73 protein-coding genes and 6 pseudogenes (2 of these 79 only partly in view) are annotated in these 52,105 nt (G+C 57.2%); 26 read left to right on the top strand and 53 right to left on the bottom strand.

Features of this window, described 5'->3' with window-relative positions; all coding sequences use genetic code 11:
- The 30 genes and pseudogenes from F0169_RS00475 to F0169_RS00620 form a co-directional block, all read right to left on the bottom strand.
- Positions 1–2,850, bottom strand: a pseudogene (locus tag F0169_RS00475) (TipJ family phage tail tip protein); it reaches 1,067 nt to the left of the window's first position.
- 59 nt (positions 2,851–2,909) lie between these two features.
- A pseudogene (locus F0169_RS00480) lies at positions 2,910–3,490 on the bottom strand (tail assembly protein).
- Positions 3,491–3,547: 57 nt separating this feature from the next.
- A complete protein-coding gene (locus F0169_RS00485; protein WP_152745105.1) occupies positions 3,548–3,892 on the bottom strand; it encodes a hypothetical protein in 345 nt (114 codons plus the stop codon).
- 55 nt (positions 3,893–3,947) lie between these two features.
- Positions 3,948–4,403 carry a hypothetical protein gene (locus F0169_RS00490; protein ID WP_241679021.1) on the bottom strand — a complete coding sequence of 152 codons (456 nt, stop codon included), beginning with the start codon at positions 4,401–4,403 and terminating at the stop codon, positions 3,948–3,950.
- 222 nt (positions 4,404–4,625) lie between these two features.
- The gene (locus F0169_RS00500; RefSeq protein WP_152745107.1) at positions 4,626–4,892 is read right to left on the bottom strand and encodes a hypothetical protein; all 267 of its coding nucleotides are present in this window, start codon (positions 4,890–4,892) and stop codon (positions 4,626–4,628) included.
- 500 nt (positions 4,893–5,392) lie between these two features.
- A complete protein-coding gene (locus tag F0169_RS00505; protein ID WP_152745108.1) occupies positions 5,393–6,154 on the bottom strand; it encodes a C40 family peptidase in 762 nt (253 codons plus the stop codon).
- A gap of 39 nt (positions 6,155–6,193) precedes the next feature.
- Entirely contained in the window at positions 6,194–6,715 is a 522-nt protein-coding gene (locus F0169_RS00510; protein WP_099235200.1) for a hypothetical protein, read from the bottom strand.
- A 358-nt stretch (positions 6,716–7,073) separates the two neighbouring features.
- On the bottom strand, positions 7,074–7,826 hold the full coding sequence (locus tag F0169_RS00515; protein ID WP_152745109.1) for a phage minor tail protein L: 753 nt from the start codon (positions 7,824–7,826) through the stop codon (positions 7,074–7,076).
- A gap of 11 nt (positions 7,827–7,837) precedes the next feature.
- On the bottom strand, positions 7,838–8,176 hold the full coding sequence (locus tag F0169_RS00520) for a phage tail protein (protein ID WP_152745110.1): 339 nt from the start codon (positions 8,174–8,176) through the stop codon (positions 7,838–7,840).
- 3 nt (positions 8,177–8,179) lie between these two features.
- Positions 8,180–11,656: a phage tail tape measure protein gene (locus F0169_RS00525; protein ID WP_152745111.1), complete on the bottom strand. Its 3,477-nt coding sequence runs from the start codon at positions 11,654–11,656 to the stop codon at positions 8,180–8,182.
- 10 nt (positions 11,657–11,666) lie between these two features.
- The gene (locus tag F0169_RS00530; protein ID WP_161936686.1) at positions 11,667–11,930 is read right to left on the bottom strand and encodes a DUF1799 domain-containing protein; all 264 of its coding nucleotides are present in this window, start codon (positions 11,928–11,930) and stop codon (positions 11,667–11,669) included.
- Between the two features lie 47 nt (positions 11,931–11,977).
- The gene (locus F0169_RS00535) at positions 11,978–12,367 is read right to left on the bottom strand and encodes a phage tail assembly chaperone (protein ID WP_152745112.1); all 390 of its coding nucleotides are present in this window, start codon (positions 12,365–12,367) and stop codon (positions 11,978–11,980) included.
- 2 nt (positions 12,368–12,369) lie between these two features.
- The gene (locus tag F0169_RS00540) at positions 12,370–13,041 is read right to left on the bottom strand and encodes a phage tail protein (protein WP_099235206.1); all 672 of its coding nucleotides are present in this window, start codon (positions 13,039–13,041) and stop codon (positions 12,370–12,372) included.
- A 68-nt stretch (positions 13,042–13,109) separates the two neighbouring features.
- Positions 13,110–13,529, bottom strand: a complete 420-nt coding sequence (locus tag F0169_RS00545; protein ID WP_122251277.1) for a phage tail terminator-like protein — start codon at positions 13,527–13,529, stop codon at positions 13,110–13,112.
- Complete coding sequence (locus F0169_RS00550; RefSeq protein WP_172979283.1) at positions 13,526–14,122, bottom strand: hypothetical protein; 597 nt, start codon at positions 14,120–14,122, stop codon at positions 13,526–13,528. Before F0169_RS00550 ends, F0169_RS00545 begins: the two co-directional genes overlap by 4 nt.
- The gene (locus tag F0169_RS00555; RefSeq protein ID WP_152745113.1) at positions 14,119–14,487 is read right to left on the bottom strand and encodes a hypothetical protein; all 369 of its coding nucleotides are present in this window, start codon (positions 14,485–14,487) and stop codon (positions 14,119–14,121) included. The genes F0169_RS00550 and F0169_RS00555 overlap by 4 nt, the downstream gene beginning before the upstream one ends.
- A gap of 27 nt (positions 14,488–14,514) precedes the next feature.
- On the bottom strand, positions 14,515–14,691 hold the full coding sequence (locus F0169_RS27260) for a hypothetical protein (RefSeq protein ID WP_172979284.1): 177 nt from the start codon (positions 14,689–14,691) through the stop codon (positions 14,515–14,517).
- Positions 14,692–14,725: 34 nt separating this feature from the next.
- Complete coding sequence (locus tag F0169_RS00560; RefSeq protein WP_172979289.1) at positions 14,726–15,229, bottom strand: DnaT-like ssDNA-binding protein; 504 nt, start codon at positions 15,227–15,229, stop codon at positions 14,726–14,728.
- The gene (locus F0169_RS00565; protein ID WP_241679022.1) at positions 15,229–15,678 is read right to left on the bottom strand and encodes a CTP synthase; all 450 of its coding nucleotides are present in this window, start codon (positions 15,676–15,678) and stop codon (positions 15,229–15,231) included. Before F0169_RS00565 ends, F0169_RS00560 begins: the two co-directional genes overlap by 1 nt.
- A gap of 46 nt (positions 15,679–15,724) precedes the next feature.
- Positions 15,725–16,687, bottom strand: a complete 963-nt coding sequence (locus F0169_RS00570; protein ID WP_152745116.1) for a major capsid protein — start codon at positions 16,685–16,687, stop codon at positions 15,725–15,727.
- Between the two features lie 12 nt (positions 16,688–16,699).
- Positions 16,700–17,427 (bottom strand): annotated as a pseudogene (locus F0169_RS00575) (hypothetical protein).
- Between the two features lie 93 nt (positions 17,428–17,520).
- Positions 17,521–17,829 carry a hypothetical protein gene (locus F0169_RS00580; RefSeq protein WP_152745117.1) on the bottom strand — a complete coding sequence of 103 codons (309 nt, stop codon included), beginning with the start codon at positions 17,827–17,829 and terminating at the stop codon, positions 17,521–17,523.
- Between the two features lie 28 nt (positions 17,830–17,857).
- Positions 17,858–18,949: a minor capsid protein gene (locus F0169_RS00585; protein ID WP_152745118.1), complete on the bottom strand. Its 1,092-nt coding sequence runs from the start codon at positions 18,947–18,949 to the stop codon at positions 17,858–17,860.
- Positions 18,924–20,341, bottom strand: a pseudogene (locus F0169_RS00590) (DUF4055 domain-containing protein). Before F0169_RS00590 ends, F0169_RS00585 begins: the two are co-directional and overlap by 26 nt.
- Complete coding sequence (locus F0169_RS00595; RefSeq protein ID WP_152745119.1) at positions 20,338–21,639, bottom strand: terminase large subunit domain-containing protein; 1,302 nt, start codon at positions 21,637–21,639, stop codon at positions 20,338–20,340. The pseudogene F0169_RS00590 and the gene F0169_RS00595 overlap by 4 nt, the downstream one beginning before the upstream one ends.
- On the bottom strand, positions 21,626–22,087 hold the full coding sequence (locus tag F0169_RS00600; protein ID WP_152745120.1) for a DUF2280 domain-containing protein: 462 nt from the start codon (positions 22,085–22,087) through the stop codon (positions 21,626–21,628). Before F0169_RS00600 ends, F0169_RS00595 begins: the two co-directional genes overlap by 14 nt.
- Before the next feature lie 31 nt (positions 22,088–22,118).
- The gene (locus F0169_RS00605) at positions 22,119–22,727 is read right to left on the bottom strand and encodes a putative metallopeptidase (RefSeq protein WP_152745121.1); all 609 of its coding nucleotides are present in this window, start codon (positions 22,725–22,727) and stop codon (positions 22,119–22,121) included.
- Positions 22,728–22,737: 10 nt separating this feature from the next.
- On the bottom strand, positions 22,738–23,160 hold the full coding sequence (locus tag F0169_RS00610) for a hypothetical protein (protein ID WP_152745122.1): 423 nt from the start codon (positions 23,158–23,160) through the stop codon (positions 22,738–22,740).
- Between the two features lie 33 nt (positions 23,161–23,193).
- Positions 23,194–23,385, bottom strand: a complete 192-nt coding sequence (locus tag F0169_RS00615; RefSeq protein WP_152745123.1) for a hypothetical protein — start codon at positions 23,383–23,385, stop codon at positions 23,194–23,196.
- A complete protein-coding gene (locus F0169_RS00620) occupies positions 23,378–23,650 on the bottom strand; it encodes a hypothetical protein (RefSeq protein ID WP_152745124.1) in 273 nt (90 codons plus the stop codon). The genes F0169_RS00615 and F0169_RS00620 overlap by 8 nt, the downstream gene beginning before the upstream one ends.
- A gap of 258 nt (positions 23,651–23,908) precedes the next feature.
- On the opposite strand from F0169_RS00620, the gene F0169_RS00625 reads away from it, so the two are divergent.
- The gene (locus F0169_RS00625; RefSeq protein WP_058415636.1) at positions 23,909–24,127 is read left to right on the top strand and encodes a hypothetical protein; all 219 of its coding nucleotides are present in this window, start codon (positions 23,909–23,911) and stop codon (positions 24,125–24,127) included.
- A gap of 53 nt (positions 24,128–24,180) precedes the next feature.
- Positions 24,181–24,444 carry a hypothetical protein gene (locus F0169_RS00630; protein WP_058415637.1) on the top strand — a complete coding sequence of 88 codons (264 nt, stop codon included), beginning with the start codon at positions 24,181–24,183 and terminating at the stop codon, positions 24,442–24,444.
- A gap of 10 nt (positions 24,445–24,454) precedes the next feature.
- On the opposite strand, the gene F0169_RS00635 is transcribed toward F0169_RS00630, so the two are convergent.
- The 16 genes from F0169_RS00635 to F0169_RS00705 form a co-directional block, all read right to left on the bottom strand.
- Entirely contained in the window at positions 24,455–24,601 is a 147-nt protein-coding gene (locus F0169_RS00635) for a hypothetical protein (RefSeq protein ID WP_099235311.1), read from the bottom strand.
- 10 nt (positions 24,602–24,611) lie between these two features.
- Complete coding sequence (locus F0169_RS00640) at positions 24,612–24,989, bottom strand: hypothetical protein (RefSeq protein WP_152745125.1); 378 nt, start codon at positions 24,987–24,989, stop codon at positions 24,612–24,614.
- The gene (locus F0169_RS00645; RefSeq protein ID WP_099235224.1) at positions 24,986–25,309 is read right to left on the bottom strand and encodes a phage holin, lambda family; all 324 of its coding nucleotides are present in this window, start codon (positions 25,307–25,309) and stop codon (positions 24,986–24,988) included. Before F0169_RS00645 ends, F0169_RS00640 begins: the two co-directional genes overlap by 4 nt.
- A 132-nt stretch (positions 25,310–25,441) precedes the next feature.
- Entirely contained in the window at positions 25,442–25,906 is a 465-nt protein-coding gene (locus tag F0169_RS00650) for a DUF2158 domain-containing protein (protein ID WP_152745126.1), read from the bottom strand.
- A gap of 627 nt (positions 25,907–26,533) precedes the next feature.
- Positions 26,534–27,211 (bottom strand): hypothetical protein, encoded by a 678-nt coding sequence (locus tag F0169_RS00655; protein ID WP_093546429.1) that lies wholly within the window; start codon positions 27,209–27,211, stop codon positions 26,534–26,536.
- Positions 27,208–27,792, bottom strand: coding sequence for a recombination protein NinG (locus F0169_RS00660; protein WP_152745127.1), 585 nt, complete (start codon positions 27,790–27,792; stop codon positions 27,208–27,210). Before F0169_RS00660 ends, F0169_RS00655 begins: the two co-directional genes overlap by 4 nt.
- Positions 27,789–28,304, bottom strand: coding sequence for a hypothetical protein (locus tag F0169_RS00665; protein WP_152745128.1), 516 nt, complete (start codon positions 28,302–28,304; stop codon positions 27,789–27,791). Before F0169_RS00665 ends, F0169_RS00660 begins: the two co-directional genes overlap by 4 nt.
- Positions 28,301–28,501, bottom strand: coding sequence for a hypothetical protein (locus F0169_RS00670; protein WP_152745129.1), 201 nt, complete (start codon positions 28,499–28,501; stop codon positions 28,301–28,303). The genes F0169_RS00665 and F0169_RS00670 overlap by 4 nt, the downstream gene beginning before the upstream one ends.
- On the bottom strand, positions 28,498–29,016 hold the full coding sequence (locus F0169_RS00675) for a hypothetical protein (RefSeq protein WP_152745130.1): 519 nt from the start codon (positions 29,014–29,016) through the stop codon (positions 28,498–28,500). The genes F0169_RS00670 and F0169_RS00675 overlap by 4 nt, the downstream gene beginning before the upstream one ends.
- The gene (locus tag F0169_RS00680) at positions 29,013–29,267 is read right to left on the bottom strand and encodes a phiTE_015 family protein (RefSeq protein WP_152745131.1); all 255 of its coding nucleotides are present in this window, start codon (positions 29,265–29,267) and stop codon (positions 29,013–29,015) included. Before F0169_RS00680 ends, F0169_RS00675 begins: the two co-directional genes overlap by 4 nt.
- Positions 29,264–29,452, bottom strand: coding sequence for a DUF1382 family protein (locus F0169_RS00685; protein WP_152745132.1), 189 nt, complete (start codon positions 29,450–29,452; stop codon positions 29,264–29,266). Before F0169_RS00685 ends, F0169_RS00680 begins: the two co-directional genes overlap by 4 nt.
- The gene (locus F0169_RS00690) at positions 29,449–30,225 is read right to left on the bottom strand and encodes a hypothetical protein (RefSeq protein WP_152745133.1); all 777 of its coding nucleotides are present in this window, start codon (positions 30,223–30,225) and stop codon (positions 29,449–29,451) included. The genes F0169_RS00685 and F0169_RS00690 overlap by 4 nt, the downstream gene beginning before the upstream one ends.
- Positions 30,200–31,180 carry a phage replication protein gene (locus F0169_RS00695; protein WP_152745190.1) on the bottom strand — a complete coding sequence of 327 codons (981 nt, stop codon included), beginning with the start codon at positions 31,178–31,180 and terminating at the stop codon, positions 30,200–30,202. Before F0169_RS00695 ends, F0169_RS00690 begins: the two co-directional genes overlap by 26 nt.
- A gap of 180 nt (positions 31,181–31,360) precedes the next feature.
- Positions 31,361–31,492, bottom strand: coding sequence for a hypothetical protein (locus F0169_RS28015; protein ID WP_277755284.1), 132 nt, complete (start codon positions 31,490–31,492; stop codon positions 31,361–31,363).
- Positions 31,489–31,785 (bottom strand): phage regulatory CII family protein, encoded by a 297-nt coding sequence (locus F0169_RS00700; RefSeq protein WP_241679025.1) that lies wholly within the window; start codon positions 31,783–31,785, stop codon positions 31,489–31,491. Before F0169_RS00700 ends, F0169_RS28015 begins: the two co-directional genes overlap by 4 nt.
- A gap of 84 nt (positions 31,786–31,869) precedes the next feature.
- On the bottom strand, positions 31,870–32,070 hold the full coding sequence (locus tag F0169_RS00705) for a Cro/CI family transcriptional regulator (RefSeq protein ID WP_032877429.1): 201 nt from the start codon (positions 32,068–32,070) through the stop codon (positions 31,870–31,872).
- A gap of 108 nt (positions 32,071–32,178) precedes the next feature.
- Here F0169_RS00705 and F0169_RS00710 point away from each other — a divergent pair, with 108 nt between their 5' ends.
- From F0169_RS00710 to F0169_RS27265, 4 genes are all read left to right on the top strand, one after another.
- Positions 32,179–32,754 (top strand): helix-turn-helix domain-containing protein, encoded by a 576-nt coding sequence (locus F0169_RS00710; protein ID WP_152745134.1) that lies wholly within the window; start codon positions 32,179–32,181, stop codon positions 32,752–32,754.
- Entirely contained in the window at positions 32,735–33,613 is an 879-nt protein-coding gene (locus F0169_RS00715; RefSeq protein ID WP_152745135.1) for a hypothetical protein, read from the top strand. The genes F0169_RS00710 and F0169_RS00715 overlap by 20 nt, the downstream gene beginning before the upstream one ends.
- A complete protein-coding gene (locus F0169_RS00720) occupies positions 33,610–34,491 on the top strand; it encodes a hypothetical protein (protein ID WP_152745136.1) in 882 nt (293 codons plus the stop codon). Before F0169_RS00715 ends, F0169_RS00720 begins: the two co-directional genes overlap by 4 nt.
- Positions 34,492–34,922: 431 nt before the next feature.
- Entirely contained in the window at positions 34,923–35,081 is a 159-nt protein-coding gene (locus F0169_RS27265; RefSeq protein WP_172979285.1) for a hypothetical protein, read from the top strand.
- Here the strand turns inward: F0169_RS27265 and F0169_RS00725 are convergent.
- A complete protein-coding gene (locus F0169_RS00725; protein ID WP_122251248.1) occupies positions 35,064–35,279 on the bottom strand; it encodes an ECs_2282 family putative zinc-binding protein in 216 nt (71 codons plus the stop codon). The two genes, F0169_RS27265 and F0169_RS00725, sit on opposite strands and share 18 nt — an antisense overlap.
- 428 nt (positions 35,280–35,707) lie before the next feature.
- On the opposite strand from F0169_RS00725, the gene F0169_RS00735 reads away from it, so the two are divergent.
- From F0169_RS00735 to F0169_RS00785, 11 genes are all read left to right on the top strand, one after another.
- Positions 35,708–36,526 carry a hypothetical protein gene (locus F0169_RS00735; RefSeq protein ID WP_152745138.1) on the top strand — a complete coding sequence of 273 codons (819 nt, stop codon included), beginning with the start codon at positions 35,708–35,710 and terminating at the stop codon, positions 36,524–36,526.
- A 23-nt stretch (positions 36,527–36,549) separates the two neighbouring features.
- Entirely contained in the window at positions 36,550–36,987 is a 438-nt protein-coding gene (locus F0169_RS00740; protein ID WP_152745139.1) for a hypothetical protein, read from the top strand.
- Positions 36,984–37,175: a hypothetical protein gene (locus F0169_RS00745; protein WP_152745140.1), complete on the top strand. Its 192-nt coding sequence runs from the start codon at positions 36,984–36,986 to the stop codon at positions 37,173–37,175. The genes F0169_RS00740 and F0169_RS00745 overlap by 4 nt, the downstream gene beginning before the upstream one ends.
- Positions 37,172–37,366: a hypothetical protein gene (locus F0169_RS00750; protein ID WP_152745141.1), complete on the top strand. Its 195-nt coding sequence runs from the start codon at positions 37,172–37,174 to the stop codon at positions 37,364–37,366. Before F0169_RS00745 ends, F0169_RS00750 begins: the two co-directional genes overlap by 4 nt.
- 158 nt (positions 37,367–37,524) lie before the next feature.
- A complete protein-coding gene (locus F0169_RS00755) occupies positions 37,525–38,619 on the top strand; it encodes a hypothetical protein (protein ID WP_152745142.1) in 1,095 nt (364 codons plus the stop codon).
- On the top strand, positions 38,619–39,356 hold the full coding sequence (locus F0169_RS00760) for a hypothetical protein (RefSeq protein ID WP_152745143.1): 738 nt from the start codon (positions 38,619–38,621) through the stop codon (positions 39,354–39,356). The genes F0169_RS00755 and F0169_RS00760 overlap by 1 nt, the downstream gene beginning before the upstream one ends.
- Complete coding sequence (locus F0169_RS00765) at positions 39,353–39,916, top strand: siphovirus Gp157 family protein (protein ID WP_152745144.1); 564 nt, start codon at positions 39,353–39,355, stop codon at positions 39,914–39,916. Before F0169_RS00760 ends, F0169_RS00765 begins: the two co-directional genes overlap by 4 nt.
- A gap of 7 nt (positions 39,917–39,923) precedes the next feature.
- Positions 39,924–40,166 carry a hypothetical protein gene (locus F0169_RS00770; protein ID WP_152745145.1) on the top strand — a complete coding sequence of 81 codons (243 nt, stop codon included), beginning with the start codon at positions 39,924–39,926 and terminating at the stop codon, positions 40,164–40,166.
- Positions 40,163–40,633: a hypothetical protein gene (locus F0169_RS00775; RefSeq protein ID WP_152745146.1), complete on the top strand. Its 471-nt coding sequence runs from the start codon at positions 40,163–40,165 to the stop codon at positions 40,631–40,633. Before F0169_RS00770 ends, F0169_RS00775 begins: the two co-directional genes overlap by 4 nt.
- A gap of 79 nt (positions 40,634–40,712) precedes the next feature.
- The gene (locus F0169_RS00780) at positions 40,713–41,060 is read left to right on the top strand and encodes a hypothetical protein (protein ID WP_152745147.1); all 348 of its coding nucleotides are present in this window, start codon (positions 40,713–40,715) and stop codon (positions 41,058–41,060) included.
- 43 nt (positions 41,061–41,103) lie between these two features.
- Entirely contained in the window at positions 41,104–41,919 is an 816-nt protein-coding gene (locus F0169_RS00785; protein WP_152745148.1) for a DUF2303 family protein, read from the top strand.
- An 88-nt stretch (positions 41,920–42,007) separates the two neighbouring features.
- On the opposite strand, the gene F0169_RS00790 is transcribed toward F0169_RS00785, so the two are convergent.
- Positions 42,008–42,241, bottom strand: coding sequence for a hypothetical protein (locus F0169_RS00790; protein WP_152745149.1), 234 nt, complete (start codon positions 42,239–42,241; stop codon positions 42,008–42,010).
- Between the two features lie 154 nt (positions 42,242–42,395).
- On the opposite strand from F0169_RS00790, the gene F0169_RS00795 reads away from it, so the two are divergent.
- Together F0169_RS00795 and F0169_RS00800 are read left to right on the top strand one after the other, a co-directional pair.
- A complete protein-coding gene (locus tag F0169_RS00795; protein WP_152745150.1) occupies positions 42,396–44,561 on the top strand; it encodes a DNA cytosine methyltransferase in 2,166 nt (721 codons plus the stop codon).
- A gap of 297 nt (positions 44,562–44,858) precedes the next feature.
- Positions 44,859–45,209, top strand: coding sequence for a hypothetical protein (locus tag F0169_RS00800; RefSeq protein ID WP_152745151.1), 351 nt, complete (start codon positions 44,859–44,861; stop codon positions 45,207–45,209).
- Here the strand turns inward: F0169_RS00800 and F0169_RS00805 are convergent.
- Positions 45,178–45,384, bottom strand: coding sequence for a hypothetical protein (locus tag F0169_RS00805; protein WP_122251236.1), 207 nt, complete (start codon positions 45,382–45,384; stop codon positions 45,178–45,180). The two genes, F0169_RS00800 and F0169_RS00805, sit on opposite strands and share 32 nt — an antisense overlap.
- A 101-nt stretch (positions 45,385–45,485) precedes the next feature.
- Entirely contained in the window at positions 45,486–45,818 is a 333-nt protein-coding gene (locus tag F0169_RS27615) for a hypothetical protein (protein ID WP_099235254.1), read from the bottom strand.
- Positions 45,819–45,949: 131 nt separating this feature from the next.
- On the opposite strand from F0169_RS27615, the gene F0169_RS00815 reads away from it, so the two are divergent.
- Genes F0169_RS00815 through F0169_RS00835 form a run of 5 tightly spaced genes read left to right on the top strand, consistent with a single transcriptional unit; the run spans position 45,950 to position 49,722 of the window.
- Complete coding sequence (locus F0169_RS00815; RefSeq protein WP_152745152.1) at positions 45,950–46,552, top strand: hypothetical protein; 603 nt, start codon at positions 45,950–45,952, stop codon at positions 46,550–46,552.
- Positions 46,549–47,280: a hypothetical protein gene (locus F0169_RS00820; RefSeq protein ID WP_152745153.1), complete on the top strand. Its 732-nt coding sequence runs from the start codon at positions 46,549–46,551 to the stop codon at positions 47,278–47,280. Before F0169_RS00815 ends, F0169_RS00820 begins: the two co-directional genes overlap by 4 nt.
- 49 nt (positions 47,281–47,329) lie before the next feature.
- Positions 47,330–48,424, top strand: a complete 1,095-nt coding sequence (locus tag F0169_RS00825) for a DNA-methyltransferase (protein WP_152745154.1) — start codon at positions 47,330–47,332, stop codon at positions 48,422–48,424.
- Positions 48,425–48,474: 50 nt separating this feature from the next.
- On the top strand, positions 48,475–48,687 hold the full coding sequence (locus F0169_RS00830) for a DUF4224 domain-containing protein (RefSeq protein WP_152745155.1): 213 nt from the start codon (positions 48,475–48,477) through the stop codon (positions 48,685–48,687).
- Positions 48,688–49,722 carry a site-specific integrase gene (locus F0169_RS00835; protein ID WP_152745156.1) on the top strand — a complete coding sequence of 345 codons (1,035 nt, stop codon included), beginning with the start codon at positions 48,688–48,690 and terminating at the stop codon, positions 49,720–49,722.
- Between the two features lie 320 nt (positions 49,723–50,042).
- On the opposite strand, the pseudogene F0169_RS00840 reads toward F0169_RS00835, so the two are convergent.
- Positions 50,043–50,219: pseudogene (locus tag F0169_RS00840) on the bottom strand (IS481 family transposase); the annotation flags it as partial.
- Positions 50,220–50,613: pseudogene (locus F0169_RS00845) on the bottom strand (recombinase family protein); the annotation flags it as partial.
- Between the two features lie 321 nt (positions 50,614–50,934).
- Here F0169_RS00845 and F0169_RS00850 point away from each other — a divergent pair.
- Together F0169_RS00850 and F0169_RS00855 are read left to right on the top strand one after the other, a co-directional pair.
- Positions 50,935–51,267 carry a hypothetical protein gene (locus F0169_RS00850; RefSeq protein ID WP_152745157.1) on the top strand — a complete coding sequence of 111 codons (333 nt, stop codon included), beginning with the start codon at positions 50,935–50,937 and terminating at the stop codon, positions 51,265–51,267.
- Between the two features lie 168 nt (positions 51,268–51,435).
- Complete coding sequence (locus F0169_RS00855) at positions 51,436–51,639, top strand: JAB domain-containing protein (protein WP_152745158.1); 204 nt, start codon at positions 51,436–51,438, stop codon at positions 51,637–51,639.
- Between the two features lie 80 nt (positions 51,640–51,719).
- Here F0169_RS00855 and F0169_RS00860 read toward each other — a convergent pair whose 3' ends face one another.
- Positions 51,720–52,105: the 3' portion of a hypothetical protein gene (locus F0169_RS00860; protein ID WP_172979286.1), read on the bottom strand. The gene runs 3,469 nt beyond the window's last position; 386 of the gene's 3,855 nt are visible here — the last part of the coding sequence; its start codon lies off the right edge, out of view; the stop codon is at positions 51,720–51,722.

Below are 52,105 nucleotides of genomic sequence, written 5' to 3' on the forward strand. Positions count from 1 at the left end.
CAACCTTGCCGTCGATTTCCTCGATCTTGGTTTCGATGATCCGCACCTGGGAGGCCAGCGCGTTGGCGGTCTCCAAGATTGTGCCGATGTCGGTCCAGTAAGCGGCGTCCGGCGGCGTGGCACCGCCGGGCACCGCTACTTTGGCCTGATACAAGCGTTGATCCAGGCGAACGATGTCACCCTTCGCATAAGCCTTAGCAGGGTCGTACGCCAAGGCATCGCTCACCTGTTTGATCAGTTCCTCCAGTTCCTGCTTGGCCTCCTCCAGGCGATCATTTACAGAGCCTGGACCGTCGCCGGAAATCAGCTCGATTTCTTCGCGCAGACTCTGATACAGCGCGCCCTTGCCGATCTTGTCGGCGAAGTACTTCTCGTACTCGCTCTGGTCCGAACTGGCTTGGCCGTTGACCGCGCCAGGCACAGGGAAGAACGGGCCTATGTTACCGGTGCGGTCCACGAGGCGCGCCCAAAAGAACAGGCTCGCCCCGGCCAGCAGCGCATGCATCTCGTGCTTGGCCTGCGGGTAGCTGAAGTCGCTCAGCTTGATCGCAGTGGTGAGGTCGGCTGATTGGCTATACCAGATCTCCGTGCGCTCGGTATCCTCGGCGCCCGGCGGGAATCCCCACTGAATGCCGATGCCATAGACCAAGCTGGTTGTGGTCAAGAACGACACCGCCGGCGGCAAACCGGTTTTGCCTTCCAGGTTGGTCAGGATGGAGTTTTTCCAAACCGACGAAATGTCGAAGGCACTGACTGCGCGCACCCGGGCCAGGTATGCGCCCGAATAGATGCCTGTAACGTCTACGCTCGTCGAGCCTGTACGCTGAATCTTGATCCAGTTACCGCTGTCCTTGCGCCACTCCACGTCATAAGCGATAGCGCCGCTCACGGCGGGCCACGAAATGTTCATGGTGCTGATGGCAATGCCCTGATTCACGGCGTAGCTCGACGTCAGCGTAACGCTTGCCGGTGCTGGAACGACCGTTATCGGGATAACACTGATCGGCCGCTCTTCCAGGCGCGCGCCGGTATCGATGTGCGCAAACTTGCTCGGGTCGTATTGCACGGCCGAGATTTCGAAAACACCAGGCTCTGGTCTCGCCACGCTCACAACGCGGTACAGGGGGATAGCCAAGTCATCAGCATCCAGCGCCCAGACCAGCTCACGCTCCGGCGCCACCGAGTAGGCCACCGTAACAGTGACCTGCCGGCCGCTAACCATTTGCACGGTACGCCCCTCGCACTTGCCATCGGGCAGGTTGAGGATCAGCCGGTCGCCGGGCTTGGCCTGGGTATCGCGATCCAAGGTGATGACTTTTCCATTTACCGCCGAAATGCGACCGCCCACAGGCCGCCCAGCGAGCAGTTCGTCGGCGATTGGGATTACGTAGCCTGGCAACGGAATGCGTCCGTCCAGCCCAACCTTAAACGTCACCGCCCGATCCTTGGAGTTTGTGAGCAGCGCCCATTTGCCCCGGCGCTGAGCCTCGGATTCGCGGGTGCAGCCGATAGCGCTGATCTCGAGTGGGTTATCGCCGTATCGGCGCTGCAACTTCTGGTCGGTGACGGCCGTTACATCGGTGTCGTAGTTATTCAGCGGGTTGTCGTAGCTGACCAGTGCGCGCGTATAGCGGGTGCGCTCCGATGCGCTCGAGTAGGTGAACGGCTGCTTTCCTTCCTTGATCACATTCGCCCCGGTGTAAGCGAAGTCGAAGTCGGTGGCGCGCGGCATGTCCGACAGGGTGAAAACCTGGCCTTGAGCCCAGTAAGTCATGCCACGGTAGATCGCCGAGATGTCACGCAGCAGAGACCAAGCGTCAGCCTTGCTTTGCAGGTTCAGGTTGCAGATAAAGCGCGGCTCTTGACCACCCTTCCCGTCCGGCACCATCTGGTCGCAGTACTGCGAGATCCGGTAGAGCTCCCACTTGTCCACCATCCACGGCTTGATGCGCCGGCCGAGGCCGAAACGGTCGTTTGTGGTGATGCCAAGCGTTGCCCACGTTGGGTTGTTGGTGTACGCCTCTTTGAAGGTGCCATCCCATACGCCTGTGTAAGTGCGAGAGGACGGATCGTAGTTGCTCGGCACCAACCATTTGCGCCCCTTGCAACCGACTGTCACGGCTGGAATGCTGCGGAATTGCTCTGCTGAAAATTCGATGTATAGCAAAGCGGTGTTCGGGTAACGGATCTTGGCGTCGATGACTTCCGAGAAACCAGCAATCTGCATCGTGTCGGAGATTTTGTTGTTGTTCTGGTTGATCGTCAGTCGCGTGATGCGCATCAACCAACCGGTGGTTGCCTTGGGCAGGTCGATACGACGGGTGCGCTCGTACACTGTCGTGGTCTTGCCATCGACAGCCTCACTCAGCACTTGCTGGTAGGCGCCACCGTCAGTGGCTACCTCGACCGTGTATTCGATTCGGTAGCCATTGATATTGCCACTGGCGTCGACCGACTGGAGTGCCGGCCAAGCAAAACGTACGCGTACAGCGGAAAGCTGTGTGTTGTTAAACGCCCGCACCCACGGAGTTCCACTGCGAAGGTCAGTGCCGATCGTGGTTTCGTTATCGACCGACGGGATGCCCTGGATATGAGGCTGGTCGACAGCCCCGGTGCGCCACTCCCACTTCACGTTCGGGAAGTTCATGTTACCTTGCGGGTCTTGCAGCGGCGTGTTGTCGAGATAGATGTCGCGCGCGTCGGCGTGCCTTCAAACTCGCCCTCGCCGATAGCTATGAGCATCTTGGCAACGGCGACAGAGCGCAGACTGTCCGGAGCTTCGGTTGGATTCTTTGGCTTTTCGGAACCGCCTTTGGCGCCGTAGACATCGATCTTGCGTGCTGCGCCCATGCTTTTCTCCAGGCAATAAAAAGCCGCCTCGTGGGCGGCTGCTGTGATTCTGACTTCGATTACATCTGGTCTTCGGCGTAGATGGCGGCACTGATGATTGCGCCACCCCACCGACGCTCCCCGATGCACAGCGGTACTGGGTTGCCGGATGCTGTGGTGTTCTTGGCGCTACCAAAAGCGTAACCGGGGGTGTTCTCTGGTGCGGCGCTGGTCTTGAGCCCGCCAGCCTGAGGGCTGAGCATCTGGATAACGCGCCGGCGACCATTGCGATGCCAACAGGCATCAAAGCCTGAAAGCCAGGGATGAATGAAGCGGCAATAAGAATTGCGCCAACTATAGTTTGAAGAATGCCAGCTCTTTTGCTGCCCGTTATCACCGGGACAATCCGAATAACCCCGCGCCCCTGATAGCCTAGTTCCGCCTCGCCAATATTCCGTTTTCCACGAAACACTGCGAACTCAAGGCCGCGGCTCTTAGCCGAGCTAATATATCTTTCAAGTCCTGGAATCTGGATGCATAGGGCTTTAATTGCCTCTGCGGGGCTGCGAACAGACAGCATGAACTCCTTGCCGAACTTCCGCAGAGGCCCGCCGAGTCGAACCATTTCCATGGGTGAGTACTCAATAACGCTTGCTGACATTGCTTTTCTCCGAGCATAAAAAAACCGCCACTTGGGCGGCCTGGAAATGAATTTGCTTTATAGGCAGTCGCGCACCGACTGTTCAATCGCCGCCCTGCCGACACCTGGCGCCCAGGCCAGCCTCTGATACAGGCTGACGCTGCTGCCTGATGCAGACTTGTTGATTTCCAACAGCTCATCGGTTGTCATGTCGGTGCTCACCGTCAGCCTGTAGCCGCGCTCTGTCTCAAACATGGTCGCGCCGGATCTTGCATCCTGCCAGCGCGGGAATACGCATAGAGCGTATTGCTTCGGTGCTTTGTTCGACGAAGCGCTGATTGTGGCCTTTCCGTTTTTGAGATCACCAGGTGTGGTGCACCCCGCCAGCACCATCATCGCTACCGCCGCTATCAAAATCCGCATGTCGTTCCCTCTTTGATTTGTCGTGACTGCACTGCTATGCAGCTCGCCACCGTAATTATCGCTGATTAATTTCGATTTTTTGCGTCGGATCGGGGCTATATCGTTGGCGCTTCAACTGCGGGTCGCCCTTGGCCATACAGAAGAAATAAATCTCCGCCTCACCGCAGCCGCCGTGCAACGCACACTCACTAGCCTGCATATGATCAAGGAGGATTTCCCGGCCCTGTGATTCGCAGAAAGTGTTTGCCTCTTTCAGCGCCTGACCTTTCGCGGATGCTGGCCCACCGAACGGAACCCGTGTTGAAATTGTGTAAGTGTCCGGTCCGACCTTGATCGGCCCGCTGTCGGTACAACCGGCAAGCAATGCCGCTGTAAAAGCTGCCGCCCAAATTTTCATCGACGCCCCTCCACTGGAATCGGCACTGTACATCGGACCTGTCCAGGCATCCAGCGTGGATGGAATGCCAGTGGCGTAGCGCCAGCGTACAGGAGTAGTTTCTTCCTTCGTCAAATCAAGGATCAGCCATGCTAATCAAAAGTCTCTCTAAAAACTTGCCGCCAGATCCTGACAACAAAGGCTGTGTCCTTGGTTGGGCAGTACTGAGAGAGCGCCCTGCTGTTTGGCACCTGATTGACGTGTATGCGAGCAAACACATAGCTGACGCTGCAGCATCCCACCTCACCAATGAATACGCCGTGAGATATGGCTCTCATAGGCTGGGCACGGATGACTTCAGCGGACTGACGCCGCCTGCCTAACCTCAGCTTTCTCAAAAAGAACTCGACCCGGCCCAGAAGCAACAATGGCCGTAAGCCCAGGCTTGCCAGTGTAGGCGCGGGCGTAGCCATCTTTGCTCTGGCACTTGCCTGAAGACCTCACTCGATCAATCTCGACACCGCCATACAGAATGGCGACCTCGTTTTCAGCTCCAACGACACCGGCATCGGTGATGATGAAGAGGTCGTAAATGGTCAGCATGTAGGTTTGGCTTGGCGGCATGCGGCCCTCCTTCTGCCTTGCGGGCAGCGAAAAATGAATTTAAGGATTTAACTGCTCTACGCCTGAAATCTCTAGGTTCGGAGTTGCGCCAGTCTCGGCGCGTATAAAGCAAGGAAAACAACAATGCTGCTAGGTAAAATTCAATTCCCCTATGTTCTCTTATCATCGAATTTAAATCTTTCCAGCAGATGCCATGAATTCGCGCTGGGTGGAGTTGAGACCGGTCTAGGGGTTAGCACTTTTCGCTCGGAGAGTGACCTCGCAACGATTTTTGAATCTCTGTGCACGGTTTCAACCGATTTTTCTTTGATACAGACAGAGGGCGTAAAATACTCGGGCGACAGACGCTTCTCGAGAATATTCGGGCATATCACATAGGTCAGGATCAGCAGCCAATCCAGCTCAGTTCCCCGTGATCGATTGCGATATATACCCCTCTTTCATACGCTATGGGCCGCTGGGAACATCTTCAGCGTCTCACTCGTAAGCTTCGAAAGATTTCAGCTCTCTACGCAGAGTTTGTGCCTCAGGATCAAGCGAGTTCGGTCGTACCACGGACCGCCAAAAACGACGATCTCAGACGGCCTGCCGTATAGGTGGTGCAGTAGAAATGGGCCGGGGCCGAACGCTCCCGACTCTTCGCCGGGTAGCGCCGGATCAGTACCCAAGTAGATACCGGCGTGGTTCGGGTGCACCGTTCGACCGACATGCATAACGATCATATCCCCGCGCTGAGGCCGGTCCACGCGCACAAAGCCTGCGGCCTCGTAGTTTGCCTCGTACAGGCTGGCGTTTTCCGCGCTCTCCCACCAGCCATCAGCTCGCTGGAAGGCTTCAAACTCCAGTCCCCACTCACGCTGATACCAGTCAGCGCAAACCTGCCAGCAATCCCAGGCACCGTGCACAAACGGGCGCTTCAGCAGCGGCGTGCTGCCGGTTGGCGTGATGGTGCGCAAATCCCCCTCAGGCCACGACAAGATATGCCAGGGCAAGGCAGTGGCCTCGCACATGGCCAAGTCGTGCGGCGACGGCCTGCTGGTGGCATCCGGATGCGAGTGAACGATGCCGATCACCTCGCCCGCGTCTTCCGCCGCCGCGTAATCCTCTGGATCAAGCCGGAACTCTTCTTTTGGCTCCGTGGCGATGTTCCGGCACGGAAAGTACTTCTGCGCGCGCCCGACCGCCAACAGCAAGCCACAGCACTCTTTCGGATACTCGGCTGCCGCGTGCGCCTGGATGGTGGTGATGATGTGTTTTCGCATTATTTGCGCCCACTAAAAAGGGCGCCGAAGCGCCCTTGGTTAAGCAAACATTTTCCCGGATTGCGGAGGCCTAAGTAGTGCCCGTCCGATAATTCCAGCCTTTACTCTATTGCGCATGGTCGCCTGGCTCACTCCGGCTATTTTCGCCCACTCAACGACTGTTTTCTCTTCGCCATCGATCAGCAGAGTCGCATTATGTTTGCGCACGGGCTTTGAGGCTGCCTCATCAGGAGTCATCCCAGCATCGAGGCGGTTGTAAAACGTAGATTCTTTTATGCCAGCCTCGCGCCAAACACTGGCGATATGCCTCTGATTGCCGAGGCGCGTGACAATGGCATTGTTCCGCTTATGCTCGCCCTGACCTAGAGCGTCAGTCCATCGGCAGTTTCCTGGCTCGTAATCGCCATTCTCATCAAGCCGGTCGATGCTCTGGCCTTTCTCCTTCGCCCCCATTCCGGCGACGAATCCCGCAATGTCTTGCCACTCATTACACACCCGAATACCTCGACCTCCGTAATCTTTGTAGTCTTTGGAATCAGGGTTGTAGCAGCGATCGATCATCGCCTTCCATGTCCCATAGGCAGAGTGCCTGTGTAGTCCGTGGGTAGTGTGGGTTTCTTTAACCCGCATTCTCATAAAGCAGCCGCAAGACACTTGTACGCCACACACGAGCGCAGATCTTTGGACGACTCGGGAATTGCCGCATACACATCGGCAGTCCCAAAGACTGACCCTATAAGGTCTATCGTTTGGCGCTTCGCTGACCACCGTGAGCCTGCCAAACTGCAAGCCCACTAAATCTTTTGGGTATTTCCTCTTCAATTCACACCCCTAAAGCGTGAGACCTAACTGAAAGGAGTGGCAGGTCGGTTAGGTGCCGACTTTTCGGGTTGCATGCCCTAGCCACATAGTCATTCTACTACGATCTGGACACGAGGCTCACAGCCGGAAATCCGCCGAAACTGAGCTCGTTGTTCTCTCCGAAGCGCAACTTGCACGACGACAGACAGCCCTTGCACTGGTCGAGCGTTGGGTCATCCGTGGGGTTGTCCTCGTCGTCGAACATCGCCGCGCCGGTGTAGCCGCAATCAGGCCCACGGTATCCATTGGTCATGGCCCAGTGGCAGAAGGTCGTCATCTGCCGACCGGGCAGCCCGTGGTGGTCGATCTCGCCGGGGGAAGAAAGCTCCCAGACCACGGCCTCGCCGTCCTCGCTGGTTTTCTGGTCGATGTACCAGATTTCCAGCGCCTCCTGTGTCGGATCGGCTGTCGGGTTGCCGCCGGGGTAGTTCGCCGCGTCCAGATACTGGGCCAGGGTCTCGCGCACCGTCAGTTTGAACTTAAGCATGTCCTCGAAGGCCAGGCACAGTGCCGTAACGCGCCCGTTGATGTTGCCGGCGGCGAAGGTAGGCCGGGAGGCGCTACCGTCGCTGCTCGAGGAAATCCCCTCAATTTGCACCGGCCACGCCGCGTACTCCTCGCCCTGCCACCAGATCGACTTCGCCGGTAGGTCTTCTTCCGAATGCTCGTAGGCCAGCAGTTCATCCGGCGTATGCGGAATAGCGTGACCGTGGAAGCGCAAGTAATCGGCGCCGTACTCGGTCCCGTCAATTTCGAACAGGCGAATTTCGCCGCCGGGCTCCAGCTTCTGGATGTCCGTTATCAGTGACATGCGCGGTTATCTCAGGGGTGAAAGGTTTGTTGGAATGTTGCTGTGATGGCGTAGACCTGGCCACCTCGGTGAACTGGCTTGTAGCCGTCGCACTTGTATAAGCCGAGATCGCCCAGCGGGGGCTCCCACAGGAAACCCTTGGAGCCTTTATGCCGATCGAGGAACACCATAATTTCCTTGATGCGGGGCTTCATGCCGGTGAACGTGACCGGCCAAGATTGGGCTCGGCTATTGATCCCATCCTCGACCGACTGCTCGTAGCCGTCCCCGAACTGTTTGGAGCGGACGCGCTGGGTGATTTCCCCCTCCGCGCCTTTTTCCGTTGCCCAGGTGAATCGCTCAATTGCCATAAATCATCCTTTCACGTTTCGGCTGCTCACGCCGCCTTGGCGCCAAGACTTGGCGATCTCTTCTTTCGCGACTGTGCGCATGCGCTCCTGCATGTTTCGCTGAAACAGTTCGGTATCGAGTTCGTCGCCTTCCGACTTGCCCGACTCTTCATCTGTCATGACCATGATCGGCATTGAAAGACTGACGGAGGTGCCGCCGCCACCGCCAACCGACATAACGCCCAGCTTGCCGTTGGCCGTGCGCGTCAGAGGCATGATCGCCTCGTCTCCAGCCTCGCCCATGACACCGGTTCTGCCGTTGGCCATGCCGAATGCAGTGGGTTTACTTACAACCGAGTTGGTGAAGGCGCCGCCGTCGGCGAACATCTGCACGCCTTTGGACCAGGCGCCGCCTTCAGCCTGGAGGTAAGTCGACGAGTAACCCGCTTGGGAGGCGCCGAGGTTCGATGAGACTGCACCGGCTGATCCCGCCGCCAATCCATTGCCCGTGCCCGCGGCAGCGCTTCCACCGAAATAGGTGGCCGTTGCGCTGACCAAGCTACTCAGCAATGCCGAACTGGCCTGACGGGTAGCGATACGCGCCATATCCGCCAAAATCGACTTAGCGAAGTCCGAGAACGATGCTTTGCCGGTCATTGCAAAGTTGACGACCGCATCCTCCATGCTGCTGAAAGCATTGCCGAACAGGCTTTTTGTCTGCCCAGCGATGTTGCGAGCCGAATCGAGGTAGTTTTCCCAAGCTGCTGAGGCGCCTTTCGTCCAATCGCCCTGAGCGGCTTCAACGTCCGCATAGTTCTGCCGGATCTGGTCGGTAGCGTTTTTGTTCGCATCTGCGAGCGCCTGAGATTTGCGCTTGAATTCCTCCTCCGACATATTTCGCGACGGGTCGGACTTTTGATTCGCTAGCTCCAGCGCCTGCTGAGCAAACCGGTCTTGCTGGCTGTTCAGCTCACCGTTAAGTGCGTTCTGGCGGTCACCCTGGCCAACGCCAACTACGGCGCGCTGCCCGGCAAGCTCCAGAGCGCGCTGCTGCTGTCCAAGTGCCTGGACGTAAGAGGCGATTGACCGCTCCTGTTTCGCCAGGCGCCCCGTCTCGCTCGTCGCCAGCACTTCAAGCTGGCTATCAGCATCCTTCTGAGCCTTGACCATATCAGCGCGTGCGTCTGCGATCTTCTGGTCAAGCTGGATGCTTTGTGCGGAGGTGGTTGTCTTCTTACCCTGGGCAGCTTCAAGAGCGGAGATCTCCACCTCGTATCCGGCGGTGACTTCGTCCTTCTCGGCACGGATCAAGACTGCGCGCTGCGTTGCGTAATCAGCCTGCGAGATCAACCCGGCTTTCTGCGCTGCATCCAACTGCCTAAAGGTGTTGGTGTATTCGTCCTGAATGCCCTTGAGCGCATTCTGCGCATCGTTGTATGCCGTGAGATCTACAGCGCCGGCCGAAGCGGTTTTGGGATCCTTGAACTTGGCGTTGATATTTTCGCGCTGCTTGTTAACTCGATCTTGGGCCAGTCGAGGATCGTTCGGATCCGCGTCACGAAACGATTGCAGCTCGCGATCTAACTCCTTGAGCTCAGCATCACGCTTCTGTTTATTGGTGCGAAATGACTTTTCTCGCGCGTCGAAAGCCCTTTGTGACTCCTGGGCCTTGTCCTGTTTGCCTTGGTATAGCGCCTGGGCTTTATTGATCGCGTCCTGCGTATCGCGCTGTCCAACGAGGAACTCCAGCTCCTGCTTGGATGCAGCAAGCTTCTTTTTGACGTCGGTATCGCTCGGGTTAGCTTTGAGCGCGCTCTCTGCATAAGCAACGCTTTGCGTCAGTTCAGTAATCCGTTTCGCCGGACCTTCGTCCCTGCCAATGTTCTTGATCGCATCCAGCGATTTCTTGGCCTCATCGGTGATGCCCTTCCAGGCTTTCTCGATGAAACCCAGGTTGTCGGTGATCTCCGTGGATCGGCTTTTGACGGTATCCGCGTAAGTATCAGTAAGCAGCTTTGCGGCGCCAATGGTGTCACCCTGCTCCTTAAGAGCAACGATTTGCGAGTAAACCGAAGCCGTCAGGAAGTGATACTGATCGTTCAGTTCCTTCGCGGCCGCAACTGGGTCCTTAGCAATCTTGACGAACTCAGCAATGGTCGCGTCCACCGACTTGCCGGTGGCGTCTTCCATCGCCGCGGCGGCATCCGCGATAACCTTGAAGCTGTCGCCCGCGATAACTCCGCTGGACGCCAACTTGGTAAGCGATGCCGCCGCCTCGCTGGTGGTGCCATTCGTCGCGCTGACCTGTTGCGCCAGATCAGCCAAGCGACTCGCAGAGGTTCCTGCGTAATTGCCGGTCAATATCAGTGCTTTGTTGTACTCGTCCGCCTCCTGACTGCCGGTCTTGTAGCCGTAGACCATGGTGCCGAGCGACACGACCACGGCGGCCAGCGCGAGCGCCATACCAGCAGCGCCGAACGTGACCCCGCTCATTGCCGGGCGGATAGCGCCTACGGCCTTCTGCGCGTTCTCGGCCGCCTCCGCAGCTGTGTTCGAGCTTTCAGCCAGGTCCGACAGACTTTCACTTGCCTCGCCAGCGCTTTCAGCGGTGTCCTTCGCGCCGGAGGCGATACCCGCAAGCGACTCTCCCAATACAGCCGCACCGGCGCCGCCGGAAAACAACGAGCGGAACTTGTCCCTGAGTGCGTCCATCGTCGGCCCGATGCCGCCGAACGAATCTTTTATCTGACCGCCCTGCTGGATGAGTACCATAAGCGGGTTTTGCCCGCCTGCCAGGCTGGTGAAGATGTCAGTGAACTGTGCTGGAAGCTGACGCAGCGCCGCCTGTGTTTGCCCGGAGCTGACGCCAGTTTTTCTCAACCCCTCGTCGAACTCCCCCAGCTTCTGGCGGGAGGCGTCGATGCGAGCGGAGTACTCACGGAAGGTGTCGGCATCAATGACGCCGGCGGCCTTGTATTTCTGCAACTGAGCCTGCTGCTGATCGAGCTTATCGAGCGCAGCCATTGTTGGGTTGAGTTTACCGAGCAGCTCTTGCAAGCCTTCGGCCTGCGCGCCGGTCGCTGCGGCGGCCTTCTTGGTCGCCTCGGCCTGGCGATCTGTCGAGCCTATCAGGGCGTCGGATTCAGCCTGTAAACGCCGCTGAAGCGCAGCCAAGCTGCTTGCCGACGAACCGGACGACTCCAAAGCCGAAGCATTGGTGTTCACACTGGTGGTCAGGCGCTGGTAATACTCACTCGACTCCAACGAGGCTTTCGCCGTGGCCAGCAATCGCGCCTTAGTTTCGTCGAGAGACTCGGACAGCTTGCGCTCTGATGCCGAGAGGTCGGATGCAGCGGTTGCAGCCTTGTCAAAACCAGCCGCCACACCATCAGCGGCTTTCTCAGCCTTGGCACCAGCCTTTGCAAGATTCTCCAGATCGGAGGTGGCCTTGACCGCTTCGCCTGAATCTACCGCAATGCCAAGCTCAGCGATCGTAGACATGAGTGCTCCATTATTTCGATTGCTCAGACATAACGAGCAACGCCTCGGCCTCCAATACTTGAAGGTCGGGGAAGATCTCTCTGAGTTGTTTTTTCTTCATGCCGATGAGCTCGGCAACGCTGGTGATTGCGGTGTAATCAATGCCGGTCGCGCCGCACGCGCCGGTGCGCCACTGTGTTGAGAGGCCGTCGAACAAGCGGAACGCCGGCCAGACACACGGCCACACCTCAAACGCCTCCTCCATGTCCGAGGCGTCGAGACCGAATGCCGCCAACTGCTCGGCACTCGGAGGGGGCTCATACAGGGCGCGTGCGACGCGGATCAGTTTCCCGTGCGGGCCGGTGCGTAAGCCGCTTGATAGGCCGCGACAATGGCCTCACCGGCGCCGGCAGATGTTTCCACCAGCGCGCGGATAGACTCAGGGCTCAGCTTGTCTTCAAACCCCCAGCCTTCAACCAATGCCTGGACCTGATCTACCTGGCGTTCAATGTCCGCATCAGTGATGTCCACCAGAGTCAAATCATCAGCTTTGGCTTTGAAAGCATCCTGATCGTCCTTTGCCCGTTGCTGCCACCCTGCAAACAAGGCTGCCAGCTCATTGCGGTTCCGATACTTGAACTCAAACGGCACCTTGATGAATGCACCGCCGACGCGCGGAATTTCCACATCCGCCTTGAAGGTAGCGCCTTGCGCGATCTTGAACTTCGCCATGATCAGCTACCCCCGCCAGCAACCACTGGCGCGCGGTACGCCGTAATCTCGGCGTTAATGGTGAAGCCGAACGTCACAGCTGCACCCTCGTTGCGCACCAACGTTGGGGTTTTGTTAAACGACGGGTAACCGGCGTAGTAGATCGTTTTACCGTTGGGCAGAGACATGCGCAGAATCCGCACTTCCTTCTCACGATCAGCCTTGTCCAGTTCGTCGTACCAGGCGAGGCTGTCGTCGTCGGCGAGCTGGAACGCAAACGCCTGAGCATTCTTGGTAGTCGGAATCTGCTTGTCGCGGCGAGCCTCCAGCGGTGCGTACGTCCAGTATTGCTGCTCACCGCCAGACATCGAGTTACCGATCACCTGGTTCACCGCAACCCAGCCGGTAACCTTTTTGGCAGTGCCAGCGCTGATGCCGTCCGGGAAGAACGCAACGTTCGAGGTATCGATGCCTTCAAGCGTGAAGGCTCCGGCCGCGGCGTTGGACACGCGCACGGCGCGCTCGTTGATGTCCTCCCAGCCCGAAGTAACCAGCAGGATGTCACCGTTGGAGAAACCGTTGGCCAAAGCCGTGGCCACGCCCGGATTTGCGTTGCTGATGGCGGAGATCAACTTGGCGGCAGCGAAGCCGGTTGAGATCGCCAGTGTTGCCCCGTTGGGGAAGTAGATCGACATGGGTTTTCCTCTTTGCAGAAATGACAAAACCCGCACTTGGCGGGTTCAGGATTTGCCCAACGGGCGGATTATGGTGTGGTGTCGGACCGGTACGAGAACGACAGCGGGACGGTGTAGGTGGAGTCGCCGGTGATACCTGGTCCCTGATCTACCGGCGTCATGGGCGTGACAACGAAGCCATTTTTCGTGTCGCGCACATACAGCGGGAACAGGTCTGTCAACTCAGCCACAATCGGATTCGTCTTGGTCTTGCCGGTGCCCGCCGGTGCGATGATGCTCACCTGGAAGACGCCGGTGAACAGCCGGTGATCACCGCCGAGCGTGTTGCTCGCGGTATCGCCCGGGATCGTGAACGCCCTCAGGTAGGTCTCGTCCGCCGCCGGCGTGTAGGCCGTGTTCTCGAAGACGATCTTCAGATTCTCCGACCTGGCAGCGTTCCAGGCGATGAGCTTTGCCTCGTAGATCGAAGCGATGATTGCGTGACTCATACCTGGTTGTTCCTGATGGCCTCCAGCACGATCTGCTGGAAGCGGGCCACGGTGACCCGGACCATACCGCCGGGTGCTTGGGTCGAATGGCCGAACTCCAGCGGGATGGCATAACCGAGGCTGTTGGTGATGTAGCAGGTGTCGCCCGCCTTGAATTCGATAGCGCCGGAGGTAATGCGCGCCGTCGACTTGACGCCGCTCGGGTCGACTTCTTCGGTTGTGCTGCCGTCCGGGGTGCCGATACTGAACATCCAGTTCCCGCGAAACCTGCCGCCCACGTAGCCTGCGGGCGCCGCAATGTCCATGCCGTCGTGCACCTTGCGCCCTGGCTTTAGCCTGCCTGCCTTTGTGAGGTTGGCCGGGTCGCTACGCAGCGCGCTGTTGTGGTCGTCGACAGCCTTGTTGTACTGGGTCGCCACAGCGTTCTGCGCCCAAATCTCCGGGTTACCCACGGGGGACATGCGGATCAGGCTGCTGCCGACCTCAATGATGATCTCGCGCATGCTTGCGTCGAGGGCTTCGGTAGCCTGCGCAGCGAACGCGGCCAGGCTCAGGGCGAAGCTGCCGGATTGGCCGGAGCCTGCCCGGCTCACGACCGCACCTGCAGTTCATACAGGATCGGCGTACCGGCTGGGTTGATCTCTTTCAGCGGAGGAACGATTGACCAGGTACGACCTTGGGCGACCACTTTGTCGAGTAGGCCGGGAATCCAGGCCATCCCCTGCGCGGCGATCTTGAGTTTCTTGTCGCCCTGCCGGATGAGGCTGTTGTTTTGGAATTCTTGGCCGGTGAAGTCGAGCAGGATGCCCTGGGCTGTTTGCTCGACGGTTGCGCCTGACGCTTCCCCGCCCGTCTCCGAGTCGTAATCGCCCTGCTCCGTCTTGCTGATGGTCACGGGCTGGCCGAACTCTGTGATCATCTCCAGAGCCATCACGGCCATTTCGTCGTAGAAGGCCATGGTGGCTCCAAGTTAATAGGAAATCGCCTACCTCGAGAATCTCGCAGCTCGCGTTACATAAGCGTCGAGCGCTTTATCAGCAGTATCAACTGCCCGGGTAACGACATCGTTTTCGGAAACGTTCGGTCGAGCCGACAACCCTGTAATAGCGGCAAGGTAAGCCTTTTGCCAAAAAGCAATTTTTTCATCATTACTGATAACCATAAAACCTCCATTTAAATGAAGGGCCTACGCTATCTTATGCCCGAACAGCAAACAACCCGCGGCGCTGAAGGTAATCGGCAAACTGTGTTGCGCTCGGTCGGTCAGGTGCCGCCGGCAACAACCGATTGCTGGTAGACGGGATAGCCGCATACTGCCGTGTCACCGCCCCTTCAACTCGATCCAGTAAAACAGCGCCTTTGCGCTTCTCCACCGGGTCGATGTCGTCCTGATGTATCTCGGCGGCCAGGGCCATCTGCCCGTACTGAATGCGCGCTGGCAAGTAGTTGTTCGGCTTGATCTCGTGATCCAGCAGCACTTCCCGGCGCGGCCAGGACAGGGCCTGCTCGCTATTCGACTTACGACCCTTCCAGGTCATGCCATCCATAACCAAGGCGGCCCGGCGAAGCAATGCCTCTTGCGCGGGAGCGCCCGCAGGGATGACCGTGCCGAATTTCACGGCATACAAGGCCAGGTCCTCGGCGCACGCGTAGCTTTCCGCGTCAGGCTTGCCGGTGCCGTCCTCGATGATGAGCATAATTACTCCTTGATTTCACTCAGGCGGTAAGCCTCGGCCTTCGCTTCATCGGCAGTGCCGACGAACTCGCCAAAGCGTACACCGTCGCGGGTGATGATAATCCACTGGTCGTTCGATTCGAGCTTAGGAATGTAGACCGGCTCATCCTTCGTGCCATCCTTGAGGGTCCCGTTGGTGCCACCGGGCAGCACGTTTTTACCGGTCTTTTCCTTACCGGCAGCCACTTTGTCCTTCGCGGCCTTTTCCTTACCGGCGGCGGACGTAACCGGAGTTTTGCGGGTCAGCACCTCGACCTCAATCTCGGCAGCGTCATACGCGGCTTTGATCTCAGGGTAATCGCCCACGATAACGACCTTGGTCACGCCACGCTCCACTGCGCGGAACAGATCGGGGTTGCGGTAGCGCTTGTTCGGGTCGAAGTCACCCAGTTGGTTGCTGTAAACGAGTTCCATGATTGTCTCCATGGCGGCCATTACTGGCCGCGCCTTGAGGTCGGTATTAGCCGCCGACTGGTGGGGTAGTTGTGAGGGTGATCATCACGCCAGCGGTGACCTTGTTGCTGTCCGAGTGCTTGACCCAGTTGGCGGCCGAACCAACAGCAGCCAGGGTTGGGTTGCCTCCGCCAGTGGTTTCCTTCCAGCTGTAGCCCAGCACGTCGATGTTCACGGTGCCTTCAGCGCGGTAGCCGATGCCGAGGTTCTCTTCGTCGTTCACCTCGTAGGACCGGAAGCCGGGAGCCTGGGATTCAGTGATCACAACAGCATTCGGCAACAGGCCGAAAATCACGTCAGCAGGTGCGGTGTCGGTCACCAGCACTGGCTTGCCGAGCGTGCCAGGCAGACCACCGTAGATGACGACGCCGGCTTCCTCATAGACCTTGTTCGCGATCGCTTCGTCCACGATGTCGAAATAGGCCGACGAGTGCATGACCCACAGGGCGATGCGGCCGAACTTGTCGCCGAACTTGCGCATGCCACGGGTCAGAGTCTTCTTGCCGTCGGTCTCGATGTTGGCCGAGACCACCATGTCTGCGTTGGAGCCGATTGCGGCACGCAGAGCTGCGGTGGCGTAGTGAATAAAGCCTTCCAGGGTAGCGTCGGCGACATCAACGCCGATGATTTGAGAGAACTCATCAACTGGACGACCGCGACGCTTGAAAGCCTCTTCGGTGGTTTGGTACGGGCCGTATTTCCACGGAGCCTTGACGCCAACAGCTTCGCCGGCGCCGATCTTCTTCGAAACCACTTTGGCTTCGGAGTTGACGTCGCGGTGATCAAGGCCGCCGCCGAGCTTGTAGAAAGCGCGCTTGCGGAAATCGCCTTCGATCATTTCGTTGTCGAGGACGATGGCGCCGTTGGAGGATGCGTTGAACACATCCAGGTTGTCCTGGACGCGCTCCAGGTATGCGGTTTGCGCCTCATCGTTGTAGATGATCAGGTCACTGTTGACGGTTGTCGCCATGGGTGTTTCCCCTTACTTGGGCAATTGCAGATATGCGGTTTGGCCGTGCTTGCGCTGGTAGTCGCGCTTCTGCTCGGAGGTCATTTCGGAGCGCTTGAATGCAGCCTGGCCGCCACCCCCGCCCGGGGCTTGTGTCCCTGAAGCCCTTGGCCACAGGTGAGGTGCGCTTTCACGCAGGGATTCCGCCCATTCGAGCGGGGTCAGAGGGGTCTTGCCGTCTTTGCCGAGGATGGTCTGGCCAGACTCATCCACAGCGACCGCATCGCCGTCTTCGTTCAGGGTGAACACGCCTTTGGCGCGCAGATGATGTCGTCCGTAGCTTCAGGAATCGCGCCAGCCTTCAATGCAGCGCTGCGCACCGCATCGCCCAGGACTTTGCCCTGGAACTTGGCGGCGAAGGACTCGGCCTTCTCTGCGCGCGCGCTGACGGTCTTCAACTGCTTGTCGTATTCGCCACGCAAGCGCTCGGTGCGCTTGTTGAATACCTCGTCCACCTTGCCTTCTGTCAGCAGCTTGGTTTCTTCGTCCTGCCCGGCGCGACTGAGCAGGCCTTTGACGGCGTCGATGTCGATGCCTTCAAACTGGGTTTCGAACTGGGTCAGCTTGCCGGAGGTTTCCTTCAGCTTGCCCAGCAGTTCCGAGTTCTTGGTTTTCAAACCGGAAACGGATGCTTCAACGGCAGTCGCGATAGCGTCCTTGATTGCCGGGTTTTCCAGGTCGATTTCGTTTTCTTCTGCCACGTTAATGCACCCCTTAGGTATGTTTAGCCCGCTTTGCAGGCATAAAAAAACCCGGCACGCGACCGGGTTTCGTTTAAAGATAGTTTTTGCTAGCTAAAAATACATTTCAATCACTGCGCCGTTTCCGGCTAAAGACGTAGATAAAGCAACTGCGGCATTGATGACCTTACAAGCAGACTCGCGTCGAGCTAAAAGCTCAATTTCCGGATCGGAAATCATGTCTTCAAAATGAGTTATTAAATCGGTATTGGTGAAAACTCCAGAAGCAAAGAGTCTTAAAGTTAGATTTTTTATCCGGGTTTTAGCGGAATCTACTGAAAGTCCACATGCCTTATGGTCCACCGCTAAAAGGAATGACTCCTCAATGCACTGGAGATCATTGTTCGCCAAATTTTTAAGCATAAAAATCGTCCCTGACTGAATTTATGGGTCAGAGTAGCAACTCTGCTCGCTGAAAAGCGAGAGGCTCCAGCACCTTCATTTGAGCGAGGGTCAGTGGAGCGAAGTTTCGATCTAGCTGCAGTTCGGCGAAGCGCTCCACGGTCAGCCCGCCTTCACGAAACAGCTTGGCCCGTACAGGTCCGATAGCCACGTCCTGGAATGATGCCGGTTGCTGCTGGAGCCAGTGGTAGTAATCCAGATCAGCATTGACCTGTTGCCCGCCATTGGCACCAATAGAAGCCCGTGTCGCGCCTTTGGCGAACATTGCGCTGAGCTTAGTCAGCAGGATGAAGGTGGTACGGCAATTCGGGTGGAACGGCGGCCGGGGGCCGGACTCCACGGGAAACTTGCGCTTGTCCATCGAGCGGCATTGCTGGCTGGTCTTGCTGTCCAGCGTTGCAACTATCTGGATCTCCTCAACGATGTCCGTGTTGGCCTTGGCCACCTCCATGCGCGCTTGGGACGACACGTGCTGAATAGCGGTGTGTACGACCGTGCTGGCATTGCGGTTAGTGGTGGCCAGGATGCCGTCTTTGTAGCCGGCAGCCTTGGTACCGCGAATATTCTTGATGATCTGAAAGTTAGTCTGGCCTTCGAAAAAGCCCTGCCGGATAGTGCCGGTGACACGTTCACGCTCGGCGCTGGTCCAGCCCTTGATGAAGGCCTTAAGCAGCTTCCCGCAGCCAGTACCGCGCACGCTGAGCGGGTTTGTCAGCACAGCGGTGCGGATGGCAGCGGCAGTCGGCGCGACCACATCCAGCGAAACGCCAACCGGCGCCGATCTGGCAAGACTGGTTGCCTCAAACTCGGCCTCGTAGTTGGCGATTTCTACCAGGTCTAAGTTCAGTTGCGCGCTGTAGCGGTCGAAGATGCCCAGCAGCAGGCTATCCACTTCCTTCAGCAACGCTTCAAGGCGCTTGACGTTGTAATCGGTCAAGTCCGACTGGGTCAGCCGCTCACGGATAGACCGGTCAATCTCCTTGAGGAAGGGAGCGAACTTGCCCACTTCCCCCGCCTTGAGCTTTTCGAGGAAGACTGCGTGCCGGATGGTCGCATCAAGAATCGCCTGTTTCACCGCCATCTACTTTGTCCTCGTCGTCCAGCCCAAGGCCATCGCCCTGCTCTTCCAGCTCACCGTCGATCTGTTTGTCCGTGCGCTCTGGTGCGATCAACCCAAGCTTGCGCAGGTAAGCCCGCAAGTCTGCCTTGGCGAATCCGCCGTTTTGCCACAAGCCAACCAAGGCGGTGATCATCTGAGGATCAGCCGAGAGTTCGACGAACTCCTGATTCACCTGGTAGGCGACTTTCTTGTCGGTGATGCCCATGTAGGTGCAGCACCACATGAGCGCACGGGTGTAGGCCTCGCTAACGTTGGCAACGCAGCCAGCCAAAACCGATGTGGACGCCGATTGGTCACCACGAGACTCAGTAGCGGTCTTGGTAGCGAGCGAGGCCACTACCATCCGAGCGCCCAGTTCGATCATCATCTGGTTTTTATCGGCCATGGCTCCTTGACCAGCGTGTTGGGCGTGGGCTGGGCGTAGCCGAAGGCGCCGCCGACGGGCAGCATCATTGGGGCTCGGGAGCCCACATAGATGCCGTTTTTCTCCATCCAATCGCGCCAAGACTCGTCGAGCCCGCTGATCCACGGCTGGGCCTGCCCGCACCAGAACACGCTGTCTTCGTAGTCAGCGCTGTTCCGATAATGGCCCAGGTTGATCATGGCGATGTCGTAGAGCGGAGACTCATCGATGCTCGGATCGTTGTTCTGCGCGCCTACGAAGGTGAACGGAATCTCTTTCAGCCGGCCGCCGGCACCCGTAGGCCGGAATTCCTCAGTAACCGCCAGTGGCCCGCCAGTCTCTGGTCCTGCCCGGCGCCATACTCGGCAAACGAAGCCGTCTTCCTCCAAGGCCAGTTCCCGGTACTGCTCAACCGTCTTGAATCCGAACCCATAAGGGATTTCCGGCGATTCCTTCAGCACTACCAGCGTCAGTACGCTATGACCGTTCACCATACCGGTGCGCCAGTTGATGATTTCTTCAGCGCAGTAAGTGAGGATCACCGCATGCCCGCCGATACCATCGTCCTGGTGATAGTCGACATACAAACCATGTCGGCCAGCCTCAAGTACCTTTTCGAGCGTGCCTTGGGAGTGCTGATAGATGCTCACCCCTGAGCCGTTGGCGTTGTCCTGCAGGTAATCCAACTTTGTCGGAACCGTCAGCGTCGGATCTTTGTGGAAAGCAAGGCCGAGCAACCCGTTTCGGGTGTGCCCGGTGGCGTTCTTGAACACCGCGCGCTCACGGTAAGCACGATTCCGATCCTGATTCTCTGGCGACTTGTCGTGCGCATTGATATAAGGCAGCCGATCGACTACCCGGTGCTGACCCGCGCAGACGTCGCGAACGGTTGCCCAGCGGTCTAGCACTGCCGTGTATTCCGCCCGTTTGAAGGAGACATCGTTGCTCATCGGGCGTATCCCATTTTGATAGCGGTGACCGGTTTGATAATCGGGTACTCGCGGTGGATGAAGTAGCCGCCGGCGTCGTTCGCGTGATCGATGCCGGCGGTTTTGTCTGGCTCCCCGTTTGCGCCCCACACCTGCTGTTCCAGGCCGTCGGCGTAGGTTGGGCAGGTGAAAGGGTTGATCAGATAGCGGCGCTCGCCTTGCGCATTGCAGAAGACAGCGTTCATTGCGTTGATTCGATCCTTCACCGGCGGGTTTGCCGCTGGAGCGATGACCGCGAACCCTGCCTGCTTGAGCATGGCCAGGTCGGTGATGCTGGCGTTCACGGACTTGCGGGAGTCGCCCGAGGCGTCCGGGTAGATCCTGATTTCGCAGGTCTTCTTGAAGTCGTTGCCGTCGTGCTGCCAGTAGCGCTCTTTGATCCGGCGGATCATGTCGGGCGTGTCATAGCCGTCAATCAGCTCATCAACTGCCCTGGGTAGTCCCTGGTCGCGTTTGACGTGTGTGATCGCCGCCATCTTGCCGACGTTGAAGTCCATCCCGATGAACAGCGGCTCGCCGGGCAGCACAGTGTCGAAGCAGCCGTTGAGCTTGCGGTCGTAGGCCGTGTAGATCGTGCCGGACGTCAGGTTGACGAACTGGCCCTTGAGGTACGCCATGATCAGCTGCGGCGGATACGACTCCAGCAGGGAGGCGATGTAGTCATCCGGCAAGTTCAGCTCGTTGTCGAACGTACTGGCCTGCACCAGGCCGTACATCTCCTTGAGCGACGGCTTGTCGCGCAGCTGCTTCACGAATTGCAGGAAGACGAACTTGAAGCCTTCCGGCGTCGTGGTGACGTCTACCCCGTTCTTCAGTCCGGGCAAGTTGTAGCGCATCCGGGCGATGATCTTGCGCCAGGCCTGCTGTGCCTTGACGGCAGTCAGCACGTCCAGCTCATCCACCAGGGCGTGACCAATCTTGAAACCGACGATGGTCTGCGGCTTCTCCATCGACCGGCAAATCACAGTGCCGCGGTACTGCCGGCCGCTGTAGATGTGAACCTCGTGGTTCGCCTGGTTGATCTTGGTCTTCAGCCCCCAGTCGTAGGCCACCTCATCCATGGTCGGATAGAAGATGTCCCGGATCTGAGGGTAAGTCGGTGCGAAGTAGCCAGCGTTGACACCGGGCCACTCCATGAAGTGCTTGCTCAGCGCCGAGCAGCCCACCCAAGTCTTGCCTGAGCCGAACCCGGCGACGAACGCGCGGAATTTGTGGGGCAGCGTGAGGAATTGAGCTTGCGGAACGTTAAGGCTCGGCATTCGGCTTCCTCGCATCTACCACGTCGACCTGGATGCGGGTCGGGATCACCGGTTCGTCGCCCGCCTCTTCCTTCCTGGCCCGGTTGACGTATATGTCACCGGTTTCTTTCGCGGCTTGCTCGAGGATCTGCATGGCCAGGCCGATGTTCTTCATCGACTCAGCCTTTTCAACAAACCGGTTCATGGTACGGAGGCGGAACGCGCGGTTGGCAATCGGGATATCAGCTGTCTCTTCGCGAAACCGCTTCCGGGTGTCGTGGAACAGGGTCACCCACTTCTTCGCCAGGTCTCGCCCAGCGCGCTTGGTAGGGTCTTGAGCCTCACACTGTTGACGGGTCACCTCTAAGCCGAATTCCTCTCTGACAGCTGCCGCAACCTGGGAAGGAGTGTCGAAGCACGCCAAGGCCTGAACCATGAAGCCTTTCACCTCATTGTTCAGGGCTGCCATAGGGTAAATTCCGTCTTAGGTCTGTCAGGGGTCAGGCCAATCTGAGCAGACAGGTTCCGCAGGCCCTCGCAATGTTCAATTTCCCCACCTCAGCAGGACTGTTTGCTGCATCCACCAACGCCTGAACGTCAGGGCTTGCACCGTAGCGGCGGACGACACCCACAAACTCTTCTACGTCGTGTCCGCGCATCTCAAGCTTTGGCGCGCCCTCCTTTGTGAAAGCAGGCTGACCGTACTTATCCATGGCGTGTGCGATGTGGTAGAGCTCATGCTCCACCAAGGCGCAGAAGTCGGTGTCGCTGCACTGGGCGCAGTAGTCAGCAGCCAGCGTGATGATGAAGGCCGGCACGTCGCCGAACCAATCACGCATCTGTTGTTCCATCCGAGCTTTCTGCCAGCCACCCGCGCGGAACGCCACCTGCTCGGCCTGGCCAAGAACTGTGCGACCCTGCTTAGCGAAGCTCGACGATGCCCACATGATCCGGATGTCTGCATCCAGTAGGTGAGCATGATCTTCGTTGTGAATGGTGCCCGTGTCGGCAAGAATTTCGGCTTGGAGCCATTCCCACACCTCGGGCGCAGGACGCAAATTGAGCCACAGTGATTCGAGCAGATCGGCCGGTGGCATTGGTCTGCTCATAATTCGCCCGTCAGAATATTGGATAGGTTGACGCCAGCCTAACCCCGATATGGCAGGCAAAGGCAGCGAAGATTGCACGATTACGCCATCGGTAGAAAAAACCAGTCTCATCACCAATTTTTCTGGCAACCTCGAACTGCTTAGTGAAGTCCCGGTCTGGATAAGTACTGCATAACTCTAGGTACCGAGCATTCATCTTGAGGAGATGGATCGTTATCTCGATGCGCTTAAAGCCAAGCCAGGCCGATATGACCAGCACTACGAGCGGAAGGAGCAGAAGAGTTGGCTCATTCCAGCCAAAGTTCGCATATTTCTGCGTCTGCGCCAGATAGGCAGACGCCGCCAAGGTTGCGCCCAAGACGAACTGGTCAAAGCTCAGGTTTCCTTTGTAGTAGTGATCATCTAGCGCCGTCACTCTTGGATCTTCAGCCATTGCTGCACTCTCCCTATTTATGAAACAGGGATATTACCGTGCCACCATCTGGCGTGTCTGTGCATGGGCATGACCGTGGAGCAGGCTCACGATCAGGCCTTGAGGAAGCCCGGCATTCTTGGCCGCGTCCACGGCATCAAAAATGGCCTTGTCGAGAGCGCTCACCGCAGCGTTGATTTCTGGGCTCATTGGCAGTACGTGCCGCAGGCGGGTTACGTTACTCATTGAATACCGGCCCCTCACCCATGCGTAATGTCTTGTTGGCGCCGGTGTAGCCGCCGCAGTAGATGACTCTGATCTCACCCCACACAGGGTGGACGTCGACGTGTTCGCCATCGGTGGACTTGAGCGGGGCGTCCAAGACAACGGCGATGCCAGCCTTAGTGTCGCAATAGGTGACACCGGCAACCCGCTGGCCGTCGATGATCACTTCCCGCCGGCCTTTGCCATCATCCCAGTAGTGGACATGCTCGCCTGATTGATCGCTCATCACGCCCACCCAATACTGATGTGAGTGCCAATCCAGATGGCGCCCTCTATGACTGCCCACCCAACCACGGCACAGGTGACCGCGCCGATGACAAAGGCTCCGGTCATATTTGGCAACTGGCTCATGCGAACCCTCATAATTGCGCGCCACAATTTGGCGCATCTGAAAACGTGGCGCGGATTTACGATTGGGATAAACTAGGTCAAAACCGATAAAGCAGAGCCCCTGCTAAGCTCGCAACCAAAAAAAGAGAAGCCGATGCCAATTGATGCAGCAACCGCAATGGCTAGGGCAAGAGACAATTTCAAGTATCTGGCTGAAGCAAAAGATGATGCTCACCTCGCCAAGCTAAAGGGAGGCGCTTGCGGCTATAACCAGTCACTTTTGATAGCCGGCCTGATCAGCCCCAAGCAATTGGATCAACTGAACAGAGAGCTCGATGAAGCCTGTCTGGCTTACAAATCACCCTTAGCTTGAATCAAATGATTCGCCCTGTCCGCAGACAATCAACGCTGCTGGATAGATTACGATTGAGCACGTTCATCAAGTGCATGGTCGGCAAACTTTTAGAGAAGATGCACATGCCAGCAGACACAGAGTTCGCGATGACCGCAGCCCGCATAAACTTCGGGCGCTTGGCTTCGGCCGTAAGCAAATCAGATCGTGAGAACTTAACAAACGACGCTCACAGCTTTAACCAAACATTGTTGGATGCTGGTTTTATCAGTCGCGAGCAATTTAAGCAGCTGAACTCCGAGCTTGAGCTGGCCTTCAGGGCTCATATCCTGCCTTGACCTTTTACGTTTACTTGCTCTGACTGCGAACGATCTGTGCGTCGACCTGGTCGGCGCAGGTATCAAGCAACTTGATCGCTTTGTCTTTGAGCTCCCACACATCACCGTTGAGGCGAAGGTCGGCCTGGTCTTGTTCAACGCGCTCGCAAGGGATCAACTCGGGCGCTTCAATTCTTACCGCTTGGGTCTTTGTTACTACCGCTGGCTTTGCCGCGCAGCCCGTCAGGTAAAGGCTGATTAGCCCAGTCACGAACAGGCTTGCTGCTGCGCTTGAGTTCTTCAAAGTCTTTCCTCGCCTTCTCGGCTTTCTTCTCGCTGGCCTTTATTCGTTTTGCCAGGTCGGATGTGTACGCGGCGTTGCGCACGGCTTCGGCGCGCAGCGTGGTGATAGTGGCCTGGCTCTCGGCATTGGCGGCGACGGCTTTGGACTTCTCGCCAGCTTCGAATGCCACCTCCCCGCGAAGGGCTATGACACGCGACTGCTGTATGCCCACCAGTAGCAGGCCGACCAAAGCGATGATGATTGCTGCTGCGAAGGCCTTCATGCTGAATCCGCCTTGCGACCCAGGAAGCGGGTCACCATCTCGCGAATAGCAGTCACCCCGAGGAACCCAATAGTCCCTCCAGCAGCAACAGAAAGACTTGGCGGCCAAGCCATCCACTCGATCACGCTTGAAGCAACCAAGCTTAGCGACCCACAGATCAATGCTTCAAACACGATCCGGCGCTTGCTCGTTTCTTTCGCGTCATACATGACACGCAGTAGTGAGACAGTGATGGACATGATCACGCCCTGCCAGAGCGGATTGCTCAACGCCAGCCAGATCTTGGCCCAGGTGTCTGGCTTATCAGGCATGTTTGGCATCCGGGTTACTCCCTCTCGGGGAGATTGATAAATCCAGCCCCAGCAGCACTCCCAGCCATAGCGATGGGTGTGGTGAAGCCGAAAATGAAAAAGCCCCGGCTCAGGCCAGGGCTTTTCAAAAACACATAAAAATCACTTAATAGGTTTGACTGTTCCGATCTCGAACTCGTCTTTACTTTCATTCTTGCCTTGTATCCACTTGCAACCAACGAGATCGTGACGCACAGAACCGGTATTTCTCACAACCCGACCACCAATGCCCAGGGCACCAACACTAAAGTCTTTGGGGCCGCAACGATTCACAATCATCCGGGGACCACCCGAAGCGAGCTCAACCATATCGCCTTCCTTCGGATGATACATTTCTGTCGAGCTAACAAACTCCAGCTCCACCTTTTTCAATATCTTCCTACGCGACTCAGACTTTTCAAACCATTTGCATTCAACGTGATCGTGACTAAGCGTCTGCGGTACAACCATCCTCGCCGTTACGCCCAAAGCGCCGCCAACCTTAACAGGGCCAGCGTCAATCACCGTCATTAGCTGATCGTTAAGTTTATAACGAACCACATCGCCCAGCTTCAATGCTTCACTCATCGCGAGCCTCCTTTTCGTGTCGCTACAAGATGGGGGCTAGCGAGAAAATTTCAAGAGCGATCCACTGTACTGGGCATCTTTTGAAAACGAAAAAGCCCCAGCAGATGCTGAGGCTCTTGATTTGTAAAGGCATCTTACCGCGGCAGCTTCCTACACGGCATGCTTGCCGGTTCTGCGCGAAGCTCTGATGAGATGCATCGGTCTATGGTTTTTTGGGGCCGAGGGAGCTCTTGCGCTCTTCCTCACGTTGCTTGTCCAAAAGTAGAATTCTAATGTTCTGCTTCTCGACCAGCGTGCCTATGAGTGCACTAGCGGAAGGCCAGTCCACGAAAATCCCGACGACCTCATCGCCATCCCAGACAACCCACAATAACTTCGGAGGGTTTGAAGGCAGCCCCACACCCGAAGCCATCTTCGCTTTGAGATTTTTTATTTGTGTCGGGGTAAGTTGTTCTGCAGAGATCCTTCCCACTTTACGCTCCAGCCTCAGATTAGAAGCTAATAGCATGACCGATTGTCGCCCAACAAAAAACCCGGCTCTTGGCCGGGCGGGGGTATTGATGTGCGTTTCGCGTTACTTGTGCACTATGGGAAAAGTACGCGCAAAACCCCGTCATGTCAATATGATTATGCCGCCTCTTGATCTTTTTCCGAGTGAATCACCTGCCATAGCGGTTGTTGAGCCTGAATATCCACTTCTTTTATCACTTCTTTAAGGGATTCCCATAGGTCGAGCCAGTCACGCGTCCAGTTCTTCGGATCGATGGTGACGCCGAAGAACGTGTTCATCTCGGCGGCCACCCGCGCCGGGCCCCACTCAGCAGACCCGGCCACCTCCCCCTTGTACGACTGCAGGGCCAGGGTAACCAGGTACTGCGCCTTCACGCGCTTGGCCGATGTCAGATCTGGCAGCGCTGCTTTGGCGGTGATCAGCAGCACCGCGTTCAACAGGTGCTTCATGTTCATCGCCGGGTGGTACAGGTAGTGCCCGAACTGCTGCACTTGGAACGGAAGCGTGTCGATGGCGCGCAGTACTTTGCCGATGGTGGCCAAGTGAGCGGCACGGGCCGTTGACCTGCCAGCAGGTGTGCGCCGGGTTTCGCTGATGCTGATCTTCTGGCGCACAACCTGAATGCGCTCTTCCTTGTCATCCCCCAGCGCAGCGAAGACCGCCTCGGCCCGGCGCATACGCTGCCCCTTCTTGATAGGTGCTGACTGTGCCTTGTCGATGGCTACAGCGCTGATCGACGCGTTCGATTCGTGCTGAGCCTCGGTCCATACCTGCCTTGCGTTGATCAGTTTCATGCTGCCTGCCCCTTTTTCAACTCTCTGGTCTTTGCCCGGTAATCGGCAGTCATCGCCTTCAATTCTGCGACAGTATATTTCTTCGCCTCGTGCGGCCCCTCGAGCCACTCAACTGCCTCGGCGCCGATGCGCTTCAACAGCTCGATGCGGTAACTCACGATGTTCCCGGAGAGCCGGGTGTTGCACGGTGAGCACTGGCGGTGGCAATTCAGAGGCTCGAAGCGCAAAGCCGGATTGCTCCCAACAGTCCGGTAATGGCCAGCGTCATACTTGCCCTGGTGGTGCCGGCCGCAGCTGACGCATGGCAGTGCCGCGTCACGGGCGCGCACCCAAGCGTTGAATGCCTGCTGCGTGTCCTTGAGGTGATCCGCCCTGCTCTTCAGCTTCTCCTTGCGGACCTTGATTTCCTTGCGCTCGATGTCGGCCAGCGCCTTTTTAGCCTTGGGCGCGTGCCTTGGCGCGTCGATCAGCGCGCACGCCGGGCTGCACACCGCCTGACCCATGCGAGAAGGCACGAATGAGGCGCTGCACGTAGCAACGCGGCATTTCTTCGGCTTGGCTGTCTTCCGTTCGATGGTCATGCGGCCTCCTTGAATGCTTCGAACTCGGCCATTTCGGTCAGGCGCTCTTCGGTGAGCGTCGGCCAGTAATGCAGCACCAGATACGCGCAGCACTGGCGCCAGAAATCTTGGAAGGTTTCCTCCCCCATTGAGTCGTAGGAGAGGCTGCGCGGTGTCTTACGGGTAAGCTGGCCCAGGCCGGGGATGTCGAATGCTTCCTCGTCGCAGTACACGCCCGACTCCAGTTGCAGGGTCTTGATTGCGTCGTGGGACTGCTTGCCGGAGAACCGGTCGATGTTCTGGCTCAGCACCCGGCCCAGACCATGGACCAAACCATTGAACCGTGGGTTGCGCGGCTGCTTTAAGTCGGCGCGGATCTTCGTGTTGATCCGGAAATCCCGCTCGCGAAGGATCGACCGGTCAGCATCAGAGGACGGCACGAACGCTGCCACCTCCTTGCCTGTGGCTGGATCGACCAAGCGTCGCAGCACCAGGTACACGGGCATTGGCCGGGGCTTGGCTGGCTTGGTCATGGCGTCACCCGAAAGAATTCAATTTCGAATGGACCGAAGTAAACCCGGAAGGCAGGCTTGGAGTCGAGTTTCGTGAAATAGAAATGCCAGTTGAGTGGGCGGAACCCAAAGAGCAGCCAGCCTCGCTTGAATCCGAAGCTGACCATGTAGCCATTGCCACGGTAGTCGTCGCTGAATCTGCCGTAATTGGTCTTCATGACTGCTCTCCCTTGCCCATGGCGGCGTCAATACTCCGGTCGAGTTCTTCGCCGTCGACGCAGGGCATGGTTCCGTCTTTTTGAGTTATCTGTACGCGGGCGCTGTAATATTCTCCGCGAAGCCACCGATACCGCTCCGCGTCAACCTGATCTTTGCGCCACTCATCACGAAGCGCCTGTGCGGCTGCGATCAGAGTTTCGTTCTCAGCCTTCAGCTCAGCATTCACCCGCTCGTAGGCTTCGTAGCCGGTGCGTAGGCCTGCGACTTCGGCCTTGAGTTGGTCGCGCTCTGCCACCGCGATTTCGGCAACGCTACTCAACGCACGCAAGGCCAGTTCGTCCCGCTCGATCTGGGCGATCAGTGCGAGAACAACGTCAGGGTTGGCTTCGTCGTCATAGGCCAGCTCTGCCGTATTCCAGACTTCGGCAAATTCGTCGCCGCCGTGCTCGCACAGGTCCGCGTAGGATTGCTTAACGGCCTCGGCGGCGATCTTGAGTTTTGTGTGGTCAGTCATGATTTCACCTTCAGTCCGGCGGCTTCGATGGCGGCGCGAGCCAGGTCCAGGTAGACGAACTCACCATCTACGCACTGGGTGCTTTCGGTCGGAAGATCGATTACCACCGCCTCGCGGGATGCCTGCCAGCCATCCCATGCACCGTTCGCATAAGGGCTTTCGTAGAAATTCGGGTGAGTGATCGACCGGGTGAAATTCATCCCCCGGAAGCGCGGGCTTTTCTCGAACTCTTCACGCATCTTGTCGGTCATGTCCGTTGCTCCGCTGCTTCTGCGATCAATGCCATGCGCTCAAGGCGCTCTTCGGCTTGGCTGGCGAGATTGGCTAAGTCCGCCTCATCCACCACCGGCATGCACACGAAAAGAATTCCGTGCTTGGCCATGGTGTTGGCCACCTCAAGGGATTGGCGTAGCTGGGCTGGGTTTGCTCGCTTCATGCTCGTGACTCCAATTCCTGGGCCTGCTTGATCAGCAGCGCGCGGCGGTCTGCCAATTCGTTGGCGGCTTCAATCCGCAGTTCGATCTTTCGCTCTTCGCTGGCCTTGCGCATTTCCAGCATCGAGGACTTCACCAACTGCAGCTTTTCGCGCAGAACCGGCGCAGGCTGTGTCACGGCACCAGTGAGCAGTCCAGCAATCGCGCGCCCATCCTCAGTGACAGGAAAGACACTCAGGTCTGCGAGGTACTTCTGGCCGCTCTCTCGGGGGATGCGCTTGAGCTCCATGGCCTTGGTGACGGCTTGAATGCGACGGCTCGCGTCGAATCCTACGGAGACGTGCCAGTTCACAGGCTTGGCATCCTCTCGTGATCGGCCAACAAACCGCTCGTAGGCGCTGATGAAGGCCATGCGGGCACCGATCTTGTCGCCAGAGTCGAGGACGGGCTTTGCAGCAGCCAAGGCCAACTGGATTTCTTCAGTTAGAACGACCGTTTCGTATTCGTCATTGGTGGTCATGGCGATAGCCCAAGCTTCGTCCTTGCCAGGGCGGCCGTCAGCGGCTTGGACGCGCTGAAGAATCGAGGCAAGTGTCAGTTTTCCAGTCAGTTCACGACGGCAGGACCAGAGCGCATTGGCGATCACGCCCATGTCGTGTTCGGCCAGATCCTCGGCCATCAGCTTTGCAGCTGGTGCGCTCAGCACCTGCCCAAGAGTTTCGGCAGTGGCGCAAATGGCCATGCTCAGTTCAGCGGTTTCGGCGTAGGAAAGCATTGCTCTCACCCCCTTCCAGAATGCTGCGGCTGGCCTCTTGGCCGGCGTTGAAGTTGGCTTGGGTGTCTTCGATCTGGCGGGCAGTTCGCGAATTCATCTGGCGGCCGGTAGCCCACTGGGTGTGGTAGGCCTCCGCCTTGGCGATCAGGTTGTTCAAGCTGTGGCAGTCATTGACGATGCGGGCGTCGTTGACCGTGAGGTAGTACGCAGCAACGCTGTGGGCAACGTCGACGCCTAGGCGATCAACCAGCTTGCCGAGGATTCCACCGGCTGCAGCGTTCCATACCGGCCAGCACTGGTACCGCTTGCGGTAAGCCATGGCGTAGTTCGCCCATGCCTTGAACGTTTTACAGGTCTGGTCTTTCGGCCCTGGCATGTCGGCGGGTATTTCGACGCGAGGTGCTTCGGGTTGATCCACAACCAGCACAAGCACACCGGGTTGGGTCGGCTTGTCCGAGCCTTCCGGCAAGCTGTGACTGGTACCCTGATTGGTACCCTGATGATTGGTATCCTGATTTGTCGGAGATTTATCCGACCCTTGCTCGGATTTTTTTCCGACCTTGATCGGAGATTTATCCGAGGTAGATCGGATTTTTTTCCGACCTTTGTTTTTTGGTGGGGTCGGATATTTTTCCGACCCGTCGAGCTTCTGATTCCACTCGATCGCTTTCTCTGTGAGGCGGAAAAGCGTGATGTTCGAGGTGCTGGAAAGCTCAATCAACCCGGCCTCTTCCAGGGCCTTCAGCATGCGGTAAGCGGTGTCCGGCTTGTCAGTGAGTAGCGGAAGCTCCTCAGTGATCTTGGCCTTGCTCAGCGCGAAGAAGATCCCGTCATCAGTCTTGATTGGCTTGGCCCAGCTCGGGCAGCCGTAGACGAACGCGAACAGCAGGGCCTGCTGAGAATTCAGCCCCCACTCCAGCGCCTTCACCTGGTTAATCGTGACGGTGTATTGCATGTCAGGCCGCCGAATAGACTGTATGCGAGCTATTGCGCGCACGTTTTCAGATTGCGAAAAGCGTGGCGCGAGATTGGTGGGGCTATTGATCGTTTGATTGGCTTGGTGCATGATTCGCTCCACAAGTTTGTTGCTGTTGAAAGAGCCGGGATTGCGCCCCGGCTTTTTTATGTCTGAAATTCAGGCTGCTTTCACCGACTGCTTGAACACTTCCAAGCTGACGATCACTTCCTCAGCCTCCTTGAGTAGTTCGGACTTCTCGCGAGTGCAAACGCGGCCATCGGCCTGGGCGTCGAACGCAAGGCGGGTCACGTCGCCAGATCGGCATGCAGCCGCAGAAGCGCGGTATTGAGGTTGATTCCCTCGGGCTTATCCTTCGGCACAAGCTCGAAGCCAAACGATTCGGCCCAAGCTTTCAGTGGGCGGAAGTCCTGGGTGAACTTCATGATTCGGTGCAGCTCCTGGACGTTCAGCTTGTGGCTGTCGTAATCAGGGTTCGCCTTTTGGGAAAGCAGTGTCTTTGAAGAGAAGCTGGCCCCCTCCGCAATCCGCCCTGCGCCGTGGTCGTCAACCACGTCATAGATCGCCTTCATCAATTCCTGCATGTAACACCTCGAAATTCTTTACGTGGCGCCCTGCAGGTGCAGAGGCGATCATTTGCTCAATGGAACGGCGGACAGGGATGTCGCTTAGCTGGCGAGACGTTGATTCTGCGAAGGAAAAGCTCTCACCTCTTCTGCTGTACAAATCCCATTCGGGTGAGGGGTGACATAGATGTCACGGCCGATTCGAATGGCTTTACTGATGGCGCCCTGCGTCATCCCCAACAGAGCTGCAGCCTCGCTCTGCCCAAGCCAGCGGGCAAAATCAGTGATGTGAATTCGGTTCATGGGAGTGATCTCCGTGGTTCTTCATGCACGAATATTACCTATGGCATTTTTAAAAGTAAATGCCATTGGCATTTGTAGCTATATTACCGATGGGAATACGATTCAGGGATGAGCAAGAAACCCCTACCGCAAGACAAAAAGGATGAGTGCCTTCGGCTGAAGGCATTGTTCAATAGAAAGAAAAATGAGCTTGGCCTGACCCAGGAGAAGCTGGCGCACGCCTTAGAAATCAATCAAAGCTCCGTCAGCCACTATCTGAATGGTGTTAACCCGCTCAATCCTTCGATTGCCGCCTCGTTCGCGAACATATTGAAGGTGGATGTTCGTGAATTTAGTGAGCGCCTCGCCAAAGAGATTTCTCAAATGGCGTCATCCATCGACCAGCGGCACACCGGATCTGGCACCGCCATCTCGCTGGATGGAGAAGATTCGTCCAAATCTGATCGTGACTTTACGGGGGCTGGCGAGAGAGCAAGGGCCCTGGCTTTGGCCGCAAGCCCAAGGTCTAGATCGGCACTCGAGCGGATTGCCGAGGCCGCAGATTCTGGGCTGCTGAGCGAGCAAGATGTTCTGCTATTGGAGGCTATCGCCACTCGCCTTTCGATCAGGATCCCAACCAAAACAGAATCGCCTCATCAGCGTTTAAGGAAAAAGCTGACTCCAAATGATCCAGTTCCTGAATAGCGACTGCTTCGGTGGTCAATTGCGTGACCCAGTAAAAACGGGGCTAAACCCATTATTCCGCGCAAAAATTCGGGTCGGTGACGAGTCTTTGCACTGCTACGTTAAGCCGATCCCCGATAAGGTTTGGGAAAGGCCGGGCACCTACGAGTTTGAGTCATCTGAAATCGTAAGCGAGGCAATCGGGTATGCGCTGGCCGGTATCGTTGGTCTCCCGGTGGCCAAGAATGCAGGGGTAATTGAGCTGGATCGCGATCAAATCCCTGAGAGAGTCCAGCGCGCGCTCGACTTTATTTCTCCCTCGGGCCCACAGAAAAGCTATTTGGCGTGGTTCTCGCAAGACACGACGCATCCCAATCTTGTGCAAAAGCACGTGGACGGTTTTCCTGATTTTATGAAGGAGCGTCGAGCAAAGAGACTTGTAACGCAGCTATCCAAGAACAAGTCTATCCCGGCAATTTTGTCTTTTGACGCATGGCTTCAAAACTCTGACAGGCACCTTGGAAACCTACTTTGGGCGTCTAGCGGTTCGTACACACTGATAGATCACGGAAGGCTATTTGTGTGGCCTGACTGGACTCCAGCCAAGCTGAGCGGGGCAAGGAAGTGCCCAAATAGGCTGATGGAAATAATCGATCTTTATGTGCCTCAGTGGAGCCAGAATCTACCCGTTCGAAGCGCTAGGCTGCTCGCGTACAATTCTTTCTCTGTCGCGTTTCGGGATGGTGGAGCAGAAAAAACAACGGAAATGCTATCGAGTTTTCTAGGCGACGAGGGGTCGGCCCAGGTGGTCGACTTCATTGCCGCGCGTCTGGATAATGACCGATACTCCAAGGAACTTGGAATGCTGGCAATATCATGAATATCTCCGAAAAGCTCAGAAGTCGCATAGGTGGCGCACCCCGCCAGGAGCTCGTGCGTGGCTCCTGGAGAAGTATAAGCATGTGCCTTGATCCTGATGCAGGGGAGTTCCTTAATGTGGGGGTTGCCTTCCAGCATGGCGTGCAAGTCGAGATTCGCATGCTCGACACCTTCCAGCGCCTGGCTTGCTTATATGACGGCCGAATCGATCAAAACGATTTGGTGCATTACCTTCAGGACGTAGAGGCCACGCTGCTGAGTTATGGCGGCAATCTCCCTGACTTTATCGGACACGATGTTCGACTGGGAGAGGCCCTGTTTGCATCTGGCGCCACGGCAGAAAGCGTCGTCGATGAGTTCTTCAATGACGTAGTGACCCTCGCCCGCCCAAAATTTGGAGACAAGCGTGACCACTTCCGCTATCACTCCACACCCAAGCTTAGGGACGGCGTGCTGAGAATTATGGAAGAAAAAATGAGGCTGAAAGCATCCCGCATTATTCAGCAGGGAAGATTCAGCTTAAAAATGAAAGGGTCTGCGAACCGCATCGAAGTAGACGTCCCCCTGCTTAGCAGTGACGCCGCCGGCACAATTGTCTCTGCGTGGTACAAGAGTCCGCTTGTGGTTGAGCATAACATCCTGCAAGCAGCCTCGGACATTCTGCTAATTACGAGCAACTCAGATCGAAAAGGGTCTATTTCGGTACTAATGCCCAGTTCTGATAGCGGCATGTCAGCAGAGGAATTTCGGAAAGTCCACGACACGGCCTTTCGCCAGATGGATCGGGCCAGCAAGGCTGGTGTTGACGTCATCGAAGCAGTGTCGACTGACGCATTGGCCAACCAAACAATCGAATGGTGGGACGATAGAGCTGCATAACGCCTAAATCATCCATCAAATCAGCCCGCCTAGTGCGGGCTTTTTTATTGCCATCGACAAATATTATTACCATTGGCATTGACAGCAAATAATGCCATTGGTAATGTTCGTTCATCGCAGCGACACACAGCCACTGCGAACCGCTCTTTAACAACCTGAAGACGTAGACCCAGGCGCCGAGTGAATCCGGCCATTGAGTTCTGGGAACAGTACGAATCACGGCTTGCTTCCGTGTCCGGTAATTCGGCGCGCAAGGTTTGCTGAGCAACACCTAATTCAACTGCTGCGCCCGGCATGCCGTCGCAGCGGTCAGTAAAGACATTCGATTCAATCCGGTGACCGACGCCAGTAGCGGGTTACGGCGGAAGTTTTCACTGATGCACCCAACTGCAGTTCGGTCGGGTGCATTGGGAAAACAACCGGAGAAATCTATGAAAATCGCGAGCCTTTCCATTGAAGTAGCGCTTCCGCAACCTGGCGACAAAGAATTTGAATCTTTTGTCGAAAAAGTCGCGGAAGCTGTTCTTAAGCGTGTGTCTACCAAGCTTCAAGACAAACCCAAACCCGACGAATCAACGCCGCTTGAATAAACCGCTCTTGCCAATCGTGCTGTCGATGATCTTGTCGACTTCCTCTTTGGCCCTTGATTGAAGCGCGTCGAGCACCTCTTTCTTGTCGCCTACATCAACCCCGCAATCGGCACATCGGATCATCTGATCCTCTTCGCCCTCATCGGGAATTGCGAACTTTTTGCTGCCGCACGCGCTGCACGATGCTGAAACTTGCATATTTCACCTATTCGCTAGTTGGTTGTTGGCACATCCAGCCTAGCGCGAATCGCGTCACCTTGCGCAGTGGTGAGCTGGCCGCCGGCCACTATCCAACGTCGAAGCCCAATACGCCTCTAACCGTCAGCACACCTCCCCCGCGCCCATCGGCAACCAGCGGGAGGCATGAGTGTTGACGAATACAGGTGAACCAAATCCACGGAGACATTCATGAGCCAACAACGAGCGCCATTCCCACGTCGGCTGACAACGCCGACCAGATGAATTTGCCCGAGGGCAAAACCTGCGGCGAATGCGTGCACTGCAAACGCTGCACCGCGATGTTCGGGCATATCCCGGCTGACGAATCTTGCGACTGGAGCCCTTCGCGCTTTCGAGAAGCTGTTCCCGTCGCGGTTTCCGCCTAACCCCAAACACTGGAGGTCGCCATGAGCGATATCAAATACACCGACGACGGCAAGAAAGTCCTCGTCGTTGGCAAGCTCAACGCCCAGCAGACAATCGTGCAAGAGATCTTCGTCAGCGCCGGCCAGGAAATCCCCAGTGGCGAAAACTTCGTGGTGAAAAGCCTGCACGACGCGCCAGCCGAATCGTGGAAGGAAAAGAACCTGCGCGAACTTGAGGCGCGCTACGAGAAGCAGAAGAAGAATCTGGAACAAGAGGTCGACCAGCAGCACTGCCGGTTGACCATGATCAAGGTCAAGGCCAAGCACCATGCTGACGCCTTATTCCGGTTCGTTGAAAAGTCCGATGAAGGTTCGCTTGATCTTCTGAAGAAGGTCATGTCCGGCCAGATCACTCACGTATTCGTTTCAGGCCATTCGCCGGAAATCTTCGAATGGTATGGCGACAAAGGTCCGTATGAGATTGATCGCTACCACGGCCGCATGGAACTGAAAGGCATCAAGCTTCTGTCGCTGTACGGCTACTCCGAAGGCGATCTTGAATATCGCCTGCACACCTACCGCGACGGGAGCGGCGGCAGTGAACAGGTATGGCCGACCACCAGCTATCAGGAAGCGCTCACGATGGCCCAGGCCGCTTGCGACGAACAGGCTGACGCCTACCTGGCTGGCAAGCGCAGTTCGTTTTCCATGTCTGATTGGAAAAAGATCGAAGGCCTCGTCATTCCTGATGCCGTGATTGAAAAGTATGAGGCCGAGGCAGACGCGGCGCGGCTAAAGCGAATTGCTGGCCTTCAAAAAGAGCTTGCCGATCTTGAGGCTAAAGCTCTTACCAAAGCATAACAACCGCCACCCTGGAGGCGACCATGAACGCAGCATTAAAGATATGCCAGGAGCGTTACGACGCTCAGTTACCTCCAGAGGTCAGCGAGAGCGACGAGGTCACGGACTGGCTTGAGCATTCGGCGGAACAGCTGGTGTGCGGCATGGACATCAAGTGGAAGCGCCGCTACGGCCAGCCTCAGGTGGTGACGTTTGAGCGGTTCTGCACGGTGCTGCAGGGCCACTTGAACCAGCGCCAGATTGACGGCCTGGACCAGCGTGATTCGTTTGCCCGCCTGCTGCTTTCGGCAATGCTCGGCAGCCAGAGCGATGCCCGGTCTCACGCCGCAGACCTGCTGGGCCAGCAACGGCCCATTGAAGCGGTCGAGAAGATCGCCGTAGCGCTGTTGAGGCCGTATGCCGACGACGCGATAGCGGCGGAACGGGAAGAGCGCGAAGACGATGTGGATGCCGGTCTATGAGCCCTCACATCCTGATCGATGAAGCACTTGAAGCGCTTGAGCATCCCAGCAGCGAGCCAGGCGCCCAGGCGGTGGTGGTTCGGATGATCACCAACATGCTTACCGGCGACGCGATCACCGTCGAAGAATTCAACCACTACTGCCAGCGCCTGCTGAAAATCACCAAACACCGCAAGGAGGCTGCATGACCACTGCACCGGTTAAATCGCTGATCGACGAGCAGCTCGACCAAGTTGAGTCGAAGCTGATCATGCTGGGCTTCGGCCTTCCCTTCAATGAAGTGATCGGCCAGCCGCGTGAGCGTGCCGTGGCCACGCTGCCGAAGCGCTTGGCGGCAACGATGAAGGGCGGGCGGATCGCGGTGAGGGTTAGGCCTTGACCACCCACCAAAGCACCCGGCGCCTGCTGATCTGGCACGGCGCCTTCCCTGTTCTTGCCCTCTTCACCTTCCTGATTTTGCTCAGCGCCCTCGCTGATCGAATCACTCAATAACCAATACCTCACAGCGCCCCGCAAGGATGGCGCGGGAGTATCGCCATGCTCGCAGCAATTGCAGATCGCATCCGTTCCAGGTCCTACGAACTTCCTCTGTCCCGTGATTACGTCCGTCACTGGGGCTTGAAAGAGGCCATTCGGGAGCTGGTGCAGAACGCCCTGGATAGTGAATCGCCGTTTGAATACGCCTTCGCCGACGGCCAACTGTTCATCACCAGTCGCTTTGCAAGGCTGGAGGCAAGCACGCTGGTGCTGGGCAGCACTTCCAAGGCTCACCGCTCCGACGCTATCGGCAGTTTCGGCGAGGGTTACAAGATCGCCCTGCTGGTGCTGACCCGCAACGGCTACGACGTGAAGGTCTGGAACGGCAACAAGCAGTGGGTACCCGAGTTCAGGCATAGCGACCAGTTCGACGCGGAGGTGTTGTGCATCAACGAGACACCGGCGCATCGGCAGAATCAGGGCGTTGAGTTCGTTGTCTCCGGCCTCACCGATGAAGACGAAACCGAAATCCGCAGCATGTGCCTGCGCATGCAACCGCCAATGAGCGACGTCATTGGCACCAAGTACGGCCACATCCTGCCCTCCCGGCCGGGGAAGCTCTACGTCGGCACGCTCTTCGTATGCGACACAGATCTGACCTACGGCTACGACATCCTCCCCGAGCATCTGCAGCTTGAGCGTGACCGCCAAACGGTGAGCGGCTGGGATTTGAAGCAGGTATCCAAAAACGCCTGGATCGACACCGGGCGCATGGATGATGTGGCAGAGAAAATCGAGGCGGGCATTCCCGACGTTGAGTATGTCGAGTACGGCAGCACCGAGCTTGTACGGGAGGCCTGCTACAGGCTGTTTCAGCAGAAGCACCCCGGTGCTATTGCCGTTCAATCCCAGGAAGAGCTGAACAGTCTGATCAAGCAGGGCATGACCAATACCGTGGTCGTGCGCGGCGCGTATTACTCGCAAGTCGCCAACTCGACCTCATACAAGCAGCAGGTGTCCCACGTCGTTGCCATCCAGACGCCCAAAGCGGCCTTGGAAGAATGGTACCGCGACAACAAAAAATATATGAGCAGACTGCCCGCGGCGTCCTTCAAGGAACTGGCCAAGCGCGCGGATGGCTGGAGGAACAAGTGATGTCCGAACAAAACATGCATATCTGGAACAAGGTCGATAAAACCGACACCAGGTTCACCAAGAAAGCCAAGGTCAACGGCCAGGACATCACAAGCTTGAGCGGTACCGCGATGGCCATGAAGGCCACCGAGTTGTTTGGTCCGGTCGGCATCGGTTGGGGCTGGAGGATTGTCGAAGAGCGCTTCGATGAGGGTCATGAAATCTTGATCGGAGAAGGCGACAAGCGCGCATGCATAGGTCGCGAGATTGGTCACACAGTCAAAATCGCCCTCTGGTTCATGCAGGACGGCCAGCGCGGCGAGATCGAGCAATACGGCTGCACTCGGTACCAGTACAAAACTACCTACGGCATGACCACTGACGGCGAAGCGCCAAAAAAATCGCTTACCGACGCCATCAAGAAATCGCTTTCGATGCTCGGGTTCAGCGCCGACGTGTTCCTCGGGCTGTTCGATGACGAAGCGTACGTCACTCAACTCAAGGAAGAGGAAGCGATCGCAAACGCCGACGACAAGGACGCTGAAATCCTTCGGCAGAAGCAGGAGCGCGTGGACTGGCTCGCCTCAGCAGTTGAGACCATCGGCAAGGCCGTCACTACGTACGAACTGAAAACCTTGAATGTGAAATACATCCGCGAAGCGACTCGCCGCAATGAACCAGCGTTCATCGCCCGCATCACTCGCGCATTCGAAGAACGCAAAACTAGCCTTGAGAAAGGCACGGAGGCAGCAGTATGACTCAACTCTACGCACTCACCGGCAAACTCGCCGAGCTCCAGGCCATGGCCGACACCGACGATGAAGGCCTGAAAGAAGCGTTACAGCATGCCATGGACGAGGTTCAAGGCGATTTCAACATCAAGGCTGACAACATCGTAATGTTGCGCCGAAATATCGAAAGCGACGTGACGGCCATCGAAAGCGAAATCGAGCGCCTGGCCGAACTCAAGCGGATCAAGTCAAACAGCGTGTCGCAGATCAGCGACTACCTGCGCCGCAACATGGAAGCTGCAAACATCAAGTCGATCAAGCGTCCGCTCTTCACCATCACACTGGCCATGGGCAGCGAACGGGTGATCGTAGACAACGAAGATGCGGTGCCGGACGATCTGACCACTGTGAAATCGAGCATTGCCCCGGACAAAAAGGCCATTGCCGCCAAACTCAAGGAGATCCGCGAGCATAACGAAGCGGTGCGCAAGCGCATGGCTGCCGGTGATGATGCTGAACATGAACTTCTACCCGAACCTACCTGGGCTCACTTGGAGCGCGGCGACAGTTCAATCCGCATCAAGTGAGGTAATCATGATCAGCAACCACCTCAACCTGGTTGAGCAGCAGCGTCAGCACGCCGACTCAATATCGGAGCGCACGGCGCAGTTCCTGGCCGCGGGTGGAACGATCTACCAGGGCGAAAGTCCGGCGATCAACCCGCCACCGCCGAAACGCTCTGCCAAGATCGACCCCGAAACCATCCTCAAACGACGCAAAGCGCCGATTTCAAGGGCTCAGCGTAACGCGCTGCGCAAACTCGCGGAGGCCTTATGAGCAAGCGCAAGCCGCATAACCTGCAGGCACGTATAGCCCGGTCGTGCCGCTCCCTACTGGCATCCAACCATGTCGCCGTGGTCAACATCGACCCCAGCGGCCGCCAGGGCATGATCAATTACAAGTCGCTGAAGAACATCGCACCGGGGAAGATTGGCCAGGCCGTTTGCAGCATCCCCCATCGCTGGACGATCTACCTCAGCGCGCTTTGCATCGACTCCCGCGGCGACCGCTACAGCAAGTCGGTAGAGGTGGCTCCCGATGGCATCTACCTCTCCGACCACTTGGAAGACGTGATCGAGCATTGCTACAAGAAGCTGCGCGACGAGGCCAATCAAAGCCAGATGGTGGCCTCGGGCTGGATCGCCATTCCCGAAGCGATATCGCTGGACGAGGCGCACGCCGCTCGGATCTTCGAAGCCGTCGGCGCATGGCGACAGATAAAGGTCGATTCATGCGCCGCATAGCCCGCACCCAGCAACGCAAACGTCAAACCTGGCTCGCACTGCCGGTCAGCAGAATCAATTCCAACCCGGAGATACACCCATGTCCACCGCAACCGATACAGCCGAGTTTCTTGAAGAACTCAACGGCGGCGCCTTCGCCAGCCAAATCGGCCACGCCATCTCCGAAGTAGCGGCTGGTGTGGTCGACTACGGCAAGGCCGGAAAACTGGTAATCACTTTGGACTTCAGCCAGATCGGTGAATCGCACCAGGTGAAGATTAAGCACAAGCTCGATTACAAGGTGCCGACCAAGCGCGGTACTCGCAGCGAAAACACCAGCCTCGACACGCCAATGCATGTTGGCACCGGCGGCCGCGTAACTCTCTTCGCTGAAAAGCATGAACAGCTTTTCAGCCGAGACGACGCGCCGATCCCTAAGCGCACCTGATTCATTCCGCTCACCCTCCCTCCGCAATCCAAGGAAATAAGCGATGTCACTTACCAAAGATGCAATTCAGCTGATCACCGATACGGCGCTTGAAGCAAACGGCAAGAAGCTGGAAACACTGGTCCCAACCGTGGTGCTGCCGGAAAGCTCGAAAGTCATCGACTTGGAAAGGTTCCAGGCCGGGCGCAGCCGCTTCCGTGGCACCTATAGCACTCACTCGCTGGCAGACTTCAGCGCCTACGTGGTGGAACGCGCGGCGCTTGGTGCCCGTGGCTTCATTGATCAGGACGCAATGAGCTGCGTGCTGCTGTTCAACCTTGGCACCGCAGAAGTACCTGGCCACGCTGATGATCGTGCCGTCCTCAAGTTGAAACCGACCGCAGGTTACACCGCCGCCCAGCAAATCGGCGGGCGCGGCATCAGCCAGAAAGACTTGAGCGATTGGATCGAAGACTGGCATCAGTACCTCACGCCAGTAGACGAGGCTGGCAACCCAATCGCGGTGGCCAAGGCAATCGCGGCCGTTCGCACGATCACTATCAAAGCGTCCAGCGAATCGGAGAGCACGGTCGGCGAAACCCGCGCCAGCCGCAGCGCAATGGACCAAATTGAAGCAAGCAGCAAAGAGACCCTGCCAGTCTCGCTGCAATTTCGCACGGTTCCGTTCGAAGGCCTGACCGAACAACAGATAACCCTTCGCCTATCGGTCATCACCAGCGGTGCGGTGCCGGTGCTGAAACTGCGCTGGGTTGGCGAAGAGGTCCAGCGCGAAGACATCGCGCAGGAGTTCAAGACGGTGCTTCAGGGCAAAATCGGCGAAAGCGCGTCGTTATCCATCGGTGCTTTTGATCCGAAATAATTAAGAGATGCTTCGAGCACCCTCAGGTGCTCGAAGTTATATACGCCCCTTTACTATGGGGAGCGATTGAATGGGAAAGATTTAACGCTTAGTTCTTTTGAACAGAGTGAACTAGCAACTTCCACACAATAGGACTGCGATTAGGGTGCTGATGATGGTTTTGAGGCGGCAGGATATGACCGCCCGCAATTGAAATTTCATCCTCACAATTCTTACACCTGTAGATACCAGCCCAAGGCGCAGCATTTCCCGGACCAAGTTCTTTGTCGAACGCCACATCATCGCTTTGAACTAAAAGATTACCGTGCTTGTAAAGAGCCATATATTTTTCCTTAAGTAGAGGTTTGTATCCTTCCCGGGTGCTCAAATCAAACCACTGATATCACAATGACTGCAATACTGGTCATACATTCACGTAACGATATTTCATAACTACTTTTTAGCTCGCGAATCACGCCAGCCGGCGAGGATCCCCTATGTCCGCACAACAGAAGAAACACCCCTTCGATTTCAAAACCCAATACGGACTCGGCTTCAACCCTCAGGACGATGAGATCGTTGTCGACTTCTTCTGCGGTGGTGGTGGCGCCGGTACCGGCTTGGAAATGGGCCTGGGCCGCGCTGTGAACGTGGCGAAGAACCACAGCCCGCAAGCAATCAGCATGCACACCATGAACCACCCTGGCGCCCAGCACTTCACCACCGACGTGTTCGAGGGTGATCCTGACACCGAGTGCGGCGGCAAAGCCGTGGGCTGGTTCCACATGTCGCCGGATTGCACCCACCACAGCCAGGCTGCCGGCGGCCAGCCGCGCAAGCGCGAGATCCGCAACCTGTCGTGGATCGGGCTCAAGTGGGGAGGCAAGAAGCGGCCCCGTGTGATCAGCCTGGAGAACGTGAAGCAGATCCTGCAGTGGGGCCGGCTGATCGCCAAGCGCGACAAGGCCACGGGCCGCGTGGTCAAGCTGGACGGCACTATTGCCACACCTGGCGAAGTCGTGCCGGTGGGCCAGCAGTTTCTGATCCCAGACCCGAAGCAGCGCGGCCGCACCTGGCGCCGCTTCGTGGCCTTGCTGGAAGGCATGGGCTATGTCGTTGAGTGGAAGGTGATCAAGGCCTGCGACTTCGGCGCACCGACCAGCCGGGAGCGCCTGTTCATGATCGCCCGGTGCGACGGTCAGCCAATCGTATGGCCGGAACCCACACACGCCAAGAACCCGATCAAGGGCCAGCAGAAGTGGAGGACGGCCGCTGAATGCATCGACTTCACTGACCTGGGCAAAAGCATCTTCGGCCGTAAGAAGGACCTGGCCCCGGCCACCCTTCGGCGCGTTGCCAAGGGCATGAAGAAGTTTGTGATCGACAGCACGGCGCCGTTCATTGTGCCGATAGCCAACTGGTCGGGGGAAACGGTGCAGTCGTCCGACGAACCGCTGCGCACCGTCACATCCTACCCCAAGGGCGGCGCCTTCTCGGTGGTGAGCCCGATCATCGCACCGGCGACGCACCAGGGCAGCGATCGCATCAATGACCCGCTCGAGCCGCTGCCGACGGTGACCTGCGCGAACCGCGGCGAGTTGACGCTTATAAGCCCAACGTTGATTCAATCGGGCTATGGCGAGCGCCCTGGACAGGAACCACGGGTTCCTGGCCTGGACCAACCGCTGGGCACCGTGGTCGCCGGCGGCGTCAAGCATGCGCTGACCAGCTCAATTTTGGTGGGGGCCGGTGGCCCGGTGTACGCCGGAAACCCGGTAACAGCAGATCAGCCCGTCGGCACGCTCATGACCCGTAGCCACCGCGCGGTCGCATCGGCCTGCATCGTCCAAGCTGGGCATGGTGAGGGTTCCGGCGCAAACAAGCGGCGCTCCCACGGGGCGAACGACATCTGCGGCCCTATTGGTACCGTCACTGCCAGCGGCGGCGGACAGTCCGTCAGCACAGCGGTGATGATCCAGGCCAACGGCGGATTCAACACCACGCACGCCAAGGGCATGCACGAACCCATGACGACGGTCACCAACACTGGCAGCCAGCAGCAGCTGGCCGTGTCGAACCTGGTGCACCTGCGTGGCAACTGCTACGCGCGGGACGTGAATGACCCACTGCACACAGTCAGCGCCGGCGGCCAACACCACGGTCTGGTGAGCGCGTTCATGGAGCGGGCATTCGGCGGCAGCGTGGGCCAAGGCCTCGAAGAACCGGCGCCGACCATCACAGCTGGCGGCGGTGGCAAGAGCTCGCTGGTGTCACTCACGCTGTCGCCAGAGCACGAAGCCGGTGCACTTCGCGTCGCCGCCTTCCTGATCAGCTACTACGGTACCGAGAACATCAGCGCATGCGACTCGCCGGCGCCGACGATTACCACCAAGGACCGCCTGGCCATGGTCACCGTAATGGTAAAAGGCACGCCCTACGTGATCGTCGACATCTGCCTGCGGATGCTGAAGCCGGCCGAGCTGTACAAGGCACAGGGCTTCCCCGCCGACTACATCATCAGCCACGGAGCCGACGGCAAGCCGTTCACCAAGACCCAGCAGGTGCACATGTGCGGCAACAGCGTCAGCCCACCGCCGATGGCAGCACTGGCCAGGGCCAATGACCCATGGAGGATCAGATCGGTGAACTCGCTGGCGGCTTAGTATCTTCCGGAAAATAAAAAACGCCTGTGAGATAGCTTTTGTTAATTTCAGGCGTATTTCCATAAGCGTCTACTTCGACAGATCACAGCAAGCCCGTACGGATGATCACAGTGATCAAGCGAATTATGGCAGCGATCAGGTTAATCCACTCGGTCAGTCGTTTCATGCGGCGTTGCTCCACCTTGATTTGAATGCCAAGGCTGGCGTCACGACTGTTTGCCAACGATAAAAATAGTGAATTTCTCCCGCTTACTCCCCCCACTCCACTGACCGGGCATGGCCCGGCAAGGACTCCCCATGCCTACAGAAAACAAACTGGCTGATCCATTCGGCCCGCACGGCCGTACCTTTCACATTCACCTAAGCGTGCGCGGGGCAATTCGCGATTTCAGCAAGCGCCAGCTCACCGGCTTGTTCCGCCACGCCGACGGCACAAAGTGCACCGCCGACGAGGCGATCGATCATCTTCTCGAAGCGCTGGCCTACGGCAAAGAGGTACTTCCCTTTGGCCCGCCGTGTGAAGGCTTCGATTTCTCTGGCAAGGGCTGTCCCGGACACGACAACCCGCCGACGGTTGTGAATGCCCATGATCTGGTAACGAGGGAAGAAAAACGGCTCAGACCTGATCCGTTAAAGAGGTGCTTGTAGAGTTAAGAAAGGAGTTCCAGGCATCGAACGCAGCTTTATGGTCGCTCGTTGCTTCCTGCCATTCTGGGCCGCTCACATTTTTAGAAGCGACCAGCATCATCATTTTGGTGGTTGCTGCATCAAGCTGGACAAGCAGCTTGTGAGACTCAAAGCGGAAATCGTCAATACCGTTCATTGAAAAGCCTTTCGATAGGTCTCTCCGGAAGCTCCGTGTTTTATTCCTATCGAAAGGAAGACAAAATGTTCGGACAAACGTTCCGTAATGCCTGAGAACCGCTACCTCTCTGCTTGCTTTGAGCCTGCTCTGGGCAAGCTCTCAGTTTTTCGGCCCTTGACGGATTTGGTTCGAGCAGGAGATTGCAACCTCGCCCGCTCAAGTCCCCAAGCCAATGCTTTTGTCATCGTTTCGCCGGGTAGTGAATCAAAGGCTTCTTCAGAGATAACTGCGCCTTTGTCCCCGTAGACCCCTATGAACAACTGAGTTCTACCAAGTAGAGACATACGGACTTGCACGTTCAGCACCGTGCCGTCGACTTGTCGCTCATCCACCGAGCGAGTGTGAAGAGTTTGGTCGGCCCAGTCCCAGTAAACGTTGCCTCGTTTTCTCATCTGTGTAGCCCTGATATTAAGGCCGCGATTATGCGACCGAGGCGAATGTCAGCGATATACCCATTCAAAAAGATTTTTTAATCACCCCCAACCTATCCAAAGTCAGCCGCTATAGCGGCAAGGACGAAGTCATGCCTGCACAAAAGCCAATCATCATGTTCGACGCACCAGAAGCCGCCAGCCTGAAAACGATAACCGGTTGGTTTTCTGCTGATGGCCGTTTCTTCGGTACCGACGAGAACCTCGCACGCTACTGCGGCGCTACTCATCGTCGCTGCGACGTGGACCCTGATCATCCAATCTACGAGCTGAACAGTTCCTGCGATGAGTGCTGTCACGCCCGACGCCAAGCAAAATTCGCGAAAATGCCGGTCAAGGAATGGGCCGGCGAGCCGCTGGTTATCTTCGATGGCGACCAATACTTCTTCGACGAAGACAGCCTGCGCGACTATTTAATTGATAGCGATGTCGAGCTGGCCGACCTGCAGCTCTGCATCTGCGAACCGAACTACCCCAGCCAGATCGACCCGACCGACCATTTTTGCGATGACCTGCCGGAGGACGGGGAGATTCGCGACGATCAGTTGCTTGCGGCTTTCGAGTTGCTCAACGAGATGATCCGCCAGTCCGAGCCCCTGTCGTGGTCGGAAGGCGAGTACGTCGCACAACTCCCGCAATCGCTCATCGATGAAATCGCCGCGGCCAGAGCAGCAGCATGCGAGGCCAGCCAATGACCGGAATTAAGGAACGCCCCATCCTGTTCTCGGCGCCGATGGTGCGCGCCATCCTGGAAGGCCGGAAGACGGTCACGCGGCGACCGGTCAAGGTCCAGCCGCACATTGATGCCAGTGGCAATTTTTGCGTAGGCAACTCCAACTACGGCCAGGACGGCTACGGTAAGCCTGTAACCAGGCACTTCGTCAACGGCTGCTGCCCCTTTGGCAAGCCCGGCTACCGGCTGTGGGTGCGCGAGACCTGGGGCGTCATCAGTCACGACTTCGATGGGCATGAAAACATGATTGATTGGGAGCCTGATCGACCGGCCTCTCCAATTCGCGAAATGCCCTTCGGTAAGGGCTACTACTCAGGCCACGTAATCTACCGTGCCGACGGCGAGGCGGTATGGTCCGGTGACGATGACGGCGGCGGAGATGATCGCTCCGCCTGGAAGCCAAGCATCCACATACCCCGTATCGCTAGCCGCATCCTGCTGGAGATCACCGACGTGCGCGTCGAGCGGCTGCAGGACATCACCGAGGAGCAAGCCAAGGCCGAGGGCGTGCGCCTGATGCGCGACGGCAGCGATACGTGGGTAGGTCGAGAAGGCCCTGGAAATCTCGTTACGCCATGGCCGACTGCCAAAGAAGCATTCAGCGACTTGTGGAATTCCATCAATGGGCCGCACGCATGGGAAGCCAACCCCTGGGTCTGGTGCGTGAACTTCAAGCGGGTGACGCCGTGACCGCCACTCTCTGGTTCGCCTACGTCTTTATCTACAAGGGGCCGAGGCCATGAAACAGCATCGCGTTTTGATCGGCGACTGCATTGAGTCGATGCGGACGCTGCAGGACCAGTCGATACACACCTGTGTTACATCGCCGCCCTACTTCGGTCTCCGGGACTACGGCATGGCCGGGCAGATCGGTCTGGAAGAAACTCCTGCTGAATTTATCGCGCGCCTGGTGGAGGTCTTTCGCGAAGTGCGCAGGGTTTTGCGTAATGACGGAACGCTATGGGTAAACATGGGCGATACGTATGCATCAATCGCCGGGGGTTACGCACCTGGTGGTTCCGCTGGCAAACACGACATGGTTTCTCAGGCTACGCGCGGTGCGGTATTGCGCGGCAAGCGCCGAGCTCCACCGACGGGTTTAAAACAAAAAGACCTGATGGGCGTGCCCTGGCGACTCGCCTTCGCCCTTCAAGATGATGGCTGGTACCTGCGCCAGGACATCATCTGGCATAAACCGAACCCCATGCCTGAATCCACCAAGGACCGTTGCACAAAGTCGCATGAGTACCTATTTCTCCTCAGCAAGTCACCACGCTATTACTACGACCAGGATGCGATCAAGGAACCTGCAGCGCTCAGCTCTATAGTGCGAATGGCGCAGGATCTCGAGCAACAGCGCGGGAGTGATCGCGTGCCCGGAAAAGCAAATGGACCAATGAAAGCAGTGCGTAGCAAGCGGGACAGTTTCAAGCGTGATGAATCAAAGCGAGAGCAGCCCATCCCTGGGCAGTCACTGGGAACACATAGGTCAGATCGAGAGGAAAGTGCCTGGCCCTTGGATACTCGTAACAAGCGCAGTGTGTGGACTGTTCCGACGCAAGGTTTCAAGGGTGCACACTTCGCGACCTTCCCTCCGGACCTGATCAGACCTTGCATCCTGGCCGGCGCCCCACTCGGAGGCGTCGTGCTTGACCCTTTTGGCGGTGCCGGCACTACGGCGGTGGTCGCCATGCAGGAAGGCCGCAAATCGATACTGTGTGAACTCAACCCGGAATACGCCGCAATGGCTGAACGCCGGGTCGCTGCCGCCTGGCTCGACGGTGCGGCGCAAATGGATGTCTTCCGCGACACCGTGCAACACCCAGCCGCTTAACCACAATCCCCCTACATGCCTGCCGGTGAGCGGCGGGCGAGGTATTCCCTATGGACAGTATTCATTTCCTGTCGCACGAAGAGGTGTGCACCCTTACCGGTGCAAGAACGAAAGCAGGACAGGTGCAGGTTCTTAAAAGAAACGGTATTCGGCACACCATCAAGCGGAGCGGTTGGCCTTGCGTAATCGCCAGCGCCATAACCGGCGAACCGGTCGCGGCATCAGCAGAAAAACCAAAATGGCAGCCACGCCTGGTGAGTTAAATGGGAAGGAAGCCAACAAACCCTGATAGCGTCACACGCCTCAGGAAGCGCAAGCAGCGCAGCGGGATCATCTATTACTACTACGACCTCGGCGGCTCTCCAAGAAAGGAAATCGCTCTGGGCAGCGACTACGGGCTGGCTATTGTTGAATACGCGAAGCTGGAAAAGAGCCGCACTTCGTCTGCCATGGTGCAGGCAGTACTGACGTTCGCCTATGTCGCAAAAATTTACATGGATGAGGTGGTACCGACCAAGAGCCCGGCCACACAGAAGGACAACACTCGGGAGCTTAAGCAGCTTCTGAAATTCTTCGATGATCCACCGGCGCCTCTGGAGGCGATCGAGCCTCAACACGTCGTACAGTACCTGCGCCAGCGCGGCAAGACGGCGCCAGTGCGCGCCAATCGCGAGAAGGCGTTACTTAGCGCCATCTGGAACTTTGCCCGCAGCAGCGGCTATACGGCCTTGGCCAACCCGTGCGCCGGCGTGAAGGGTCACAGGGAATCTGGACGAGATCAATACATCGAGGACGAGATGTTCGCCCTGGTGTACCAGCACGCCGAGCAGCCGCTGCGTGATGCACTCGATCTGTTCTACCTGACCGGCCAGCGGATAGCGGACACGCTAAAGATGGATGAGCGAGACATCCGCGACAATAGGCTGGCCGTGAAGCAAGGCAAGACGAATGCGAAAAGGAGGATTGAGATAACCGGAGAGCTGAAGGTGGTGATTGATCGAATCATGGCCAGGAAGGACGGGCACAAGATCCGCACCAGCAGGCTCATCGTTATGGATAACGGGCAGCCAATGACCAGCAGCATGTTGCGAGGGAGGTTTGACGCGGCCCGTGAGGCGGCAGGTGTTGAGAAAGGAGACTTTCAGATGCGCGATCTGCGCGCAAAAGCTGGCACCGACAAAGCAGAATCCAGCGGTGACATCCTGGAGGCTCGCGACCAACTTGGGCACACAACTGTCGTTATGACAGAGAACTACATCCGTAAGAGGATCGGCAAAAAGGTCACGCCGACCAAGTAAATTCTGCACCGCAATAGTTTTAACCCCCTTGAAAACAAAGGGCTGCAAGCGAGGTAAAAACTACTCATAGCGGTGCAGAATAGACTCTAACCTGTTGTATTTAAAAGAATAAATTGCGGACTTAAAATCCCCCGCTCGTAAGGGCGTCCCGGTTCGATTCCGGGTTCGGGCACCATCTTTTGTTCTACTGACGGCCATAAGTGTCCGTAGAGCCCTTTAAAACTCGCCCTCTGGCGAGTTTTTTCGTTTATAGCATTCCGTTGGCTTCCAAGTGACTCCGGCATTTTTAAGGGTAAGATTTGGGGTACAGGTCAGTTCGATATTAAGCCTTGATTTGTCTCAACACCGAAATCCTCCAGCAGCTTGATTGCGTTGGCTGTAGACAGGTGGCGGTTGTTCTTGTTGGTGGTGCGCAGTTTCAAAGCCGCGACCAGATCGCAATAGCGCTCTAGCTCCGCTTTTTGGAGTTTGCGTGGTTTGCCATGGTCAGCTCGATACGCTTGGCTTCCATACTGAGCCACTACTCGATACAACGAGGCACGACCGACGCCAAGCCGTCGAGCAATCTCTGTTGCGCCTGGTTTTTCTTCGGCCCGCAGGCGCTGAACTTCGGCAGAGTCAATTGAAGGTTTACGGCCCCGGTAAACGCCACGAGCTTTAGCGTCAGCAATCCCCTCAAGTTGGCGCTCACGTCGCAGGTTGGTTTCAAACTCTGCAAAAACGCCCGGCATGTCCAGGAAAGCTTTCCCTGCTGCGCTGAGCGTATCGATTGGTTGCTCAGTCGCCTTGAGACTGACTCCCCCGGTCTTTCAGTGTGTAAACGATGTCTTGAAGATCTTTGATGCTGCGTGCAAGGCGGTCAATGCGTGTAACCACTAGCGTATCGCCAGGGTATACCCATATAGGGCGGAACGAGCGCCCACAAAATGAGAGGCTTTGGGAAAAGTCCTGTTTACTTTCGATAGGCAACGCTCCAAGGTGCTGCCTGCAAATTACATCCTCTCGCCGAGATGACAAGAGGACAGTAGCTAAACGCCCCCATGGATCAGCATCATACAAATTTGATGGGTGACTACCCCAAATTGAAAACAGCCCTCGGAACAGGCAGGCGGACCTTAGGGGAGGTTCCGTTCCGTTGGGCTTCAAACCCCGAACCCCAGTGACGGAATTTTCTGGGTTTGCGGCTTAAACCCCCATATTGGGATTACTGCAATGCTTGAACCTGAACAACACACGCCAAAACCCGTACTGCGCAAGGTCGTAGGCTGGGTGCTGGTTTTGCCACTTCTCGCCTCGTTTGTGACGCTGCCCTTTCCCCTCAGTTTGTTCTTGGTGCTGGGAGTGATTGCAGCGTCGGCTTATGGAGTAAGGTTTGCCGTGCGCCACGCCAGCCGACGCGTCACCGTGTTCGCTTTGATTGTCACGGTGCTCAATGTGATTTCGCTGGTATTGATGGGTACGGCGTCAGTGCTCATGGCGCTCTACTCTATCTCCCGACTTTACCTATATTCGCATTATGCCAATTGGCTTTACTGGAACTTCTAGGCCATAGGAAATTTGACCGCAAGAAACGAACGGTCCAAACAAACGAGTGGAACTACGCCCAATGGGAGCGAATCTGTGATTTTCGATTGGATCCTTTTTCTCCATTAGATCCAGCTCTCCCCGAGCCGGAACTATTGTTGATTTCTCCTCCCCTGCCCCCGTTGCGTCTTGCAGCGCGTCTTGGACTACAACAGCGCGGCCGTGATTCTCGCGCACAACCACCCTTCGGGGGATGCGACACACAGTCAGACCGACAAGACGTTGACCCAACAGCTCAAGTCCCTGTTGGAACAGGCGGATGTTCGCGTCCTGGATCACTTGGGCGTCGGCAGCGGAGAGACCTTTGCGTTCGCCGAGGCTGGCTTGCTGTGATAGTCGAGTGCTGACTGCGTCTTTCTAATTTTTGGGCCGGTCCAAATGACGCGCGCACTGACGTGACTGAACAGTGCTCATTACGTTGAGGACATTCCTGAAGGATTCGCTGTCTCCACAGTAATACCCGCAAGATTTTTTTCGTGTGAAACTGTCAATTTCACAAATCGTCGTTGGCGCAGAGTCTCGATGACGTACAGCGTTCTTGCCAATAGCTCGTTACCTTTTTCGTAAACCTGACAACAAACAACTATTGCGAAAAGACGCTCGCCACGCTCAGCCACCGTAACGTTCTCTAACTGCTTTAAATACGAATCCTGCAAGCCACGACTGCTGATGACCGTTGGCAATTTGCCGGATCGCAAAGTAGGAGCCGCCAAATTGTCCGGCTTTGTTACGAGTTCTTTATGAAGCGCGCTGATTGTGCTGCGGTTGTAGAACACAAATGTCTTGAGGTCGCCGGTTA

The organism is Pseudomonas kitaguniensis (genome assembly GCF_009296165.1).
GTDB classification, from domain to species: Bacteria; Pseudomonadota; Gammaproteobacteria; order Pseudomonadales; family Pseudomonadaceae; genus Aquipseudomonas; species Aquipseudomonas kitaguniensis.

Bases quoted from the DNA above. Each gene is read 5' to 3' on its own strand.
- F0169_RS00485 (WP_152745105.1), bottom strand. From the start codon at position 3,892: ATGCGGATTTTGATAGCGGCGGTAGCGATGATGGTGCTGGCGGGGTGC.
- F0169_RS00500 (WP_152745107.1), bottom strand. From the start codon at position 4,892: ATGCCGCCAAGCCAAACCTACATGCTGACCATTTACGACCTCTTCATC.
- F0169_RS00505 (WP_152745108.1), bottom strand. From the start codon at position 6,154: ATGCGAAAACACATCATCACCACCATCCAGGCGCACGCGGCAGCCGAG.
- F0169_RS00510 (WP_099235200.1), bottom strand. From the start codon at position 6,715: ATGATCGATCGCTGCTACAACCCTGATTCCAAAGACTACAAAGATTAC.
- F0169_RS00515 (WP_152745109.1), bottom strand. From the start codon at position 7,826: ATGTCACTGATAACGGACATCCAGAAGCTGGAGCCCGGCGGCGAAATT.
- F0169_RS00520 (WP_152745110.1), bottom strand. From the start codon at position 8,176: ATGGCAATTGAGCGATTCACCTGGGCAACGGAAAAAGGCGCGGAGGGG.
- F0169_RS00525 (WP_152745111.1), bottom strand. From the start codon at position 11,656: ATGTCTACGATCGCTGAGCTTGGCATTGCGGTAGATTCAGGCGAAGCG.
- F0169_RS00535 (WP_152745112.1), bottom strand. From the start codon at position 12,367: ATGGCGAAGTTCAAGATCGCGCAAGGCGCTACCTTCAAGGCGGATGTG.
- F0169_RS00540 (WP_099235206.1), bottom strand. From the start codon at position 13,041: ATGTCGATCTACTTCCCCAACGGGGCAACACTGGCGATCTCAACCGGC.
- F0169_RS00545 (WP_122251277.1), bottom strand. From the start codon at position 13,529: ATGAGTCACGCAATCATCGCTTCGATCTACGAGGCAAAGCTCATCGCC.
- F0169_RS00555 (WP_152745113.1), bottom strand. From the start codon at position 14,487: ATGGCCTTCTACGACGAAATGGCCGTGATGGCTCTGGAGATGATCACA.
- F0169_RS27260 (WP_172979284.1), bottom strand. From the start codon at position 14,691: ATGGTTATCAGTAATGATGAAAAAATTGCTTTTTGGCAAAAGGCTTAC.
- F0169_RS00565 (WP_241679022.1), bottom strand. From the start codon at position 15,678: ATGGAACTCGTTTACAGCAACCAACTGGGTGACTTCGACCCGAACAAG.
- F0169_RS00570 (WP_152745116.1), bottom strand. From the start codon at position 16,687: ATGGCGACAACCGTCAACAGTGACCTGATCATCTACAACGATGAGGCG.
- F0169_RS00580 (WP_152745117.1), bottom strand. From the start codon at position 17,829: ATGCTTAAAAATTTGGCGAACAATGATCTCCAGTGCATTGAGGAGTCA.
- F0169_RS00585 (WP_152745118.1), bottom strand. From the start codon at position 18,949: ATGGCGGTGAAACAGGCGATTCTTGATGCGACCATCCGGCACGCAGTC.
- F0169_RS00595 (WP_152745119.1), bottom strand. From the start codon at position 21,639: ATGCCGAGCCTTAACGTTCCGCAAGCTCAATTCCTCACGCTGCCCCAC.
- F0169_RS00600 (WP_152745120.1), bottom strand. From the start codon at position 22,087: ATGGCAGCCCTGAACAATGAGGTGAAAGGCTTCATGGTTCAGGCCTTG.
- F0169_RS00605 (WP_152745121.1), bottom strand. From the start codon at position 22,727: ATGAGCAGACCAATGCCACCGGCCGATCTGCTCGAATCACTGTGGCTC.
- F0169_RS00610 (WP_152745122.1), bottom strand. From the start codon at position 23,160: ATGGCTGAAGATCCAAGAGTGACGGCGCTAGATGATCACTACTACAAA.
- F0169_RS00615 (WP_152745123.1), bottom strand. From the start codon at position 23,385: ATGAGTAACGTAACCCGCCTGCGGCACGTACTGCCAATGAGCCCAGAA.
- F0169_RS00620 (WP_152745124.1), bottom strand. From the start codon at position 23,650: ATGAGCGATCAATCAGGCGAGCATGTCCACTACTGGGATGATGGCAAA.
- F0169_RS00625 (WP_058415636.1), top strand. From the start codon at position 23,909: ATGCCAATTGATGCAGCAACCGCAATGGCTAGGGCAAGAGACAATTTC.
- F0169_RS00640 (WP_152745125.1), bottom strand. From the start codon at position 24,989: ATGAAGGCCTTCGCAGCAGCAATCATCATCGCTTTGGTCGGCCTGCTA.
- F0169_RS00645 (WP_099235224.1), bottom strand. From the start codon at position 25,309: ATGCCAAACATGCCTGATAAGCCAGACACCTGGGCCAAGATCTGGCTG.
- F0169_RS00650 (WP_152745126.1), bottom strand. From the start codon at position 25,906: ATGAGTGAAGCATTGAAGCTGGGCGATGTGGTTCGTTATAAACTTAAC.
- F0169_RS00655 (WP_093546429.1), bottom strand. From the start codon at position 27,211: ATGAAACTGATCAACGCAAGGCAGGTATGGACCGAGGCTCAGCACGAA.
- F0169_RS00660 (WP_152745127.1), bottom strand. From the start codon at position 27,792: ATGACCATCGAACGGAAGACAGCCAAGCCGAAGAAATGCCGCGTTGCT.
- F0169_RS00665 (WP_152745128.1), bottom strand. From the start codon at position 28,304: ATGACCAAGCCAGCCAAGCCCCGGCCAATGCCCGTGTACCTGGTGCTG.
- F0169_RS00670 (WP_152745129.1), bottom strand. From the start codon at position 28,501: ATGAAGACCAATTACGGCAGATTCAGCGACGACTACCGTGGCAATGGC.
- F0169_RS00675 (WP_152745130.1), bottom strand. From the start codon at position 29,016: ATGACTGACCACACAAAACTCAAGATCGCCGCCGAGGCCGTTAAGCAA.
- F0169_RS00680 (WP_152745131.1), bottom strand. From the start codon at position 29,267: ATGACCGACAAGATGCGTGAAGAGTTCGAGAAAAGCCCGCGCTTCCGG.
- F0169_RS00685 (WP_152745132.1), bottom strand. From the start codon at position 29,452: ATGAAGCGAGCAAACCCAGCCCAGCTACGCCAATCCCTTGAGGTGGCC.
- F0169_RS00690 (WP_152745133.1), bottom strand. From the start codon at position 30,225: ATGCTTTCCTACGCCGAAACCGCTGAACTGAGCATGGCCATTTGCGCC.
- F0169_RS00695 (WP_152745190.1), bottom strand. From the start codon at position 31,180: ATGCAATACACCGTCACGATTAACCAGGTGAAGGCGCTGGAGTGGGGG.
- F0169_RS00700 (WP_241679025.1), bottom strand. From the start codon at position 31,785: ATGCAGGAATTGATGAAGGCGATCTATGACGTGGTTGACGACCACGGC.
- F0169_RS00705 (WP_032877429.1), bottom strand. From the start codon at position 32,070: ATGAACCGAATTCACATCACTGATTTTGCCCGCTGGCTTGGGCAGAGC.
- F0169_RS00710 (WP_152745134.1), top strand. From the start codon at position 32,179: ATGAGCAAGAAACCCCTACCGCAAGACAAAAAGGATGAGTGCCTTCGG.
- F0169_RS00715 (WP_152745135.1), top strand. From the start codon at position 32,735: ATGATCCAGTTCCTGAATAGCGACTGCTTCGGTGGTCAATTGCGTGAC.
- F0169_RS00720 (WP_152745136.1), top strand. From the start codon at position 33,610: ATGAATATCTCCGAAAAGCTCAGAAGTCGCATAGGTGGCGCACCCCGC.
- F0169_RS27265 (WP_172979285.1), top strand. From the start codon at position 34,923: ATGAAAATCGCGAGCCTTTCCATTGAAGTAGCGCTTCCGCAACCTGGC.
- F0169_RS00725 (WP_122251248.1), bottom strand. From the start codon at position 35,279: ATGCAAGTTTCAGCATCGTGCAGCGCGTGCGGCAGCAAAAAGTTCGCA.
- F0169_RS00735 (WP_152745138.1), top strand. From the start codon at position 35,708: ATGAGCGATATCAAATACACCGACGACGGCAAGAAAGTCCTCGTCGTT.
- F0169_RS00740 (WP_152745139.1), top strand. From the start codon at position 36,550: ATGAACGCAGCATTAAAGATATGCCAGGAGCGTTACGACGCTCAGTTA.
- F0169_RS00745 (WP_152745140.1), top strand. From the start codon at position 36,984: ATGAGCCCTCACATCCTGATCGATGAAGCACTTGAAGCGCTTGAGCAT.
- F0169_RS00750 (WP_152745141.1), top strand. From the start codon at position 37,172: ATGACCACTGCACCGGTTAAATCGCTGATCGACGAGCAGCTCGACCAA.
- F0169_RS00755 (WP_152745142.1), top strand. From the start codon at position 37,525: ATGCTCGCAGCAATTGCAGATCGCATCCGTTCCAGGTCCTACGAACTT.
- F0169_RS00760 (WP_152745143.1), top strand. From the start codon at position 38,619: ATGTCCGAACAAAACATGCATATCTGGAACAAGGTCGATAAAACCGAC.
- F0169_RS00765 (WP_152745144.1), top strand. From the start codon at position 39,353: ATGACTCAACTCTACGCACTCACCGGCAAACTCGCCGAGCTCCAGGCC.
- F0169_RS00770 (WP_152745145.1), top strand. From the start codon at position 39,924: ATGATCAGCAACCACCTCAACCTGGTTGAGCAGCAGCGTCAGCACGCC.
- F0169_RS00775 (WP_152745146.1), top strand. From the start codon at position 40,163: ATGAGCAAGCGCAAGCCGCATAACCTGCAGGCACGTATAGCCCGGTCG.
- F0169_RS00780 (WP_152745147.1), top strand. From the start codon at position 40,713: ATGTCCACCGCAACCGATACAGCCGAGTTTCTTGAAGAACTCAACGGC.
- F0169_RS00785 (WP_152745148.1), top strand. From the start codon at position 41,104: ATGTCACTTACCAAAGATGCAATTCAGCTGATCACCGATACGGCGCTT.
- F0169_RS00790 (WP_152745149.1), bottom strand. From the start codon at position 42,241: ATGGCTCTTTACAAGCACGGTAATCTTTTAGTTCAAAGCGATGATGTG.
- F0169_RS00795 (WP_152745150.1), top strand. From the start codon at position 42,396: ATGTCCGCACAACAGAAGAAACACCCCTTCGATTTCAAAACCCAATAC.
- F0169_RS00800 (WP_152745151.1), top strand. From the start codon at position 44,859: ATGCCTACAGAAAACAAACTGGCTGATCCATTCGGCCCGCACGGCCGT.
- F0169_RS00805 (WP_122251236.1), bottom strand. From the start codon at position 45,384: ATGAACGGTATTGACGATTTCCGCTTTGAGTCTCACAAGCTGCTTGTC.
- F0169_RS27615 (WP_099235254.1), bottom strand. From the start codon at position 45,818: ATGAGAAAACGAGGCAACGTTTACTGGGACTGGGCCGACCAAACTCTT.
- F0169_RS00815 (WP_152745152.1), top strand. From the start codon at position 45,950: ATGCCTGCACAAAAGCCAATCATCATGTTCGACGCACCAGAAGCCGCC.
- F0169_RS00820 (WP_152745153.1), top strand. From the start codon at position 46,549: ATGACCGGAATTAAGGAACGCCCCATCCTGTTCTCGGCGCCGATGGTG.
- F0169_RS00825 (WP_152745154.1), top strand. From the start codon at position 47,330: ATGAAACAGCATCGCGTTTTGATCGGCGACTGCATTGAGTCGATGCGG.
- F0169_RS00830 (WP_152745155.1), top strand. From the start codon at position 48,475: ATGGACAGTATTCATTTCCTGTCGCACGAAGAGGTGTGCACCCTTACC.
- F0169_RS00835 (WP_152745156.1), top strand. From the start codon at position 48,688: ATGGGAAGGAAGCCAACAAACCCTGATAGCGTCACACGCCTCAGGAAG.
- F0169_RS00850 (WP_152745157.1), top strand. From the start codon at position 50,935: ATGCTTGAACCTGAACAACACACGCCAAAACCCGTACTGCGCAAGGTC.